36 protein-coding genes, 1 tRNA gene and 3 pseudogenes (1 of these 40 running past the window's edge) are annotated in these 57671 nt (G+C 70.2%); 10 read left to right on the top strand and 30 right to left on the bottom strand.

Annotated elements, in window-relative coordinates; all coding sequences use genetic code 11:
- Both ACFYWI_RS13010 and ACFYWI_RS13005 read right to left on the bottom strand, forming a co-directional pair.
- Nucleotides 1-16779: the 5' portion of an SDR family NAD(P)-dependent oxidoreductase gene (locus tag ACFYWI_RS13010; RefSeq protein ID WP_389229804.1), read on the bottom strand. It extends 249 nt beyond the left edge of the window; the window shows 16779 of its 17028 coding nt (coding positions 1-16779); its start codon is at nucleotides 16777-16779; its stop codon lies off the left edge, out of view.
- A gap of 97 nt (nucleotides 16780-16876) precedes the next feature.
- Complete coding sequence (locus ACFYWI_RS13005; RefSeq protein WP_389229800.1) at nucleotides 16877-18493, bottom strand: aspartate aminotransferase family protein; 1617 nt, start codon at nucleotides 18491-18493, stop codon at nucleotides 16877-16879.
- Nucleotides 18494-18789: 296 nt separating this feature from the next.
- On the opposite strand from ACFYWI_RS13005, the pseudogene ACFYWI_RS13000 reads away from it, so the two are divergent.
- The 4 genes and pseudogenes from ACFYWI_RS13000 to ACFYWI_RS12985 form a co-directional block, all read left to right on the top strand.
- Nucleotides 18790-23514, top strand: a pseudogene (locus ACFYWI_RS13000) (SDR family NAD(P)-dependent oxidoreductase); the annotation flags it as partial.
- Between the two features lie 37 nt (nucleotides 23515-23551).
- The gene (locus ACFYWI_RS12995) at nucleotides 23552-29209 is read left to right on the top strand and encodes a thioester reductase domain-containing protein (protein WP_389230087.1); all 5658 of its coding nucleotides are present in this window, start codon (nucleotides 23552-23554) and stop codon (nucleotides 29207-29209) included.
- A gap of 465 nt (nucleotides 29210-29674) precedes the next feature.
- Complete coding sequence (locus ACFYWI_RS12990; RefSeq protein ID WP_389229797.1) at nucleotides 29675-30031, top strand: nuclear transport factor 2 family protein; 357 nt, start codon at nucleotides 29675-29677, stop codon at nucleotides 30029-30031.
- A 162-nt stretch (nucleotides 30032-30193) separates the two neighbouring features.
- A pseudogene (locus ACFYWI_RS12985) lies at nucleotides 30194-30584 on the top strand (transposase family protein); the annotation flags it as partial.
- A 649-nt stretch (nucleotides 30585-31233) separates the two neighbouring features.
- Here ACFYWI_RS12985 and ACFYWI_RS12980 read toward each other — a convergent pair.
- From ACFYWI_RS12980 to ACFYWI_RS12940, 9 genes are all read right to left on the bottom strand, one after another.
- Entirely contained in the window at nucleotides 31234-32151 is a 918-nt protein-coding gene (locus ACFYWI_RS12980; protein WP_389230084.1) for a hypothetical protein, read from the bottom strand.
- A 201-nt stretch (nucleotides 32152-32352) separates the two neighbouring features.
- A complete protein-coding gene (locus ACFYWI_RS12975; protein WP_389229792.1) occupies nucleotides 32353-33540 on the bottom strand; it encodes a cytochrome P450 in 1188 nt (395 codons plus the stop codon).
- A 35-nt stretch (nucleotides 33541-33575) separates the two neighbouring features.
- Nucleotides 33576-35018, bottom strand: coding sequence for a flavin monoamine oxidase family protein (locus ACFYWI_RS12970; protein ID WP_389229789.1), 1443 nt, complete (start codon nucleotides 35016-35018; stop codon nucleotides 33576-33578).
- Between the two features lie 201 nt (nucleotides 35019-35219).
- On the bottom strand, nucleotides 35220-36113 hold the full coding sequence (locus ACFYWI_RS12965) for an NAD(P)-dependent oxidoreductase (protein ID WP_389229786.1): 894 nt from the start codon (nucleotides 36111-36113) through the stop codon (nucleotides 35220-35222).
- Between the two features lie 113 nt (nucleotides 36114-36226).
- The gene (locus ACFYWI_RS12960; RefSeq protein ID WP_389229783.1) at nucleotides 36227-36652 is read right to left on the bottom strand and encodes a YybH family protein; all 426 of its coding nucleotides are present in this window, start codon (nucleotides 36650-36652) and stop codon (nucleotides 36227-36229) included.
- Between the two features lie 53 nt (nucleotides 36653-36705).
- Complete coding sequence (locus ACFYWI_RS12955) at nucleotides 36706-39102, bottom strand: BTAD domain-containing putative transcriptional regulator (protein ID WP_389229780.1); 2397 nt, start codon at nucleotides 39100-39102, stop codon at nucleotides 36706-36708.
- A gap of 144 nt (nucleotides 39103-39246) precedes the next feature.
- A complete protein-coding gene (locus tag ACFYWI_RS12950) occupies nucleotides 39247-39978 on the bottom strand; it encodes a 4'-phosphopantetheinyl transferase (protein WP_389229777.1) in 732 nt (243 codons plus the stop codon).
- A gap of 35 nt (nucleotides 39979-40013) precedes the next feature.
- Nucleotides 40014-40874, bottom strand: a complete 861-nt coding sequence (locus tag ACFYWI_RS12945) for a metallophosphoesterase family protein (protein WP_389229774.1) — start codon at nucleotides 40872-40874, stop codon at nucleotides 40014-40016.
- Between the two features lie 5 nt (nucleotides 40875-40879).
- The gene (locus ACFYWI_RS12940; RefSeq protein ID WP_389229771.1) at nucleotides 40880-41665 is read right to left on the bottom strand and encodes a thioesterase II family protein; all 786 of its coding nucleotides are present in this window, start codon (nucleotides 41663-41665) and stop codon (nucleotides 40880-40882) included.
- Nucleotides 41666-41874: 209 nt separating this feature from the next.
- Here ACFYWI_RS12940 and ACFYWI_RS12935 point away from each other — a divergent pair.
- A pseudogene (locus ACFYWI_RS12935) lies at nucleotides 41875-42276 on the top strand (transposase); the annotation flags it as partial.
- Nucleotides 42277-42454: 178 nt separating this feature from the next.
- On the opposite strand, the gene ACFYWI_RS12930 reads toward ACFYWI_RS12935, so the two are convergent.
- Both ACFYWI_RS12930 and ACFYWI_RS12925 read right to left on the bottom strand, forming a co-directional pair.
- Nucleotides 42455-43147 carry a ScbR family autoregulator-binding transcription factor gene (locus ACFYWI_RS12930; protein ID WP_389229768.1) on the bottom strand — a complete coding sequence of 231 codons (693 nt, stop codon included), beginning with the start codon at nucleotides 43145-43147 and terminating at the stop codon, nucleotides 42455-42457.
- A 629-nt stretch (nucleotides 43148-43776) separates the two neighbouring features.
- Entirely contained in the window at nucleotides 43777-44436 is a 660-nt protein-coding gene (locus ACFYWI_RS12925) for a ScbR family autoregulator-binding transcription factor (RefSeq protein ID WP_389229765.1), read from the bottom strand.
- A 274-nt stretch (nucleotides 44437-44710) separates the two neighbouring features.
- On the opposite strand from ACFYWI_RS12925, the gene ACFYWI_RS12920 reads away from it, so the two are divergent.
- Nucleotides 44711-45619, top strand: a complete 909-nt coding sequence (locus tag ACFYWI_RS12920) for a zinc-binding alcohol dehydrogenase family protein (RefSeq protein ID WP_389229762.1) — start codon at nucleotides 44711-44713, stop codon at nucleotides 45617-45619.
- Nucleotides 45620-46054: 435 nt separating this feature from the next.
- Here ACFYWI_RS12920 and ACFYWI_RS12915 read toward each other — a convergent pair whose 3' ends face one another.
- Together ACFYWI_RS12915 and ACFYWI_RS12910 are read right to left on the bottom strand one after the other, a co-directional pair.
- Nucleotides 46055-46336 carry a hypothetical protein gene (locus ACFYWI_RS12915; RefSeq protein ID WP_389229759.1) on the bottom strand — a complete coding sequence of 94 codons (282 nt, stop codon included), beginning with the start codon at nucleotides 46334-46336 and terminating at the stop codon, nucleotides 46055-46057.
- Nucleotides 46337-46393: 57 nt separating this feature from the next.
- Nucleotides 46394-46918, bottom strand: a complete 525-nt coding sequence (locus ACFYWI_RS12910; RefSeq protein WP_389229756.1) for a hypothetical protein — start codon at nucleotides 46916-46918, stop codon at nucleotides 46394-46396.
- Nucleotides 46919-47095: 177 nt separating this feature from the next.
- On the opposite strand from ACFYWI_RS12910, the gene ACFYWI_RS12905 reads away from it, so the two are divergent.
- Nucleotides 47096-47171: transfer RNA gene (locus ACFYWI_RS12905), tRNA-Arg, on the top strand.
- A gap of 55 nt (nucleotides 47172-47226) precedes the next feature.
- On the opposite strand, the gene ACFYWI_RS12900 is transcribed toward ACFYWI_RS12905, so the two are convergent.
- From ACFYWI_RS12900 to ACFYWI_RS12830, 15 genes are all read right to left on the bottom strand, one after another.
- Nucleotides 47227-48390, bottom strand: a complete 1164-nt coding sequence (locus ACFYWI_RS12900; protein WP_389229753.1) for a tyrosine-type recombinase/integrase — start codon at nucleotides 48388-48390, stop codon at nucleotides 47227-47229.
- Entirely contained in the window at nucleotides 48390-48578 is a 189-nt protein-coding gene (locus ACFYWI_RS12895; protein WP_389229750.1) for a helix-turn-helix transcriptional regulator, read from the bottom strand. Before ACFYWI_RS12895 ends, ACFYWI_RS12900 begins: the two co-directional genes overlap by 1 nt.
- Nucleotides 48575-49894 carry a replication initiator gene (locus ACFYWI_RS12890; RefSeq protein ID WP_389230081.1) on the bottom strand — a complete coding sequence of 440 codons (1320 nt, stop codon included), beginning with the start codon at nucleotides 49892-49894 and terminating at the stop codon, nucleotides 48575-48577. The genes ACFYWI_RS12895 and ACFYWI_RS12890 overlap by 4 nt, the downstream gene beginning before the upstream one ends.
- 142 nt (nucleotides 49895-50036) lie before the next feature.
- Complete coding sequence (locus tag ACFYWI_RS12885; RefSeq protein ID WP_389229747.1) at nucleotides 50037-50252, bottom strand: hypothetical protein; 216 nt, start codon at nucleotides 50250-50252, stop codon at nucleotides 50037-50039.
- Nucleotides 50249-50470: a hypothetical protein gene (locus ACFYWI_RS12880; RefSeq protein WP_389229744.1), complete on the bottom strand. Its 222-nt coding sequence runs from the start codon at nucleotides 50468-50470 to the stop codon at nucleotides 50249-50251. The genes ACFYWI_RS12885 and ACFYWI_RS12880 overlap by 4 nt, the downstream gene beginning before the upstream one ends.
- Entirely contained in the window at nucleotides 50467-50667 is a 201-nt protein-coding gene (locus tag ACFYWI_RS12875) for a hypothetical protein (protein WP_389229741.1), read from the bottom strand. Before ACFYWI_RS12875 ends, ACFYWI_RS12880 begins: the two co-directional genes overlap by 4 nt.
- Before the next feature lie 87 nt (nucleotides 50668-50754).
- Complete coding sequence (locus ACFYWI_RS12870) at nucleotides 50755-50994, bottom strand: hypothetical protein (RefSeq protein WP_389229738.1); 240 nt, start codon at nucleotides 50992-50994, stop codon at nucleotides 50755-50757.
- A gap of 13 nt (nucleotides 50995-51007) precedes the next feature.
- Nucleotides 51008-51316 carry a SpdD-like protein gene (locus ACFYWI_RS12865; protein WP_389229735.1) on the bottom strand — a complete coding sequence of 103 codons (309 nt, stop codon included), beginning with the start codon at nucleotides 51314-51316 and terminating at the stop codon, nucleotides 51008-51010.
- A gap of 25 nt (nucleotides 51317-51341) precedes the next feature.
- On the bottom strand, nucleotides 51342-51497 hold the full coding sequence (locus ACFYWI_RS12860; RefSeq protein WP_389229732.1) for a hypothetical protein: 156 nt from the start codon (nucleotides 51495-51497) through the stop codon (nucleotides 51342-51344).
- Between the two features lie 13 nt (nucleotides 51498-51510).
- Entirely contained in the window at nucleotides 51511-51705 is a 195-nt protein-coding gene (locus ACFYWI_RS12855; RefSeq protein ID WP_389229729.1) for a mobile element transfer protein, read from the bottom strand.
- Between the two features lie 19 nt (nucleotides 51706-51724).
- Complete coding sequence (locus ACFYWI_RS12850; RefSeq protein ID WP_389229726.1) at nucleotides 51725-51967, bottom strand: hypothetical protein; 243 nt, start codon at nucleotides 51965-51967, stop codon at nucleotides 51725-51727.
- Between the two features lie 12 nt (nucleotides 51968-51979).
- Nucleotides 51980-52642: a DUF2637 domain-containing protein gene (locus ACFYWI_RS12845; RefSeq protein ID WP_389229723.1), complete on the bottom strand. Its 663-nt coding sequence runs from the start codon at nucleotides 52640-52642 to the stop codon at nucleotides 51980-51982.
- 2 nt (nucleotides 52643-52644) lie between these two features.
- Nucleotides 52645-52839 (bottom strand): hypothetical protein, encoded by a 195-nt coding sequence (locus ACFYWI_RS12840; protein ID WP_389229720.1) that lies wholly within the window; start codon nucleotides 52837-52839, stop codon nucleotides 52645-52647.
- A gap of 80 nt (nucleotides 52840-52919) precedes the next feature.
- Nucleotides 52920-54281 (bottom strand): FtsK/SpoIIIE domain-containing protein, encoded by a 1362-nt coding sequence (locus tag ACFYWI_RS12835; RefSeq protein ID WP_389229717.1) that lies wholly within the window; start codon nucleotides 54279-54281, stop codon nucleotides 52920-52922.
- A gap of 5 nt (nucleotides 54282-54286) precedes the next feature.
- The gene (locus ACFYWI_RS12830) at nucleotides 54287-54625 is read right to left on the bottom strand and encodes a hypothetical protein (protein WP_389229714.1); all 339 of its coding nucleotides are present in this window, start codon (nucleotides 54623-54625) and stop codon (nucleotides 54287-54289) included.
- 166 nt (nucleotides 54626-54791) lie between these two features.
- Between ACFYWI_RS12830 and ACFYWI_RS12825 the strand changes: the two genes are divergently transcribed.
- The 3 genes from ACFYWI_RS12825 (at nucleotide 54792) to ACFYWI_RS12815 (ending at nucleotide 57434) form a co-directional block, all read left to right on the top strand.
- Nucleotides 54792-55628, top strand: a complete 837-nt coding sequence (locus tag ACFYWI_RS12825) for a sigma-70 family RNA polymerase sigma factor (protein WP_389229711.1) — start codon at nucleotides 54792-54794, stop codon at nucleotides 55626-55628.
- Nucleotide 55629: 1 nt separating this feature from the next.
- The gene (locus tag ACFYWI_RS12820; protein ID WP_389229708.1) at nucleotides 55630-56439 is read left to right on the top strand and encodes a protein phosphatase 2C domain-containing protein; all 810 of its coding nucleotides are present in this window, start codon (nucleotides 55630-55632) and stop codon (nucleotides 56437-56439) included.
- 620 nt (nucleotides 56440-57059) lie between these two features.
- Nucleotides 57060-57434 carry a hypothetical protein gene (locus ACFYWI_RS12815; RefSeq protein WP_389230078.1) on the top strand — a complete coding sequence of 125 codons (375 nt, stop codon included), beginning with the start codon at nucleotides 57060-57062 and terminating at the stop codon, nucleotides 57432-57434.
- Nucleotides 57435-57671: the final 237 nt, after the last annotated feature.

Genomic DNA, 57671 nt, shown 5'->3' with positions numbered 1-57671 from the left:
GAATACCAGCGTGGTCGGCAGACGCTCGCCGGTGACCGCTGCAAGCCGGTTGCGCAGTTCGACCGCTGTCAAGGAGTCGAGACCCAGCTTGGTGAACGGCACCTCGGACGCGATCGCGGACACGTCGTCGTGTCCCAGCGCGGCGGCGACCTCGCGACGCACCAGGTCGAGCACCGCACCCGGCTGTTCCCACGCGATCCCGGACCGCTCCTGGGCAGTTCGCGGCCGGTCGGCGCGCGCTGCCGCGACCTGTCCGCGACGGGGCACGAGGTCCCGCAGCACCGAGGGCGGGTTCGGGGCGGCCCCGAGAGCGGCCCGGTCGATCCCGGTCACGGCGAGCACCGCGTTCCGAGCGTCAGTGGCCGCCGGTCCGGCGATCGCCGAGGTGGCGACGTCGAAGGCGGCCAGCGCGTCCGGTACGGCGATCGGACGCAGCCCGAGCGCGTAGATGCGCCGCAGGTCGGCTTCGGACAGTCCGTCACCCATCCCGGTCTCCCACAGTCCCCATGCCAGCGAGACCGCGGGGAGACCGAGTGCGTGGCGGTACGCGGCCAGGCCGTCCAGGAAGGTGTTTCCCGCCGCGTAGTTCGCCTGTCCCGCGGTGCCGAGCAGCCCGGCGATCGACGAGTACAGCACCAAGGGGGTGTCCCCGGCCACCTCGTGCAGATGCCAGGCGGCATCGATCTTGGGCCGGAGCACGGCGTCGACCTGCTCGGGGGTGAGCCCGTCCATCGTGCCGTCGGACAGCGTGCCGGCGGCGTGGACGAAGGTGACAGGATGGTGGCGCTCGACGAGTGCGGCCAGCGCCTCGCGGTCGGCGACGTCGCATGCCGCCGCGATGATCTCGACGTCGGCCCCCGCGCCCTCGATCTCCGGAGCGGTCCCGCTCCGGCTGACCAGCAGCAGCGACCGGGCGCCGTGCCGCTCCACCAGGTGCCTGGCCAGCGCCGTGCCCAGCGCACCACTCGCGCCGGTGATCATGACGGTGCCCTCGCTCCAGGGGATCGCGGTCGTCCCCGGGTTCTCCGGGTCTCCCGATCCGGGCTCGGCCGGCCGCTTGTACCGGACCAGCCTCGGGACGAGGAGCTCCGCGTCGCGAACCCGTACCTGCGGCTCATCACCGCTGTCGGACTTGGCCAGGACCTCCTTGACCGCGTCCCGGACATCGGCGTCACCGTCCCAGTCGGGACGGTCCACCAGGACGAACCGGCCGGGGTGCTCGGTCGCGGCGCTGAGGACCAGGCCGCGGACGCCGGCATGGGCGAGGTCGGCGCCGACCACGACGGCGAGAGTGCCGGTGCCGTCGGTGTCCAGCCAGTCGCGCAGAACACCGAGGGTGTGGTGTACGGCGTGCCGGGCGCGCTGCGGCAGGCCGCCCGTACCGGCCTCGACCTGCACCACCTCGTACGCGGTGCCGTTCGCCGACGTCCCGGCAGCGCCGGCCGCGTCCAGCTCGCGCCAGACGGGGGTGAACAGCAGGTTCTCGCCGGCGGAGGCGCCGGTCAGGAGACCGGTGAGGGGACGCAGGACCAACTCGTCCACCTCCACCCGGACATGGCCGTCGGCGTCGGTCACCAGCAGGCGCACCGCGGCGTCCGAACCCGTAGGAGTGATCCGGGCACGCAGGACCGTCCCGGCCGCCGCCGGAGCCCCGGCGTGGAAGCGCACTCCGGACCAGGCGAACGGCAGGGCGGCAGGCCGGGCACCGGCGACGTCGGGCAGCAACGCGTGCAGGACCGCGTCCAGCAGCGCCGGGTGCACGGCGAAGCCGGCTTCGGATCCGGCCAGTTCCTGCGGCGCCTCGACCTCGGCGAACAGCTCCTCGTCGTGCCGCCGCAGGAGTCGCAGCCCCTGGAAGGCGGGACCGTACTCGTAACCGTGCTCGGCGACCCGGTCGTACACGCCGGTGAGGTCGATCTCCGTCAGGTCGTCCGGCCACGGCTCGGTCTCCGGTGCGGCCCGGTGTCCTTCGGTGTCGAGCGTTCCGACGGCGTGCTTGATCCACGGAAGGTCGCCGGAGTCGGCATCCCCGCTCCGGGAGAAGACCGTGACGTCGGTGCCGTCGACCACCATCTGGATGGTGAGCGCCCCGGTATCCGGTACGACCACCGGTTCGGTGATGGTGAACTGCGCTATCGCACCTGCCGACGCGGCCAGTTCCACCAACGCGGTACCGGGCACGATCACGACGCCCTGTACCCGGTGATCAGCCAGCCACGGGTGGGTGGACAGGGACAGCCGGCCGGTCGACACGGTGGTGCCCGCTTCCCCCGTACCGCCCGTGGCGAGATCGACTGCCGCGCCCAGCAGCGGGTGCTCCGCGGATCGCAGACCGGCACCGGTCACGTTGGCCTGTCCGGCCGGGGTGAGCCAGAACCGCTTGCGCTGGAACGCGTAGGTTGGCACATCGACGGGCTTGGCGCCGGGGAACACCGCATGCCAGTCGATCTCGACACCTCTGGTGAACAGGGTGCCGAGGGCCGTGACGACGGTGTCCGGTTCAGGTTTGCCGGCCCGCCTCAGCGGAACGGCGACCGGGTTGTCCGCCTCGTCGGCGGGGAAACCGGCCGCGATCATGCCGGTGAGCACCGCGTCGGGTCCCACTTCCAGCACCGTGCGCACGCCCTCGTTCCGCGCCGTCTGCACCGCTTCGTGGAACCGGACGGTCGCCCGGACCTGGTTCACCCAGTACTCGGGGTCGGTCCATTCCTCGGCGTGCTGTCCGGTGACCGTGGAGATCGCGGGGATCGTCGGGGCGTTGTAGGTGAGCTCCCGGGCGACCGCCCGGAAGTCGTCCAGCATCGGCTCCATCAGCGGTGAGTGGAAGGCGTGGCTGACCGAGAGCCGCTTGGTGCGCCTTCCCCGGCTGGTGAACTCCTCCTCCACGAAGGACCGCACCGCCTCCTCGGCACCGGACAACACGATCGAGGTGGGGCCGTTGACCGCGGCGATCGTCACCCCGGCGGGCAGGTCCCGCCCGTCCAGTTCGGCAGCACTCGCCTCGACGGCGACCATCGCCCCGCCGCGGGGCAGGGCCTGCATGAGGCCGCCACGGGCGGCGACCAGCCTGGCCGCGTCGGACAGCGACAGCACCCCGGCGACATGCGCGGCGGCCAACTCGCCGATCGAATGGCCGAGCACCAGGTCCGGTCGGATCCCCCAGGACTCCACCAGGCGGAACAACGCGACCTCTTCGGCGAACAGCGCGGGCTGCGCCGTGCCGGTCTCGTCCAGGTTGTCCCCGGTGGCGATCGCTTCCCGGATCGTCGAGCGCAGCGAAGCGTCGAAGTGGGCGCAGACTTCGTCGAACGCCGCCGCGAACACCGGGTAAGCGGCGGCCAGTTCGAGCCCCATGCCGATTCGCTGTGCGCCCTGCCCGGTGAACGCGAAGGCCAGCTTGCCTCCCGCCACCCGCACCGGGACCGCGTCCCGGAGGGACCCCGGACTCGTCGCCGCTATCCGGTACGGCATCGCGGAACGGGTGGCGAGCGTGAACGATTCGTCCACAGTGGACAAGGAGGCGACCCGTTCGGCCTGGTCCGCAAGGGCCTGCTCGGTACGGGCGGACAGCACCCACGGGATCAGGGGCGGCCCGGCCGGGGCCTCGGTGATCGGAGTCGGTTCGGCTTCCGCCTCCTCGATGATCACGTGGGCGTTGGTGCCGCCGAACCCGAAGGAGGACACCCCGGCCCGGCGGGGTTGCTCCCCCCGCGGCCACGGGCGGGACCGGGTCAGCAGTTCGACCTTGCCCTCCGACCAGTCGATGTGCCGGGACGGGGTGCCCACGTGCAAGGTTGCCGGGGCGATCCCGTGCCGCATGGCCTGGACGACCTTGATGATGCCGCCGACTCCCGCAGCCGCCTGGGCGTGCCCGATGTTCGACTTCAGCGAACCCAGCAGCACCGGGTTCTCCCGGTCGCGCCCGTAGGTGGAGATCACGGCCTGCGCCTCGATCGGGTCACCGAGCTTCGTCCCAGTGCCGTGCGCCTCCACGAGGTCGACATCGGCCGGGGCCAGGTCGGCGGAGTCGAGCGCGGCTTGGATCACCCGCTCCTGGGCGGGACCGTTCGGCGCGGTCAACCCGTTCGAGGCACCGTCGGAGTTCACCGCCGAGCCGCGCAGGACGGCGAGCACCTGGTGCCCGTTGCGCCTGGCGTCCGACAGCTTCTCAAGGAGCAGCATGCCCGCGCCCTCGGACCACCCGGTGCCGTCGGCGTCGTCGGAGAACGACTTGCACCGACCGTCCTCGGACAGCCCGCGCAGGCGGGAGAACTCCACGAACGGCGTCGGCGTGGCCATCACCGTCGCGCCGCCCGCCACCGCGAGGTCGCACTCCCCGCGCCGCAGCGCGCTCGCGGCCAGGTGCACCGCGACCAGCGAGGACGAGCACGCGGTGTCCACGGTGAGGGTCGGCCCCTCGAACCCGAAGGTGTAGGCGAGCCTGCCGGAGGCGATGCTGCCCGCGCTGCCGCTGTACAGGTATCCCTGCACCCCGTCCGGCGGCAGGTCCGGTCGGGATCCGTAGTCGCTGTACATGACACCGACGAACACACCGGTCCGGCTGCCGCTCAAACCCTGCGGGTCCAGGCCGGCCTTCTCCACCGCCTCCCAGGTGGTTTCCAGCAGTTGCCGCTGTTGCGGGTCCACGGCCAACGCCTCTCGCGGCGACATGCCGAAGAACTCCGCGTCGAACAGTTCCGCGTCGTGCAGGAACCCGCCCCGGTTGGTGGTGGAGGTGCCGGGGTGGTCCGGGTCGGGATGGTAGAGGTCGCTCGGCCAGCCCCGGTTCACCGGGAACTCCGAGGTGGCGTCCCGGCCGTCGGCGACCAGTTGCCAGAGGTCCTGCGGTGAGGTGATCCCACCCGGGTACCGGCAGGCCATCCCGACGATCGCGATCGGCTCGTCGTAGCCCTCCTCGGCCGTCCCCGACCGTTCCCGAGCCTTCGAGGCAAGCGGTCGCTCCTCGGCCGAGACGAGACTCCGCAGGTGCTTGGCCAGCGCGGCGGGGGTGGGGTGGTCGAACACCACGGTCGCGGACAGCCGCAGGCCGATCGCGGTGCTCAGTTGGTTGCGCAGTTCGACGGCGGTGAGCGAGTCGAAACCGAGTTCGCTGAAAGGACGGTTCTCCTCGACCTCGGTCGAATCGGCGTGACCCAGGACCCCGGCGACCTGATTGCGAACGATCTCCTGGACGTCGGCGGGGTCGACCGCCGGAGTGTCCGCTCCGCGCCGGCGGAGCTCACCGTCCCGCGCAGGCGTCGGGGTGGCCGCGGCCGGTCCGGCCAGGTCGCGCAGCAGCCCGGGAAGGTCGGTCCGACCCCGGAGGGCGGGCCGGTCGAACCGGGTCAGGGCCAGCACCGCGGAACCGGTGCCGGTGACCGCGTCGAGGGAGGCGTCGAACAGGCCGAGCGCCTCGGCGGTGTCCAGTGGACGGAGACCCGTGCGGGCCAGTCGATGAAGGTCCGTGTCGGTCAACTGTTCGGAAACGCCACTGGTCTGCGCCCACAGACCCCAGGCAAGGGAGATCGAGGGCAGGCCGAGTCCACGGCGGTGCTCGGCAAGGGCGTCCAGGAACGTGTTGGCCGCCGAGTAGTTCGCCTGGCCTGCGGTACCGAGCAGCCCGGCGACCGAGGAGTACAGGACCAGAGGTTTGTCACCGGCCAGGTCGTGCAGGTGCCAGGCCGCATCCACCTTCGGGCGCAACACCGTGTCGATCTGTTCGGTGGTCAATCCGGTCAGGGTGGAGTCGGCGACCACTCCCGCCGTGTGCACCACCGCGGCCGGCTCATGTTCGGCGAACACTCGTTCCAAGGCCTGCCGGTCGGTCACGTCGGCGGCCACCAGGCTCACGGCGGCACCGAGGTCGACCAGCTCGGCCCGGAGGTCGGTCGCGCCGGGCGCGGCTTCACCCCGGCGGCTGACCAGCACCAGGTTCCGCACCCCGTGCTTCACCACCAGGTGCCTGGCCAGAACCGTGCCGAGAGTTCCGGTTGCGCCGGTGATCAGTACCGGGCCCGCGCTCCAGTCCACGCCGGTGTCCGAGGCGCTCGCCGCGACACCGGTCGGGCGGGCCAACCGGGGCACAAGGATCCTGTCCTCCCGGATCGCCAGTTCCGGCTCCGGCGTCCGAAGTGCAGTGTTCAGCTGCCCCTCGGTGGCCGACTCGTCCGCCTCGATCAGCACGAACCTGCCCGGGTTCTCCGACTGGGCACTCCGGACCAGGCCGCGCACCGCGGCGTACGACAGGGCCGGGTTGATCACGAAGGCGTGCCGGCGCTCGTCGTCCTCGGCGAGGATCGCCCTGAGTTCGCCGAGAACGGAGTGAACCAGGGCCTTCGCCGCCGTCGGAACGTCCTGCTCCGGGTGCTCCGCCGCGACCGGTACCCGGTGCAGGACAGCGGGTTCGAGGGAGTCGTCGGGTCCGGTGGAATCCCGCCAGATCACGGTGTGCATCCCCGCGGGCGAATGGCTCCCCCCGATGGGCAGAAGTGCCAATTCGTCCACCGTCAGCACCGCACGGCCGTTCTGATCGTGGACCACCAGATTCGCCGTGTTCCCGCGAACCGCGACCCTGGCCTTCAACGCCGTCGCACCGGACGAATGACGGGTCACCCCGGTCCAGGAGAACGGCAGAACCGGCTGGGCGTCCGGATCGACCACTCCGGGGAGCAGCACGTGCAGCACCGCGTCGAGCAGTGCCGGGTGCACTCCGAACCGGCTCGCCTCGGTCCGGTACCGCTGCGGCAGTTCCGCCTCGGCGAACCGGTCCTCGCCGTCGCGGTGCACCGACTGAAGGCCCTGGAACGCCGGGCCGTAGTGGTAGCCATGCTCACCCAACCGCTGGTACACCCCGTCCAGGTCGACCTCGGTTCCGGCCGGTTCGGGTTCGGCCGGGGGCGACTGCTGCTCGGGGACGAGAACCCCGTGGGCGTGTTGCGTCCACTCGGCCCGCTCATCGGCCTCGGAACTCGGCCTGGAGTGGATCAGTACCGAACGGCTGCCGATCGGATCGGGGGCCTCGACCCGGATCTGGACCGAAACGGCTCCGTCTTCGGGCAGGACGAGTGGCGTGGTGAAGGTCAGTTCGGCAACCGTCGGGCAGTCCACCCGTGCGCCGGCGTGCAGCGCCATGTCCAGCAACGCCGTGCCGGGGATGACGGCCTCGCCGCGGATCCGGTGGTCGCCGATCCATCCGGTGGCACTGATCTCGCCGGTCAGCACGGTTCCGCCGTCGACAAGGTCCATCGCGGTGTCCAGCAGCGGGTACTGGGAGGACGGGGATTCCAGCCAGTACCGGCGGTACTGGAACGGGTATCGCGGCAACGGGACCGGCCCGGTTGCCGGGAGCACCGCCGACCAGTCGACCGGTACGCCCCGGACGTGCAGGGCACCGAGCGCGGCGAACGCGGTCTCCACGTCACTTCGTCCGGAACGCAGCATCGACACCGAAGTGCCGCTGCTCTCGTCGGCTTCCTCGTCCGCGACCGCCTGGGAGACCATCGCGGTCAACACGGCGTTCGGGCCGAGTTCAACGAATTCGGTAACACCGTTCCGCCGCAGTGTTCGCACTCCGTCGAAGAACCGGACGGCTTCCCGGACATGGGTCACCCAGTAGTCCGGTGAGGTCAGCTGCTCGGCGGTGGCGATCTCCCCGGTCACGTTCGAGACGACCGGGATCCGGGGCTCGCGGAAGGTGATGGTGTCCAGTTCGGCCCGGAAACCGGCCAGCACCTCGTCCATGTGCGGCGAGTGGAAGGCGTGGCTGACAGAAAGCCTTCGGGTTCGCCTGCCCTGGCTCGACCAGCGTTCGATCATCGCGGCCACCGCGGCGTCGTCGCCGGACACCACAACGGCCCGAGGACCGTTCACGCCGGCGATCGCCGCCCCGGCCACCAATGAGTCGAGTACCTCTTCCTCGGTGGCCTCCAGCGCGGCCATCGCCCCGTCGTCGCGGGCGGACTGCATCGCGGCGCCCCTGGCAGCAACCAGGCGGCAGGCGTCGGGCAGGTCGAACACCCCGGCCACGTGTGCCGCGGCCACCTCGCCGACCGAATGACCGAGCAAGTAGTCCGGGGTGATGCCGTAGTGCTCGGCGAACCGGTGAAGCGCCACCTCTACGGCGAACAACCCGGCCTGGGTGTAGGCGGTCTGGTCGAGCAGGGCTGAGTCCGCACTGTCGGGCTCGGTGAACAGCACGGCGCGCAGCGGCCGGTCGAGCAGCGGATCGAGGTGCGCGCACACCTCGTCGAGCGCGGCACGGTAAACCGGGGACCGCTCGTACAACTCTCGTCCCATCCCGGCCCGTTGCGCGCCCTGCCCGGTGAACAGGAACGCCGTCGCACTTCGACCCGCTCCGTTCCCCTGCACCACTCCCGGCCCACCGGATGTGCCCGTCGCGACGGCGTCGAGGCCGCGCAGCAGGGTTTCCCGATCGGTACCGAGCACGACGGCCCGCTGATCGAGCCGGGCGCGCCGGGTGGCCAGGGTGCCGGCGACGTCGACGACGTCGACGTCCGGGTGTTCGTCCAGGTGGGTCCGCAGCTGCGCGGCCCGCATGCGCAGGGCCTGCTCGCTGCGGGCCGACAGCACCAGCGGAACCGTCGGGCGAGCGGCGTCGAGCCGACCATCGGGACCGGAGGGCTCGGCCGTCGTCCGCGCGGGACGCGCGGCGTTCTCGGCCTGCTCCAGGATCACGTGGGCGTTGGTTCCGCTGATGCCGAACGCGGAGACCGCGGCCCGCCGGGGCCGGCCGAGGGCCGGCCACTCCTGCTGCTCGGCGAGCAGCTCTATCGAACCCGCGGACCAGTCCACGTGCGGCGACGGCTCGCCGAGGTGCAGAGTGCGCGGCTGGACGCCGTGTCGCATCGCCTGGATCACCTTGATCACGCCGCCGACGCCGGCGGCGGCCTGGGCGTGTCCGAGGTTCGACTTCAGCGAACCGAGGCGAACGGGTTCGTCGCGGTCCTGTCCGTAGGTGGCCAGCAGTGCCTGTGCCTCGATCGGATCACCGAGCCGGGTGCCGGTGCCGTGCGCCTCGACGAGGTCGACATCACCGGTCGACAAGCCGGCGTCGGCGAGGGCGGACCGGATCACCCGTTCCTGGGAGGGCCCGTTGGGCGCGGTCAGCCCGTTGGAGGCGCCGTCGGAGTTCACCGCGGAACCACGCAGCACCGCCAGCACCTGATGCCCGTTCCGGCGAGCGTCCTCGAGCCGTTCCACCAGCAGCAGGCCGACCCCTTCCGACCAGCCCGTACCGTCGGCGTCGGCCGAGAACGACTTGCACCGGCCGTCCGTGGAAAGGCCGTTCTGCCGGGAGAACTCCACGAACGTGCTCGGCCCGGCCATCACGGTGACCCCGCCCGCCAGGGCCAGGTCCACCTCACCCGAGCGCAGTGCGTTCGCGGCCAGGTGCAGCGCGACCAGCGACGACGAGCACGCGGTGTCCACGGTGATCGCCGGGCCCTCAAGCCCGTAGACGTACGCCAGCCGTCCGGAGATCACGCTGGAGGTGTTGCCCGCCAGGAGGAAACCCTCCACCTCGCGCGGGGTCGCCGGAAGCCGCGAGGCGTAGTCGTCGTACATCACGCCGGTGAACACGCCGGTCCGGCTTCCGCGCAGGACGGCCGGGTCGAGCCCGGCGTCCTCGAAGGTCTCCCACGCCGTCTCGAGCAGCATGCGCTGCTGCGGATCGGTGGCCAGTGCCTCCCTCGGTGACATGTCGAAGAACGCCGCGTCGAACAGGTCCGCGTCGTGCAGGAATCCGCCGTGCCTGGTGTAGCTGGTGCCGGAGTGGTTCGGATCGGGGTGGTACAGCCGGTCGAGATCCCAGCCCCGGTTGGTCGGGAACTCGGAGATCGCGTCCCGCCCCTCCAGCACCAGCCGCCACAGGTCGTCCGCCGAGCGGACTCCGCCGGGATAGCGGCAGGCCATGCCGACGATCGCGATCGGCTCATCGGTCCGGCTCTTGGTTCTGCCCGGCCGCCTCGAATCCCCGGCCCGCTGCTTGCCCGAAGCCGCGTTCGCGTCCTCGGCCAGGAACGCGGCCAGCGCCTGTGGGGTGGGGTGGTCGAAGACCAGGGTGGCCGGGAGCTGCCGCCCGGTGGCCGCGATCAGCCGGTTGCGCAGGTCGACGCCGGCCAGCGAGTCGAATCCCTGCTCCCGGAACGCCTTGCTCAGGTCGAGCGTGTTCGGGTTCGGCAGCCCGAGCACCGCGGCCGTGGCCGCCCGGACAAGTTCCAGCGCCTGCTTCTCGGTCAGCGCGTGCCCTGCTTGCCCGACCGGCTCGGTCCTGACCGGCTTCCGCCGCCGCCGGACCAGGCCGCGCAGTACGGCCGGTACGGAATCGGTGCCGGCGAGCCCGGACGGCTGCAGGACGGCGGGGACCGGCAGCGCCTCCTCCCCGGATACCGCCCGGTCGAACAGGGCGAGCCCCTGCTCAGCGGTGAGCGGTGCCACCCCGGACCGGGTCCAGCGGCCCAGGTCGGCCTCGCCGAGGGACTGCCCCATGCCCTCCTGCCACAGGCCCCAGGCCAGTGACATCCCGGCCAGGCCGAGGGCGCGGCGATGCGCGGCCAGGGAGTCCAGATAGGTGTTGGCGGCTGCGTAGTTGGCCTGACCGGCCGTGCCCAGCAGACCGGAGATCGAGGAGAACAGGACGAAAGCGGCGAGTTCCCGGTCCGCGGTCAGTTCGTGCAGGTACCGCGCGGCGTCCGCCTTGGCCGCCATGACCGTGCCGATCCGCTCCTCGGTCAGCGCCGTGACCGTGGCGTCGTCGAGCACCCCGGCGGTGTGGATCACCGCGGTCAGGGGCGCGTCGGCCGGCACGTCCTCGATCAGTCCGGCCAGTGCCGCCCTGTCCGTCACATCCACGGCGACCACGCGCGCGCCGTCCAGTTCCGCCATCAGCTCGGCGGCACCGGGCGCGTCCGGGCCACGACGGCTGACCAGCAGCAGGTTCCGCACACCGTGCCGGTGGTGGAGGTGCCGGGCGATCAGAGCGCCCAGGCCGCCCGTGCCGCCGGTGATCAGGACCGTGCCGTCGGGGTTCCATCCGAAGCCCGGCTCGATGCCGCCGTCTCCGGCGGTGTCGGCGGCCGGGGCGGCCATGGACAGCCGGGGCACCAGGAGTTCGCCGTTCCGCACGGCGACCTGCGGCTCCCCGGTCCGTACCGCCGCGTCGATCGCGGCCGCCGCGTCCTTTGGAGCGGCGCTGCCCGCGCCGTCGGCGACGTCCACCACGACGACCTGGTCCGGGTACTCGCTCTGGGCGGTGCGCACCAGGCCCCACACCGCGGCCGCGGCCGGACCGGTGACCGGTTCACCCGGTGCGACGGCCACCGCGTTCCGGGTGACCAGGACCAGCCGCTCGTTCCGGTCGTGCTCGGCGGCCACCCACTCCTGGATCTCCCGGAGGGACCGGGTGACCGCGACCGCCGGGTCGTCGGTCGGGGCGACCTCGACGACGGTGGGCCGGAGGGCGTCGTCGCCGTCGGCCGCGCCCCCGGCCGGGGCGGCGCTCGCCTGCCGCCAGGTCAGCTCGTACATCGGGGCCGTGTCGGCGCTGCTCCGGGCCGATGCCCGGAAGGCCAGTCCGTCGACGGTGGCCACCGGAGCGCCCGTCGCGTCGGCGAGCAGCAGTTCGTAGGTGTCGCCGCCGGCCGGGGTGATCCGGGCACGGAACTCCGTCCCACCGACGACGCCGGTGTGCGCTCGTACCCCGCTCCAGGCGAACGGGAGGCGCGTCCCCTCCCCGCCGTCGACCAGACCCAGCACGATCGGGTGCAGCACCGCGTCCACCAGCGCCGGGTGCAGCAGGAACCCGGGTTCCGCACCGAGGAGTTCGTCCGGGAACCGGACCTCGGCGTAGACGGTGTCACCGTCCCGGTACACCGCCCGAAGGCCGCGGAAGAGGCCCGTGTAGTCGTACCCTCGCTCGGCAAGGAGCCCATAGGCGTCGTCGACGGGCACCGGGTCGCCGTCCGGCGGCCACTCCAGCCGGTCGGCCGAGTCGAGCGCCAGGCCGGGGTCTGCGTCCAGGAGCAGCCCGGACGCATGCCGGGTCCATTCCTGTTCCCCGTCCCGCCGGGAGTGGATCGCCAGCTGCCGGTCGCGCACGGTGACCTGAATCTGAACAGAGCCGGATTCGGGGAGTTCGAGCGGGCTCTCCAGGGTCAGATCCGCCACCTCGGGCAGTCCCAGCCGTTCCCCGGCGAACAGCGCCAGCTCCAGGAACGCCGTTCCGGGCAGCAGGGGCGATCCGTTGACCACATGCCCGGAGAGCCACGGGTAGTCGGCCAGCGAAAGGGCGCCCGCCAGCACCACTTCGTCCCGGTCGACCAGCTCCACCACCGAGTCGAGCAGCGGATGCTCCGAGGCGCCGCGCGCCGGCCGTGGCGGCAGCCAGTACCGCTCCCGCTGGAACGGGTGGGTGGGCTCCTCGCCCCGGACCCGGGCCATGCCCGCGGCGAAGACATCCGCCTCGGAGCCGGTGGACCTGCCGAGCGGGATGACCCGGGTGATCCCGGCGGACCGGATCAGCGGGGTCAGCGCGGCCGACGGTCCGGCCTCGACGAACACGGCGGCACCGGCCTCGCGCAGGGCCGTGACGGCGTCGTGGAACCGTACGGTGCCGCGGATCTGGGTGACCCAGTGCTCCGCGTACCCGGTCACGTCGGCCGGGAGCGGCCGCCCGGTCACCGTGGAGATCACCGGGATCCGCGGCGGCAGGTAGTCGATCGACTCGGCCACCGCCCGGAACTCGTCGAGCACCTCGTCCATGTGGGGGGAGTGGAAGGCGTGGCTGACGGTCAGCCGGGTGACCCTGCGCCCGCGCTCCCGCCAACCGGCGGCCACGCTCTCGGTGGCGTCGGCGTCACCGGCGAGAACCACCGACACCGGGCCGTTCACCGCGGCCACCACGACTCCGTCGACCAGGGTTTCGGCGATCTCGGCCTCGGTGGCCTCCACGGCGATCATCGCCCCGCCCGAGCGGGCCTGCTGCATCAGCCGGCCCCTGGCGGCCACCAGCTTCGCCGCGTCCGGCAGGGAGAACACGCCGGCCAGGTAGGCGGCGGCGAGCTCGCCGATGGAATGCCCGGCAAGCAGATCGGCGACGAGACCCTGCGAGGTGGCCAATTCCGCCAGCGCCATCTCGAAGGCGAACAGCGCCGGCTGGGTGTAGCGGGTCTGGTGCAGCTCCGAGTCGGCACCGGAGTCGGCGCCGAACATCAGCTCCTTCAACGGCCGGTCCAGATGGGGGTCGAACGCGGCGCACACCTCGTCGAGGGCGCGGGCGAACACCGGGAACTCCGCGTACAGTTCCCGGCCCATCCCGGGGCGCTGCGCCCCCTGGCCTGTGAACACCAGCGCCGTCGGGGTCTTCTCCCCCTGCTCGAGGACGACGTGGGCGTTCGTGCCGCTGATACCGAAGGCGGACACACCGGCGCGGAGCGGCCGGTCGGTCCGCTGCCATTCCCTGGCCCGCGCCAGCAGCTCGACCCGGCCGGACGTCCAGTCCACCCGGGAGGTCGGGACGTCGGCGTGCAGGGTCCGCGGCAACACCTCGTGCCGCATGGCCTGGACGACCTTGATCACGCCGGCGACACCGGCCGCCGCCTGGGCGTGGCCGATGTTCGACTTCAGCGAACCCAAGTACAGCGGGACGTCCCGGTCCTGCCCGTAGGTGGCGAGGATCGCCTCGGCCTCGATGGGGTCGCCGAGCGAGGTTCCGGTGCCGTGTGCCTCCAGCAGGTCCACGTCGGAGCCGGTCAGGTCGGCATCCGCCAGCGCGGAGGTGATCAGCCGCTGCTGGGACAGACCACTGGGCGCGGTCAGCCCGTTGGAGGCGCCGTCGGAGTTGATCGCGCTTCCCCGGATCACGGCGAGCACCGAGTGACCGTTCCGCCGGGCGTCCGACAACCGCTCCAGCACCAGCATGCCCACGCCTTCGGCCCACCCGGTGCCGTCGGCGTCGTCCGAGAACGGCTTGCACCGCCCGTCGGCGGCCAGCCCGTGCTGCTTGGAGAACTCCTCGAACATGCCGGGCGTGGCCATCACGGTCACGCCGCCGGCGAGCGCCGCCGACGCCTCACCGTCGCGCAGTGCCCGCACCGCCAGGTGCAGGGCGACCAGCGAGGAGGAGCAGGCCGTGTCCACGGTGAGCGTCGGCCCCACGAACCCGAACTGGTAGGCGATCCGGCCCGACAGCACGCTGGTCGTGGTCCCGGTCAGCACATAGCCCTTGACGTCGTCGCCCGCCTCGTGCATCCGCGGGCCGTAATCGGAGGCCGTGCCGCCGACGAACACGCCGGTACGGCTGCCCCGCAGGGACTTCGGGTCGATGCCGGCCCGCTCCAGGGCTTCCCAGCCGGTCTGCAGCAGCAGCCGCTGCTGCGGGTCCATGGCCAGCGCCTCCCTGGGGGAGATACCGAAGAACGCCGCGTCGAACTCGGCCGCGGTGTCGAGGAATCCACCGACCCGGGAGTAGCCGTCACCGGGATGCCAGCCGCGGTCGGCCGGGAACGCACCGATCACGTTCCGTTCCTCGGACACCACCCGCCACAGGTCCTCGGGGGATTCGATCCCGCCCGGGAAACGGCAGGCCATGCCGACGATCGCGATCGCGTCCTCGTCCTGGCCGGAGGAGGTGCTCGTACGTCCGGCAGGCCTGGGCGCGTACGGGCTCTGCGCCGTGCTCCCGGACCCGATCCCGGTCTCGGTGAAGTAGGCGATGAGTTCCTGGGGCGTCGGGTAGTCGAACAGCAGGCCGCTGGAGAGCGATCGCCCGGAGGCGACGGACAGGTTCTCGATCAGTTCCACCGTCATCAACGACGAGAAGCCGAGATCGCGGAAGTTCGTGTCCAGCTCGATGGCGTCCGGATCACCCGCCCCGAGAGCCGCCGCCACCTGGGCCTTGACCAGGGCGGCCGCGTCCGTGCCGGCCGCGTCGGCGCTTCCGGTGCCCGGCTCGGGGGTCCGGTGCTCGCCGGTCCAGTACCGCTCCCGCTGGAACGGGTAGCCGGGCAGCCGGACCCGCTTGGCCCGGACGTCCGCGTACGCGGCCGTCCAGTCGACGTCCGCGCCGCCGACGAACTCGGCCGCGAGCTCGGTCAGTGCCGCGAGCGACTCGTCGGTCCGGTCGGCGGCCGCATCCTGTGCGGGTTCCTGCTCGACCTCGGCGACCGCGTGCGAGATCACGTTCGGCGCGGATGTCCCGTTCGCCACCGCGTCCATCCCGGTGCGCAGGTCTTCGGCGTTCGAAGCGAGGACGACGGCCCGGTGCCGGAACACCGTCCTGGTCGTCGCCAGGGAGAACCCGAGGTCGTGCGGTGTGAGATCGGTTTCCCGCAGGAGGGCGGCGTGCGCCCGCAACGCGGCCGGAGTCCTGCCCGAGACGGGAATCGGAACCAGCCGGGTGTCCGGCTCGGTGACCGCGTGCTCGGTGACCGCGTGCTCGGTGGCCGGCGCTTCGCTCAGGACCAGGTGTGCGTTCGTGCCGCCCATGCCGAAGGACGAGACTCCGGCGATCAGCGGTCGATCCGGGTGCGCCCAGTCGGAGAGGTCCGTGTTCACCCGCAGTCCGAGGTCGTCGAGCGGGATGTTCGGGTTGGGGGTCTCGAAGTTCAGGCTCGCGGGAAGCCGCCGGTGGCTGATGCCGAGCACGGTCTTGAGCAGCCCGGTGATCCCGGCGGCGCCTTCGAGGTGCCCGACGTTGGTCTTGACCGACCCCACGAGCAGCGGGTCTTCTCCCTCGGTGGTTCCGCCCGACCGCCGCCCCGAGAAGACCGCGCCCAGCGCGGCCGCCTCGATCGGGTCGCCGACCGGGGTCCCGGTGCCGTGCAGTTCGACGTACTGCACCTGGTCCGGGGTGATGCCGGCCCGCCGCAGCGCGGCCTGGATCACTCGCTCCTGTGCCAGAGGGCTGGGCACGGTCAGGCCAGGGGTGGCTCCGTCGTTGTTCACGGCGCTGCCGCGAATGACCGCGTAGACGTCGTCGCCGTCTGCCAGGGCCGCCGCCAGCGGCTTGAGCACCATGACCACGGCGCCCTCGCCCCGGACGTACCCGTTGGCCCTGGCGTCGAAGACGTAGCTGTGTCCGTCCGGCGAGAGGCCGCCGAAGCGCTGAGCCCCCAGCGCTCCCTCCGCGAGGAGGTTGAGGTTCACACCGGCCGCGATGGCGATGGGCGATTCGCCCGATCGCACGCTCTGGGCCGCCAGATGGACCGCGACCAGCGACGACGACTGCGCCGTGTCCACCACGACACTCGGACCGCGCAGATCCAGGGCGTAGGAGACCCGGTTGGCGATGACGGCGCGGTGCGTACCGGTGTTCGTGTGCTGCGTGATCGCGCCGTCGCCGCTGCTCAGCACCAGGCCGGCGTAGTCGTCGCGCAGCGAGCCGACGAACACCGAAGCGGCCGAACCGGCCACATCGGCGGGGACGATGCCCGCGTCCTCCAGCGCAGCCCAGGCCAGCTCCAGTACGAGCCGCTGCTGCGGGTCCATCGCCGCGGCTTCTCGTGCGGAAATCCCGAAGAATCCGGCGTCGAAGTCGCCGACCCCGTCCAGAAACGCCCCGAAGCGGGTGCCGCTGTCGAACCGGACAGAATCCGAGATCCTGTCCCGCCGGCCCTTCGGTATTTCGGTTATCGCATTGCGGCTGTCACTCAACAGATCCCAGAACTCGTCTGCACCGGTCGCCCCGGGCAGTCGGCAGGACACTCCGACAATCGCAACCGGCTCGCCACGATCGTCCTCGTAACCGTCATGCCATGTCGTCATGTAAAACAGCTCTTTCCTTTACGATTCCAGACAGCCGCAATACGGTTCTCGGTGCGCCCGTGCGCACCGAGAACCGTCAATCCGATCTCCGAAATTCCTACTCGCCGGACGCTTCGGTCGAATCCGTGGGCAGCAGGGCGGCGCCGTTCTGGTCGCGGAGCACGACCAGCAGTCCGCGCAACGCCGATTCCAGCCGGCCGATCTCGGCGTCCGTGATGTGAACGGACGGCTCCAGCCGCAGGGTGTTCGTGGCGCTGGCGGTCGGGAGGATGCGCACGGCGTGGACCCGCAGCAGGTAGCCGGACAGCAGGTAGCCGAGGAGTCCCGCGCGGGCCTGCTCGGCGATGACCGCCGACGAGGAATCCGACTGGTCGTGGAACTCCAGGCCGATCATCAGGCCCTTCCCGCGGACCTCCTTGATGACGGTGCCGAACTCCTCCTGGAGCTTCCGCAGCATCTCCGACAGCCGTTCTCCGCGCTCCGCCGCCATGCGGTAGACCTTGCCGTCCTCCGCTTCCAGCAGGTCCACCGTCCGGCCGGCGATCAGCGTGGAGAAGGCGTCCTTCGCGAAGGTCGAGCTGTGCACCAGCTCGAACTCCTTGCGGTAGCGGGAGCCGCGCACCAGCGTCATCGCCGCCTTGGCGATCCCTCCGCCCAGGCTCTTGGCCAGCGTGTAGTAGTCGCCCTGGAGGCCGAGGTGCGAACTGGCGAAGAAGGCGCCGGTGCGGCCCATGCCGCTCTGGACCTCGTCGACGATGATCGGGCAGTCGACCGCCGCGCACGCCTGCTGGATGCGCAGCACGGTCTCCCGGTCGAACGGCATGATCCCGGCCTCTCCCTGAACCGGCTCGAGGATGAACGCGGCGATGACCGGCAGGTCTCGCTCGACGACGCGCACCGCATGGCCGTCGACCGCGAGGTCGAACAGCGTCTTCCGCTCCGACTCGATGGCCTTGGCCGGCGCGTCCGGTTCGTGCACCGGCACGAACCGGCACTGCGCGGCCAGTGACGCGAACGGCGTCCGGAAACCGGTGTTGTGGGTCAGCTGGACGCTGCCGACCAGTTTCCCGTGGAACGAACCCTCCGGTGCCAGGAACACGGGCGCCGTCGCCATGCGCGCACGGTTGACGCTCCGGATCCCGGCGATCACCTCGTCCAGCGAGGAACCACGGGGCCCGTCCGCGTCCGCGTCCGCACCCAGGCGGTCGAAAGGCTCTCCGCCGACGATCTCGGCACCGCCGGCCACGGCCGTACGGGCCTTCTCGAGGTTCCCCTCGATCTCCTCGGCCAGTTCGGCCAGCTTCGCGACCCGGTCGAACTCGGCGTGCTTCATCGCGATCTCGACCGCCTCTGCGCCGCTGTTGGCGAAGATCGCGGAGTAGGGCTCCGACGTGCCGAACTCGCGCCTGAGGACGGAGTTGACCTTCTGCGCGAGCCCGTTGGCGTACGGGTGCTTGGAGAACTGCGCGTGGACCGGCACCCCTTGGTCCAGCAGCTCCTTCGCGTACCCGACGATGTCGGGATTGTTGTGTCCGATGATCGTCGAACCGTAGCCGCCGACGAGGTCGAGCACCGAGACCTCGCGCCCCGCGTCGTCACGGTAGAAAAGACTGTCCTTTTCCGCCCTGGAAAAGTGGACGCTCAGGCCGAGCGAGGCGAGCAGACCCCCGATATAGGGTTCCGCGAGGTCGCTTTCTTCGATTTCCGGGATCATTTTTAAGTCCGGTTCCCAACCTTTGAGGGCCTACTTACCCGGCACGCTACCTCCCTCTTCTCACGGGCCTGTAATCGGTCGCTCACTGGCACATCAGCCCGCAGTCACCGGAAGTCACCGCACCGGACAAGAGTGCGGAATTACTGGATCGCGACAACGCCTGGGTGACAATGCCGAAGAGTGCGAGTCGCAAGAGAAGTTCTCCGGGAAAGGAAGATTTTCGTGCACGGTACTGAGGAGTCGGCTGGTGCCTCTCCTGAGGCGATTCTGAGAGCTGAGGGCAAGTGAGCACTGACGAAAACCAACTCCGCCAGTACCTCAAGCGTGCTGTTGCCGATGCCCAAGCCAGCCGCAGGCGTCTGCGCGAGATCGAGGAGAAGGAGCGGGAACCCATCGCGATCGTCGGGATGGCGTGCCGGTATCCCGGCGGCGTCGACTCGCCGGAACGCCTGTGGCAGGTGGTCGCCGACGGCGTGGACGCGGTGACCCCTTTCCCCGAGCACCGCGGCTGGTCCCTGGACCGGCTTTACCACCCTGATCCCGACAGCGTCGGCAAGTCCTACACCGACCAGGGCGGATTCCTCCACGACGCGGACAGGTTCGACCCGGAGTTCTTCGGCATGTCACCGAGGGAGGCGCTGGCCACCGATCCGCAGCAACGCCTGCTGCTGGAGACGGCGTGGGAGAGCTTCGAACGGGCCGGGATCGCCGCGGAGTCGGTTCGCGGCAGCCGGACGGGCGTGTTCATCGGGTCGATGTACCACGACTACGGGTCGCGCCCGCACCTGCCGCCGGAGGAATTCGAAGGCTACCTCTACAGCGGAAGCGCCGGCAGCGTCGCATCGGGCAGGCTGGCGTACGTGTTCGGCCTGGAAGGACCGGCCGTCACCGTCGACACGGCGTGCTCCTCGTCACTGGTCGCCCTTCACCTCGCGGCGGCCGCGCTGCGTCGAGGGGAGTGCGACCTGGCCCTGGCCGGTGGCGTGACGGTGATGTCCACGCCACAGGCGTTCGTCGAGTTCTCCCGGCTGCGCGGTCTGTCGGCCGACGGGAGGTGCAAGTCCTTCGCGGCCTCCGCCGACGGCACGGGCTGGGCCGAAGGCGCTGGGCTCCTGCTGGTGGAACGGCTCTCCGACGCCCGGCGCAACGGCCACCGGGTGCTCGCCGTGATCAGCGGGTCGGCGATGAACCAGGACGGTGCCAGCAACGGGCTGAGCGCGCCCAACGGTCCCGCCCAGGAGCGGGTGATCCGCCAGGCGCTCGCCAGCGCGGGACTCTCCGCCGCAGACGTCGACGTCGTCGAGGCGCACGGCACCGGAACGCCTCTCGGCGACCCGATCGAAGCCAACGCCCTGCTCGCCACCTACGGCCGAGGCCGGCCGGCGGACCAGCCGCTTCGGCTGGGGTCGCTCAAGTCCAACATCGGGCACACGCAGGCCGCTGCCGGGGTCGGTGGCGTGATCAAGATGGTCCAGGCCATCCACCACGGTGTCATGCCGAAGACCCTGCACGCCGACGACTCGACACCGCACGTCGACTGGAGCACCGGTGCGCTGACCCTGCTCACCGAGGCGCAGGACTGGCCGGTGTTGGACAGGCCGCGCCGCGCCGCCGTCTCCGCGTTCGGGTTCAGCGGCACCAACGCGCACGTCATCGTCGAACAGGCCCCGCAGCCGGCCCCGGAGGAGGAACAGGAGGCTTCCGCGACCGCGGCGCCCGCCGCCGTGACGCCGCCGCCGGTCCTGCCGTACGTCCTGTCGGCCAGGTCCCCCCAGGCGCTGCGCGCTCAGGCCGAGCGCATCGGCGGGCTCCTCGCCGAACGCCCCGACTTCGGCCTGCTCGACCTGTCCCACTCGCTGGCCACCACCCGTTCGGCGCTGCGGCACCGCGCCGTGGCGCTCGCGTCCGGCCGGGACGAGTTGCTGGAGGGCCTCGCCGCACTGGCGGACGAGAGCCCCGGCACGATCCTCGGCACCAAGGAGGAGGGCAAGGTCGCGTTCATGTTCACCGGTGGAGGCGCTCAGCGCATCGGCATGGCGCGCGAACTGACCGAGACCTTCCCGGTGTTCGCCGCGGCCTTCGACGAGGTCTGCGCGGCCCTCGACGAGCACCTGCCCCGTCCACTGCGCTCGGTGATCGAGTCCGGCGACGAGCTGGACCAGATCGACTACACCCTCGCCGCCCTCTTCGCGGTCGGCGTGGCGCTGTTCCGCCTCCTCGAGACGTGGGGGGTGCACCCCGACTACCTGGTGGGCCACTCGACGGGCGAGCTGATAGCCGCCCACCTCGCGGGCGTGCTGTCGCTGTCCGACGCCGCGGTCCTGGTGACCGCCCGCGGACGCCTGATGCGGTCCCTGCCGGAGGGCGGCGCGATGATCGCCGTCGAGGCGACCGAGGAAGAGATCCGCGAGACCCTCGACCCGGAGGGGCGGGCGGTGATCGGCACGATCAACGGCCCGCGCGCAGTGGTCCTTTCGGGCGACGAGGACGCCGTCCACGCCGTCGCGGCGATCTGGAAGGAACGCGGCCGGAACACCAAGGTCCTGCCGATCCTCCGCGCCTCGCACTCGCACCGGATGGACCCGATCCTCGACGAGTTCCGCGAGATCGCCAAGGAACTCACCTTCCACCGGCCGAAGTTCGGGATCGTCTCCACGGTCACCGGCCAGGTGGAGAACGGGGACGCGTGGACCACGGCCGACTACTGGGTGGACCAGATCCGCAACCCGGTGCGCTTCGTCGACGCCGTGCGGACCCTGGAGGGGGAAGGGGTGACCACGCTGCTGGAGCTGGGCCCCGACGGGGTCCTCTCGGCGATGGCCGCCGCCAGTGTCGACCACGCGGTCGCGGTCCCCGCCATGCGCAAGAAGCAGCCGGAACCGCAGACGCTGATCAACGCGCTCGGCGTGCTGTACGCCCGGGGCGTGCCGGTCGACTGGCCGGCGTTCTTCTCCGGGACCGGCGCGGGCAGGATCGACCTGCCGACCTACCCCTTCCAGCGCGAGCGGTACTGGCTGGAGCCGTCGGCGGAGCTCGCGGCGGCGTCGGGCGCGGAGCCCGGCGAGCCGGGTCCGCTCGGCGCGCTCCACCACGTCGGCTGGATCCCGGACGTCGTCCGGCCGTCCGCCCGGGCCACGACCCGGGCGAGGCTCGGGCGGTTCACCGACGAGGAGACCGAAGTCCCGTCGTACGACGACCTGACGGCCTTCGGAGCAGCGCTCGACTCCGGTATCCAGGTCCAGGCCCTCCTCGTTCCGCTGGAGACCGGCCGGGACGACGACGCGGCGACGGGCGCGACCCCGCGGCCCGCCGACGCCGCACACCTGCTCACCCAGCGGGCGATGACCCTCATCCGGCAATGGCTGACCGACGACCGTTTCGCCGACACCCGCCTGGTCGTCGTCACCAGGGGCGCCGTCGCCACGACGGACACCGAGGCACCCGACCCGGCCGCCGCGGCGGTCTGGGGTCTGGTCCGGTCCGCGCAGTCGGAGGCACCCGACCGGATCCTGCTCGTGGACACCGACGCCGACACGGACACCGAGCCGATTCCCCCGGCCGTGCTCTCCTCACTGCTCTCCGCCGACGAGCCCCAGGCCGCCGTCCGGGCCGGCCAGGTCCGGGTCCCGCGGCTGAGCCGGATCCGCTCCTCCGCCGTGCGCACCGGGCCGGACAGCCCGGTGTGGGATCCGGAAGGCACGGTTTTGATCACCGGCGGCACCGGCGTGCTCGGCGCCACCGTCGCCCGCCATCTCGTCACCGAGCACGGCGTCACGCATCTTCTGCTGGCGAGCCGCGCGGGTGCACAGGCAGCGGGAGCCGCCAGTCTGCGGACCGAACTGACCGAGCTCGGCGCGACGGTCCACATAGCCGCCTGCGACGTCTCGGACCGGGAAGCCCTCGCCGCGCTGCTCGCCGAGATCCCCGCCGACCGGCCGCTGAGCGGAATCGTTCATGCGGCGGGGATCCTGGACAACAGTCTGCTCTCGGCCATGACACCGCAGCAGCTGGACTCCGTCCTGCGCCCCAAGGCCGACGCCGCGTGGCACCTGCACGACCTGACGCGCGAGGCGAACGTGTCGGCCTTCGTCCTGTTCTCCTCGACCGTCGGGCTGTTCGGCGGGCCCGGGCAGGCGAACTACGCCGCCGCCAGCGCCTACCTCGACGGGCTCGCCGAGCACCGTCGGGCTCAGGGACTGCCCGCGACCTCGCTGGCCTGGGGGATGTGGGACGTCGACGGTGGCATCAACGCAGGACTGGGCGACATCGACCGCGCCCGGCTGGCCAGGGACGGCTTCACCCCGATCGGCGCGGAGGAAGGGATGGCGCTGTTCGACGCCGCGCTGCTGACGGCTCGGCCCGCGGTGGCCACGACGCCGCTCGACCTGGACGTACTGCGGGCGCTCGACCGGGTTCCTCCGCTGCTGCGGGCGCTGGTGCCCCCGCAGAGCCGCCCCTCGACGGCCGGCGCAGAGGTGCCGGTGGTGGAGCGGCTCTCCGAGATGACCGGTGCCGAGCGCGAGGAGTTCGTCCTCGAGCTCGTCCGCGGCGGCGTGGCCGCGGTACTGGGCTTGAGCGACCCGACAGTGGTCGACCCCGAACAGCCGTTCCGGGAGCTGGGCTTCGACTCGCTCACCGCGGTGGAGATGCGCAACAGGCTGAACACGGTCACCGGCTCCCAGCTGCCGGCCACCGCGGTGTTCGACCACCCCACTCCGTCGAAGCTGGCCGCGTTCCTGCTCACTCGCCTCGCGACGGACGCCGCGGTGCAGCCGCGCTCGACCGTGCTCGCCGCGCTGGACGAGCTGGAGGACGTGCTCACGGCCGGCGACGGCACCGACATCGACGGTGACCGCGACGAGATCACCGTCCGGCTGCAGACGCTCCTGTCGCGGTGGCTGGAGACCGGCGCGACACCGGGGGACGGATCCGACGCGAACCCGGCCGACCCGCTCGAATCGGCATCGACCGCCGAACTGCTCGACTTCATCGACAACGAGCTCGGCCGCGCCAAGTACTGACTCCCGCCCGACTTCTGGAACAGGTAAACCCCTCATGGTGGAAGAGAAGAAGCTCGCGGACTATCTGAAATGGGTCACCGCCGACCTGCGGAAGGCCCGACAGCGCATCGCGGAACTGGAGTCCGGCCGGGCCGAACCGATCGCGATCGTCGGCATGGCCTGCCGCTACCCGGGAGGCGTGCGCTCGGCAGACGACCTGTGGCAGCTCGTCGTGGACGGACGGGACGGCGTCACCGAGTTCCCCGCCGACCGCGGATGGGATGTCGACGCGCTCTACGACCCCGACCCGGACGTCCCGGGCACCACGTACACACGGGAAGGCGGCTTCCTCCACGGAGCGACCGAATTCGATGCCGCGTTCTTCGGCATCTCGCCGCGTGAGGCGCTCTCGATGGACCCCCAGCAGCGGGTGCTGCTGGAGACCGCCTGGGAGACCTTCGAACACGCGAGGATCGACCCGACCGCCCTGAACGGCGCCGACGTCGGTGTCTTCGTCGGCGCCGTGGAGCAGTCCTACCTGGGGCTGGCCGGCCCGGAGGAGTTCGAGGGGTACCTGCTGACGAGCAAACTCGGCAGCGTCGTCTCCGGCCGTATCTCCTACGCCTTCGGCTTCGAGGGCCCCTCCATGACCGTGGACACGGCGTGCTCGTCGTCCCTGGTCGCCATGCACCTCGCGGCGCAGTCGCTGCGCACCGCCGAATCGAGCCTCGCCCTCGTCGGCGGCGTGACGATCGCCGGAAGCCCCGGCGGGTTCGTCGACTTCTCCCGGCAGCGCGGCCTGGCCCCCGACGGCCGGTGCAAGTCGTTCGCCGCCGCCGCCGACGGCACCAGCTGGGCGGAAGGCGTCGGGCTGATCCTGCTCGAACGGCTCAGCGACGCCGTGAGCAACGGGCACCGGGTGCTGGCCGTCCTGCGCTCGTCGGCGGTCAACTCCGACGGCGCCTCCAACGGCCTCACCGCTCCCAGCGGCCCGTCGCAGGAACGGGTGATCCGGACCGCGCTCACCGGCGCGCGGCTGGACGCCGCCGATGTGGACGTCGTCGAGGCGCACGGCACCGGCACCCGGCTCGGCGATCCCATCGAGGCACAGGCACTGCTGGCCACCTACGGCGCCGCGCACGCCCCGGAACGCCCGCTCTACCTGGGATCGTTGAAGTCCAACATCGGGCACTCGGTGGCGGCGGCCGGCGTGGGCGGCGTGATCAAGATGGTCCAGGCGATGAGGCACAGGGCGCTGCCGCGGACGCTGCACGTCGACGAGCCGACACCGCTGGTCGACTGGTCCGCGGGCGCGGTCGAGCTGCTCACCGAGCAGCGTCCGTGGCCGGAGACGGGCAGGCCGCGCCGAGCGGCGGTCTCCTCGTTCGGGGTCAGCGGCACGAACGCGCACGTGATCCTGGAGCAGGCGCCCGAGGAGGAGAAGGACGAGAGCCCGGCGCGGGCACCCGGGCTCCTCCCGCTGCCGCTCTCCGCCAAGAGCCGGCCGGCCCTGTCCGCCCAGGCGCGCAACCTGATCTCGTACATCGAGGACAACCCCGGTCTGTCCACGGCCGACCTGGCCTACTCGACGGCCACCACCCGTGCGGCCCTGCCGCACCGAGCCGTGGTGGTCGGTCCGGACGCCGAGTCGCTGCTCGCGGCCCTCCGTCCGCTGGCCGAGGAAGGGGCTCGGACCGCGGCCGCCGTGACGCCGGGCAAGGGCGCCAAACTGGGCTTCCTCTTCACCGGCCAGGGCGCACAGCGCGTCGCCATGGGCAAGCGGCTGTACGAGGAGTTCCCGGCGTTCGCCGAGGCCTTCGACGCGGTCTGCGCCCACCTCGACCCGCACCTGGAGCACTCGCTGCGCGAGGTGCTCGAGGACGAGAGCCGTCTGACCGAGACGCGGTACGCCCAGCCGGCGCTGTTCGCGCTGGAGGTCGCCCTGTTCCGTCTCTTCGAGACGTGGGGGATCAGCCCGGACTTCCTCGCCGGCCACTCCATCGGCGAGCTGTCCGCCGCACACGTGGCCGGAGTGCTGTCGCTGCCGGACGCGGCGGCCGTGGTCACCGCGCGCGGCAGGCTCATGCAGGCACTGCCGGAGGGCGGCGCGATGGTCGCGCTGCAGGCCACCGAGGACGAGGTCGCACCACTGCTGCGGTCCGACGGCGCCGCGGCGATCGCCGCGGTCAACGGTCCGGTGTCGACCGTGGTCTCCGGCGACCGGGACGCGGTCGAGGAGATCAGCGAGACCATACGGTCCTGGGGACGCCGCACCAAGCAGCTGACGGTCAGCCACGCGTTCCACTCGCCGCTCATGGAGCCGATGCTCGAAGAGTTCGGCCAGGTGCTGCGCAAGGTCACCCTGAACGCGCCGAGCATCCCCATCGTGTCGACGCTCACCGGCCGGGTCGCCACGGAGGAACAGCTCCGTTCCCCGCAGTACTGGGTGGACCAGGTCCGGCAGCCGGTCCGCTTCCTCGACGCGACCCGCACCCTGACCGACCAGAACGTGACCGTCACCCTGGAACTGGGCCCGGCCGGAGTGCTCTCGGCCATGGTCGCCGAGAGCGCGCCGATCACCCCCGTGGCCGCGGTGCGCAACGGACAGGACGAGGCACACGACGCGGTCGCGGCGCTGGGCGGGCTCTGGTCCGGCGGGATACCTGTCGACTGGACCGCTTTCTTCGCCGGGAGCGGGGCGCGGCGGGTGGACCTGCCGACCTACCCGTTCCAGCGGGAGCGGTACTGGCTGAAGCCCGACGCGGTCTCCGGTCCGGCGACGACCGTGCCGGGTCCGCGGGACTCGCTGCTCCGCGTCGACTGGACCCCGGTAACCCCGACCGTACCGGCCACGCCGCCGGCACTGGCGACGCTGCGCGTCGGCGGTGTCGATCTCCCCGATCGGCCGGAATTCGCCCCCGGCGAAGTCTTCGACGAGGTGGCGGACGCGCTGGCCGCGCTCGATTCGGACACTCCGTTCGACGCCCTGCTCGTCCCGATGATCTTCTCCTCGGGCGGCGATGTGCCCCGGCGTGCCGAGGAGACCGCGCATCAGGCGCTGGCTCTGCTCCAGGCGTGGCTGGCGGACGATCGGACCACCGATGTCCCGCTGGTCGTCCTGACCCGTGGGGCCGTGTCCACCGACCACGACGGCACGGACGTCTCGGACCTCGTCGCGGCACCGCTCTGGGGACTGCTGCGATCGGCGCAGTCGGAGGCGCCCGACCGCGTCGTGCTCGTCGACGTGGACGAGGACCCGGAATCTCCGGCGGCCGTGCCGTCGGTCCTGGAGTCCGGCCGGCCGCAGGTCGCCGTCCGTTCCGGCCAGTCGCTCGTACCCGGCCTGGCCAAGGTCCCGCCGGGCGGTGAACCGCGGACCGGTGCCCAGTGGCGCTCCGGCGGCACCGTGCTGATCACCGGAGGGACCGGGGCGCTCGGCGGGCTGTTCGCCCGTCACCTGGTCCGCGCGCACGGCGTGTCCCAGCTGCTGCTGGTCAGCCGCCGGGGACCCGAGGCGGACGGCGCCACCGAACTGGCCGCCGAACTCACCGCACTCGGCGCCGAGGTGCGCGTCGTCGCCTGTGACCTCGCCGACCGGAAGGCACTCACCGCACTGCTGGACGGCATCCCGGACGAGCACCCGCTCACCGGCATCGTGCACGCCGCCGGCGTGCTCGACGACGGCATGATCCCGGACCTGACACCGGAGCGGATGGCCACCGTCCTGCGGCCCAAGGTGCATGCCGCGTGGAACCTGCACGAACTCACCCTCGACCGGGACCTGGACGCCTTCGTCCTGTTCTCGTCCGTCGCGGGAATCATCGGCGGCACCGGCCAGGCCAACTACGCCGCGGCCAACACATTCCTCGACGCGCTGGCCGGTCACCGCTCCGGACTCGGACTGCCGGCGACCTCCCTGGCCTGGGGACTGTGGGCCCACGAACGCGGGATGAGCGGGCACCTGACCCGTACCGAACTCGACCGGATCGCCCGCTCCGGCCTGCTCACCATCACCGAGGACACCGGGCCGGAGCTGCTCGACCTCGCGCTCCGGGCCGACCGGCCCGCGCTGGTGGTGACCCCCGTCGACCTGACCGCCCTGCGGTCCAACGCCCGGCGGGCGCCGCTCCTGCTGCGCCGGCTGGTCCAGAACACCGACGGAGGCTACGGCGAGTCCCCGGCCGAAAACGAGCTCCTGCCCGAGCGGCTGGCGGGCCTGTCCCCGTCGCGTCGGCGTGACGTCGTGGCAGACTTCCTCCACCGCGAAGTGGCGCTGGTGCTCGGGCACTCGGCGCCGGGCGCGATCGAAGAGCACCAGCGCTTCTCCGACTCCGGGTTCGATTCACTCACCTCGGTGGAGCTGCGCAACCGGCTCGCGGAGGCCACCGGTCTGAAGCTGCCGCCCTCGCTGGTCTTCGAGCACCCCACGCCGAAGGAGCTGGTGGAGCACCTGTGCACCCTCCTGGCAGCCGCGACCGGGGAGGCCGCTGGAGCCGCCGACGTCGACTTCACGGCCGAGGTCCACCTCGACGAGGACATCCAGCCGGCCGACGAGATCATCCGGGTGGCCACGGACCCCGCCGAGATCCTGCTCACCGGCGCCACCGGATTCCTCGGGGCGTTCCTGCTCCGCGACCTGATGCGGTCGACCACGGCCACGGTGCACTGCCTGGTGCGGGGTGGTGACCAGGCCGAGGCGACCCGCCGGCTGCACGAGAACCTGGCGTGGTACCAGGTCTGGGACGACATCGACCCGTCCCGGCTCTCCGTCGTCGTCGGCGACCTGACCGCCACCCGACTGGGCCTGACCGAAGGCGAGTTCGATGAGCTCTCCCGCCGGGTCGACGTCGTCTACCACGCCGGCGCGACGGTCAGCTGGGTGCGGCCCTACACCGCACTCGCACCGGGCAACGTGGGCGGCACCCGGGAGGTACTGCGACTGGCCGCGGCGCACCGGACGGTTCCGGTGCACTACGTGTCGACGACCGGGGTGTTCCCCGCACCTGGCCCCGATGCCGCTCCGGCCACCGTGACCGACCCGACCGGCCCCGGACACCTGCTGCACAACGGGTACCTGCAGAGCAAGTGGGTGGCCGAGCAGGTCATCGAGCTCGCCAGGAGCCGAGGACTGCCCGTCTCGGTCTACCGGGTGGACGTCGTGTGCGGCGACCGGGTGACCGGCGCCTGCCAGACCAAGGACTTCGTCTGGCTGAGCCTCAAGGGCCTGCTGGAGGCCGGAGCGGTACCCGAGAGCCTTGCCGGCGTCCTCCACATGGTCCCGGTGGACTACGTCAGCGCGGCGATCACGGCACTCGCGACCCGGCAGGAGACCGCGAGCCGGACCTTCCACCTCTACAACCGGCAGAACCAGACGTTCACGGAGTTCGTCGAGCACCTCAGGTCCTTCGGGTACAACCTGCCGGAACTGGACTGGAACTCGTGGTCGGCCCAGGTGCGCTCGGACAGGAAGAACGCCGTCGTCCCGCTGCTGGATTCGTTCGAGGGGATGAACGCGGGCAGCGGCACGACCACCTACCCGCCGATCGACGTGTCGGACACCGAAGACGCACTGCGCGGCACCGGCATCGAATGCCCGCCGATCGACCGGGAACTGTTCGACAAATACGTGAGTTTCTTCGTCCGTGCGGGCTATTTCCCGACCCGCGCGCCCGTTCAGGATGAGCAACGGAGTGACCACACGCGTGGAGAGGACTGATCGTGAGCGCGTGATCGTGCTCGGTGCTGTCCGGAGCGCACCGATGTCGCGAGGCTGCTGACCACCCCGGACCGGTCCACCGTCGTCGGTGCCCGAGTCGTGCAGGGAGACACCCAACGCGACCTGACCGCCGACCGGTCATGTTCCGGCTGCGTCCTGAGCTCACTCTCGTTGCCATGCGGTGAGGGTGAGTTCAGGGCCGAGCCGGGCCTGCCGGCCCGCGCTCAGGCGCCGCCACCGTTTACCGAGGAGCACGACGGTGTTCGCGCAGGCGCAGGGCGAGGAAACGCAGGCAGAACTCGACATGTCCGGGCCCGGCAGGTTTACAAGCACGCGAGGCCTCCGGTGGAGACGGTTCTCTTTGGCCGAAAGCCCATATACCTGAGCCCGTCTGCAAGGCCAACTACTGTACTGCCGCTGCAAGTTGGAAAGATCTGAGCACGGTCGGTGATATAGTCCTTTGCCATGGATAAGGATGCCGTTACCAAGCTGGTCGAAAAGTACATCGCGATGTGGAACGAATCGGATGACCGGGCTCGACAGGCTTTGCTTGACGACGTTTTCACTCCGAACGCCACGTATACCGACCCGAGTATCGCCGCCAACGGCGCCGCGGCTATCGGCAAGTACATTGCCACTGCGCAGAAGAACTTCACCGGGATGCTCTTCACCTATGGCACGGTGCTGACCCACCACGGCGCCGTCCACTTTTCGTGGCAGGTCGGCCCCACAGGTGGCGCACCGGTAGTGAGCGGGTTTGACGTCGCGTGGTTCGAGGGCGGCCGGATCGGCCGACTGCACGGCTTCTTCAACGGCTTCTGACTCCTTCGTGGAGCGGGACCACGGGGTCCCGCTCCACTACGACGGTGTCGGCCCGAATGCGCACCTCGTCGGGGTCGCCCCGGGGTCGCTGTCCTCCCCCGCCCACTACCAGAGCGAGGACGGGGCAGGCCAACCGGGCGGGGGTGCGGCGCTTCGCCGGTGAAGGCGTTCGTGATCCTGGACGGCGCCCTGCTGCCGGTCGACCGGATCGCCGCCGGCACCCCGTACTGCTCCGGGAAACACAAGCGCGCCACGGCATGAACGTCCAGGTCCTCATCGATCCGTTCGGACGGCTCCTGTGGGTGTCCCCGGCACTGCCGGGCTCGGCCCGTGATCTGACCGCCGCGCGGATCCGCGGGATCATCGACACGCTGGCCGAGGCCGGGCTGAAGCGTTGGGCGGACAAGGCGTATCAGGGCGCCGGCCGCGCTGTCCGCATGCCGTTCAGGGTTTGTCGGCCGAAGCGTTGGGTGCGGCGGCACAACCCACGCACGCCGGGATCCGCAGCCTCGGCGAGCAGGCCATGGCCGTCGTGAAGGGCCGGCGCCTGCTACTGATCCGGCCTGACACGGGTAGACGCCAGCGAGGCCACCAGCACGCCTTCGCGCCGGTTCGCTTCCGTTGTCAGCATGCGTGGACCGGGTCGAACGTCGTCGGCGAAGCGGTCACAGACCTTCTGACCGGCGGCTTCCGCTCTTCGTGGGCGTCGCGGTTCGGTGGTCGTGTCCTGGCCCGCGACCACCGTGGAGGCCGACGGTGACCACTACACCGACCGGCATGCCCTCCAACCCCGGCCAGATTCCGCGGCGTTGGACCAGTTGCACTCCCGGCGCGGTCGCTCGGGCGCGCGCGGTGCTGTGGTGCGCAGCACGCGCCGGGCCCGTACGAGCTGCGGCTGCGCCGTACTGCCGCCGAGCTGATCTGCGAAGTCGACGAGCAGGAGAACGGCTTACGTGGCTCCCCGGGCTCGGCAGCCGTGAGGTCGTCGCGGGTCGCACACCGTACCTCGCCGACCGCGGCCCAGAGTTCGGGGAACACCGGGACCGCGAGCGCGAGACAGACGAGCACTACCGGCACCGCCCGCACCGGTGACCCCGATGCGGGCGGTCGGACCCCACCCAGGAGCGGAGATCAAGAGCAACCGGACGGGAGCGGCCGGTGGTCAGAAGGAGAGCGCGAAGAGGAACGCGGTCATGAGGTCACTACATGAGCTCCTTCAAGGCGCCGGCGTCTTCAGCGTCAGGTGCGTTCCTGCCCGGAGGGGGAACCGGAGGCCGCAGGGACCCGTAGGTCCCGAGCACGGCGGCCACCAGGATCAGGCCGGCCACCCCCAGCGTCACACCATCCGGGTGGTTCAGCGGCTGGCCCCGCAGTGCCTGCCAGAGCAGCAGAATGAAGACGGAGGCATGCACCCCCGAGGCGAGCAGTACCAGGCGCAGCCGTACCCGTTCGTCGGTGAGGCGGGTGTAGCGCGGTGCGAGGGCGATCAGCACCATGACCAGCAGCGGGAGGAGTTGCAGCGCGTGCATGCCAACGAAGTGCGGGATCCGCAGATCGCCGCCGGTGGTCGACCAGCCGGTCAGCGGCATTGAGGGACCGCCGTCCGGCACGCCCACGCTGTGCGCGCCGACCACCTTGGAGACGCCGCTCTGCTGCCCCGGCGCGGGCCGGTCCATCAGGAATCCGACGGCGGTCCCGGCCAGCGCCAGGACGATGCCGGAGCGCATAGCCCAGGCGGACGCGCGGTCGGCTATTCGGGCGCGGAGCAGCAGCACGGCGAGGGCGAACGTGGCGAGCCACAGGAAGATGACCGCGCCGCCCATCACGTTGTACAACGCCTCGTCGAAGGGTGTTTCGTAGTTGAAGTGGCTGCGCTTCCCGCGTGCCGCCTGCCCGGTGATGATCACTATCTCGACGACGCACGCCACTGCGACGACCGTCCCCGCCCACCAGCCCACGCGTCGGCCGCGGGGGAGAAGCGACAGCATCCAGGACAGGGCGAGGCAGTACGCCGCGAAGGAGACCGAGAACTTCAACGGCTTGAACCAGATCGGCGCGTCCACCAGGACGCGGTCGTCGACGATGAGTCCCACCGCGGACAGGATCGCCATCGGCACCATCGCCGCAGAGCTCAGCACCAGCGGTCGATGCCATGACCGCCATGAGGCCGACGGCCACAACGCCGGCGCAGGCGACGAAGACGGAATCGATGAAGAAGACATGCCTCCCCTAACATTCGGACAGCGGAACCATCCGCTATCCGATAGCTCGCCGGCCTGCTCGGCGTCGGCGTCGGTCCCACACGGCGTGCGGTTCCGGGATCAACCGGATACCCGTACCGGCAGCCGCCTCGGGCAGATGATCTGCATCGGGTCTTCGAACTCCACACCGCCCGAGTGGTCCACGGCAATGTCGTCGAAACGGTCGAACAGCGCATTGAGCGCGATTCTCGCCTCCAGCCGGGCCAGCGGAGCGCCGAGGCAGAAATGGATGCCCTGCCCAAAGGCGATGTGTCCGCTGGTATCGCGGTGGATGTCGAAGCGGTCGGGGTCCGGAAAACGCAGCGGGTCCCGATTGGCCGCGCCGCTCCACAGGGTCACCAGCTCGCCCTTGCCGATCGAGTGCCCACCGAGCTCGGTCTCGGTGGTGGTCACGCGCGCCATCCTGGAGAACGGTGGGTACAGGCGCATCAACTCCTCGATGGCGTTGGGCAGCAGGTCGCGGTCGGCGCGCAGGGCGGCGTACGCCTCGGGGTGGCGGTCGAAGGTGATGATCGCGTTGCCGAGCAGTGCCATGGAGGCAGCGTGGCCGGCGAACAGGGTGAGGCCGATCAGGCCGATCAGATCGCCGTCACGCAGCGGCCTGTCGTCGATGGTGGCCTGGGCCAGCCCGCTGATCACGTTGTCGGCCGGGTTCTCCCGGCACCTGCGCACATGCTCAAGGATGTACGCGTTCATCTCCCTGATGGCGGGGACGACTTCGGATTCCATCACCTCCGGCGGCACGGTCGCCGCGTCGAGCGCGCCCAGTGCGTCGCCCCACGCCCGGTACATCGGCACGTCCTCGGCCGGCAGGCCGAGCATCTCGGCGACCACGATGATCGGCAGAGGGTAGGCCACCTCGGCGATCAGGTCGAAGGTGTCCGATCCGGACACACCGTCGAGCAAGGAGTCGACGGTCCGGGCGATCCGCTCGGACAGGCCCGACACCGCGCGCGGGGTGAAGGCGTGGCTGATCGCCCGACGCAGCTTCCGGTGATGAGGCGCGTCGTTGGTGACCAGATTGCCGGTGAGGAACAGGTCGAAATCGGGCTGTGGTTCGTTGTACAGCCGCACCGTGTCCGAGGAGAACGTCTTCGGGTCGGTGAGGACACGGGTGATGTCGGCGTGGCGGAACAACTGCCACCCGTATTCGTCGTCGTGATGTACCGGATGCTTTTCGTGCATCTCGCGGAACCAGGAGAAAAGCGAGTCCACGGGTTCGGTTACGGATTTCTCTGTCGACGGCATGGCTACCCCTGATCCGACTGCCACTGAGTTGTTGTTCACAGGCCGACCATGGAACGGTAGATCCTGCGATCGACGTTCGGCACCGCGAGGCCTCGGGTGTTCGGCGCGGTCGACGGTGACGGTGACAGCGTGGGCGAACCGGCGACCCGGAGCCCCGATTCAATGGCGCCGTCCATGTACCCGCTCCAGCCGAGGGCGACGTCGTCGCCGCAGAATTTGACCTTTCCGAAGGGTTGGCTGATCGCACGGTGCAGTTTCGTCAACTGGGAGGGCTGCCGGAACGCGGGCCCGCCGAGGGAGAATTGGTCCGCTTGCCAGTCGCACACGGTGTAACTGCGCAGTTTTGCCGACGGCAGGATCCTCTGCACCGCGGATTCGACCTGCGCGTGGTTGCCGAGGTCCAATGTGTTGTCGATGGTGAAGGCCACGACGGGAGCGTTCTCGTTCAGCCGGCCCAGGATGACGAAGGGGTGGTCCTCGGGCGCCTCGGCGATGAACCGGTCACTGGGGGTGGCCAGGTCCAGCCACAGCTTCTTCTGGCGTGGCACGCCGTAGCCCTGAGTGGTGGCATCCCGATACGCCTGCGGCAGTACCGGATTGAAGGTGATCTTCTTCCAGACGTTGACCGGCACCGCCATGACGACCTCGGCCGCGGAGTAGGTGACACCCGCTCGGGTGACCACCTTCACCTGCCCGTTCTGCTGGGTGACCGAGGCGACCGGGGACTTGAGCTTGAGGTCCGGCTTGCCGTCCGCCAGAATCGCGTTGGCCAGCGCGATGGTTCCTTGTTCCATGCGGTAGGTGTTGATTCCGGAGAAGCCCTCGTAGTTCCAGCCCGCCAGCGCCCACCACTGCGCCAGTTCGAGCAACGAGCCACGCGAGGTCGGCGCACCGTACAGCCCCGTGGTGCTGGTCATCCGGATTTCGTCTTCGGGCGAGTAGGCCAGCTGGTCGAGCCGGTCGCGCAGAGACAGCCGGTCCAGCGGCTTGATCAGGTCCTCGCGGGTGAAAGGCTGGTAGGGCTTGGGGAAGTAGTCCCGTGAGCCGTCGAAGAAGGGCGTGAACAGTTCGCCCTGCCGGGTGTACGCCGTGACCGGGTCGTATTCGGCGAACCCACTCGTGGTCGGCATGAGTACGCGTTCGGGCCCCGCGTCGGCCACGATCTTCAGGTTGTAGCGCGATATTTCGCGCCAGATGTGCGGCTGCTTCGGATCAACCCAGGCGCCACCGCGCTCGATCTGGTAATCATTGAACGTATCGGTCCACGTTCGCCCGCCGATGCGGTCGCGCGCCTCGAGCACGAGTACCCGGCGACCCTTTGCCCGCAGTTCGCGGGCCGCGATGAGACCGGCCAGCCCGGCCCCGACGACGATGGTGTCGTAACTTTGCCGGCCGGTGAAGTCCGCATCTTCGCTGGCATCGGCGAGCACGGGAAGGCCCGCGCCGAGCGCTGTTCCGGCGATGGCCAGGCCACCCACCTTGAGCGCGGTCCTCCTGGAGACCGCATGACGAGGCGCGGCTCTGTTTGTTTTTCCGTTTCCGTTGAACACGGATTTCCCCCGTTTGATCATGGAAGCGTTGGAGTGGTTTTAACAGAATTTCGAGCAAAGCCGGGACACCCGGGTCAGGAATTTCGCGATCCGGTTCCCGGCTTTGCCCGTTACGGTGCAGGGAAGAAATCAGGCGGAGGGCTTGCGGAACTGCTTGATCATCGCTGCGTAGCTGTCCTCGGCATTACCGTCGGCCACCGCGCGCTTCGCCAGCTCCAGGAAGAAACTCGGCAGCTCGGTGTTGACGCCGAGCGCCTGGCTCTCCTCGAGGAGGTGCTGCATCCCGCCCACGTGGACGTTGATGGTGGCGTCGGTGGCCGGGTACTCGTCGTCGTCGAGCTGCTGGGCGTAGGCGGAGGCGTAGCCGGATGTGACGTTGATCGCGATGGTGGCCAGCTCCGCGAACGTCGTCGCCTTGACGTTCGCGGTACCCAGCAGTGCGGCACCGTGCAGGAAGCTGTTCAGGACACCCCACATGATGCTCAGCACGGACATGTCGTACAGGGCGGACAGGCCGTGGTCCTCGTCGAGGTAGACCGTTCCGGTCTCGCCGAGCACCTGCAGGGTGGCCTGGTGCTGTTCGAAGGCGGCCTTCGGCCCGGAGTACAGCAACGTGGCTTCTTCGGTGCCGATGGCCTGGGGAAGGGCAAGGATCGCACCGTCGAGGTAGGCGGTGCCGAGCTTGCCCGCCCACTCGGCGGTTTCGCGTGCCTGGGTGGAGCTGGCCGTGGTGAGGTTGACCAGGGTGCGGCCCGCCAGCGAGGAGCCGACCGGGTCCAGCAACCCGTGCACGGCGTCGTAGTCCGAGACGCAGACGACGACGAGCGGGCTCGCCTCCACCGCGCTCTTGACCGAGTCGGCGAGGGTGGCGCCCTTGGCGACGAGCTCGTCGGCTTTGCCGGCCGAGCGGTTCCAGACGGTGGTCGGGTGGCCCTTCGCCAGGAAGGCCGCGGCGAGCGCCTGGCCCATCAGGCCCAGGCCGACAACGGTGACCGGTGACTCGGAGGCAGAAACAGTGGACACAGGTACTTCTCCGTACTTCGTGCGGCCTTCGCCGCGATGGGTGTGATCGATCGTTCGCCGGTCTCGGGCGGTGGCACGGAGACTGTGTTCGGCCCCCGCGCCCGGGCCATCGGTCAGCCCTGGTTGTCGTCCTCGGCGGTCCACGGGCCGCTGACACCGAAGGGGTTGTCCACGACATAGCGCCAGTAGCCGTCTTCGCCCTTGTGCAGCACGTCGATGGCCACGCCCTCCAGCTGCTCCGGCTGGCCGTTCACACCGAGCGTGTCCATCTGCCACTCGACCACGAGCATCGCGGTGTCGCCGACCACCAGCTGCTGGCGCACAGTCGCTTCCACGGAGGGCTTGCGGGTCTTCATGAACTCGACCACATAATCACGGCGGACCTGGCCGGAAAGCGGAAATCCCGGCTCCCACATTCCGACCGCATCGTCGACGTACATCGCGTTTACCGCGTCCGCGTCGCCGGAGTTGAACGCCCTTCCGAACGCCTCCTGGTGGTCTTCAATGTCCGTCACCAGCCAGTAACTATCTTCAGCCACGGCGCATTCGCTCCATTTCAAGTCTGCAGCACCTGCATAGATTTGCTCGCACGTTACCAGCGCGGGTTCCCCGCTCCGGTCTCCTTCCGGTAATCGCGCACAGACGTGCAGGACACCGATTTAATTACCGAGGAATGACCACTTGCCCTCGGCCTTTCATGAGGGTCCGCCAGCTTGCTGACCGACTCTCTTTCCCACATGGTGGCGGGCGCCTTCGCGTCACTGCCGCTGAAGCTCCGCGATCCTTCGCTGCGCGCCGCCGAGAGCAGGAACTCGACCAGTTGCTCATTGGTGATCCGCTCGGGCCGATCCAGGGTGACCGTCGTGGTGTGGCTCTTGCCGCCGGCCCAGGACGGTCTGCGGGCCAGCAGCTCAGGCCCGGCGCAGGCGACCACGAACAGCGGCCCCGCACCGGCGGACTCGGCCAGTTCCTCGACCGCGTCCAGGGCTATGTCGGGGACGTGGTGCAGATCGTCGACGCACAGCACGAGGGGGCGGCGCTGCGCGGCCTCCAGAAGGAACTCCCTCCAGACATCAAGGACTTCGTTTGGGCGCAGCTCTCCGGAGTGCACATCGCCGTCGCGGGCGATGAGGGCCCGCAGGCGGGGCAGCCGCTGCTCCACCGTCCGGCCGGAGAGGTACAGGGCGCGTACTTCGCGCTCCAGGGCGGCCAGCGCGGTGGCCTGGTCGTCCTCGGGCCTGATACCGCAGTAGGACGCGAGGAGCCGGCCCGGCACCGTCAGCGGGATGTCGTCGGAGCCTTTTGGGGCGCGTGCCGTCAGGAGGAGGGGCGCGTTCGGCTGTTCGGCGACCCAGCGCCCGAACTCGCCGAGCAGTCGGCTCTTTCCGGTGCCGGTCTCGCCGAGGACCGTGACCAGATGGGGCACGGCGCGATGCTGGGTGCGCTTCACCAGGCCGCGCAGGACGTCGAGTTCGACGGCCTGCTCGGCGGACTCGGCGCCTTCGGTGCCGGTGGCGCTCACGCCCAGGGCATGCCAGCTCGCGGTCGGCGTGTCACAGCGGCGGTAGCGGACGGCGTGTTCGCTCGCGCGGCGGACGGCGTCGCTGACCCGCACCTCGCCTGCGGGCACGTCGCACAGCAGTGCCTGGGACTCGTCGAGGACCGCGCCCACGGCGGTCGGTGCAAGGTCCCGACCGCGCCTGCGCAGCAGCACCTCGCCCGTGGTCACCGCGGCGTGCACCGTCGACCGGGCGGTCTCGGACCCCGATCCGGCCGGGACGTCGAGGACATCGCGGATCGCAAGGGCCGCGAGAACGGCCTGAGGGACGTCGTCCTCGTGCGGGTCGTCGAGCCCGAACAGGGCCAGGGACACGGAGCCGATGGAGGCGGTCACGGTGCCGCCGAAGCGCTCGATCTGCTCCCTGACGAGCAGCGCGGCCCCGTCGAGGAGGTCGTCGAGTTCCCGGTCGACGCCGCTGCCGAGCGAGGGCGCGATACGGGTGCGTACGGAGACGACGCTGACCTGGCGGCGATCGGTGCTCACGCGTCGCTCCGCCACGTCGGCACCCGACTCTTCGCTCCTCGGCCGCCTCGCCTGTGCCGTGGCTGAACGCGTCGTGTGCGCAGGGGTGTTGTCGGCTGGCGCGATGAGCGTGATGTGTTCCCTGACGTCGTCACCGTTCGCCGCGTACGGGGTGTACCGGGCCTGCGCGCGGTCGAGGGCGAGCGCGGGGTCCTGGGTGAGAATCCGCTGCTGCAGCCGCTGCAGACCACGGCCCGGCTCAAGGCCCAGGTCCTCGACGAGAACGGCCCGTACGCGGCTGTAGACGGTGAGCGCGTCCGCCTGCCGGCCGCACCGGTACAGGGCGAGCATCAGCTGACCGCACGAGCGCTCCCTGAGCGGCTCGGCCCGCACCGTGGTCTCCAGTTCCGCGAGGACCTCGTGGTGCCGGCCGCAGGCCAACTGCGCCTCGAAGTAGTCCTCCATCACATCCAGGCGGGTGTTTTGGACGGCGGCCAGTTCGTGCCACTCGACCCCCCTCTCCACCAGATCGGCGAGGGCCGGCCCGCGCCACAGCGCCAGCGCGTCGCTCAGCAGCGACGCCGCCGCCTCCGGGGAGCCCTTGGCCAGCTTGTCCCGGCCCTGGCCGACCCAGGTGTGGAAGAGGTGCAGATCCACTCGCTCGGGATCGACCCGCATCATGTAGCCGGGCGGTTGGGTCAGCAGCGCCGCGCCCGTCGGGTTGCCCGCGCCGTGTGCGGACGACAGCACGCCACGCAGCCCGTAGACCGCGTTCTGCAGGATCTTGCGTGCCGTCACCGGGGCGTCGTCCACCCCCCACAGGGCGTTCAGAAGCCGGCTGGTGGCCACCACCTTGTTCGGCTGGAGGAGCAGAAAGCCGAGCGTGGCACGCTGCTTGGTGCCGCCGAGTCCCACCGTCCTGTCGTTGTCGACCACTTCCATCGGACCCAGCAATCGGAACTGCATCGAATCCCCCGCCTCGCAACCCGTCCGTGTCCCGCCCCCAAGGCGACCTATCCGGCAATTCCGCTGCGCCGGTAATCCGCCAAGATCACGCCACCAGGGTGCAGGACGGCGGTCCAAGCGCACACAAATCTCGGACAAGGCGGTTCAGGGAGCGGCCGTCGATGCGGTCGCGGGCCTGTGGGCGACGGGGATACGACGGGCGACGTTGACGGCACTGTGAGTCAGAGCGATGGCTGTCAGCAGGATTCCGTGTCGCTGTATCCAACTGCCCTCGAACCCGGGGATTCTGCTGCCGCCGATCTCGGGTCCCGGCACGAGCAGCCGCGCGTAGAAGGTGCCCCGGTCCGGGTCGACGGTGACGACGGCCTGGTCGAAGTCGAGCCAGCGGCCGGTCAGCGGGAACCACGCCTTGTAGACGCTCTCCTTTGCGCTGAACACCAGGCGGTCCCAGGACACCTCGGGCCGGCGCACCCGCAGCGCGGACAGCCAGGCCCGCTCCTCGGGGACGGTCACCAGGTCGCGTGTGCCGCTGCTCTTGATCGGCAGATCGGGCTCCGCGTCGATCCCGATCGTCGCGAGATCACCGGCGTACGCCACCGCGGCCGCCCGGTATCCCTCGCAGTGCGTCATGCTGCCGACGACCCCGGCGGGCCACACGGGTGCGCCGCGCTCCCCGGGCAGGATCGGCGCGGGCGGGATCCTCAGCTCCGCGAGGGCCCTGCGGGCACACGCCCGTACGGTGGTGAACTCCCGGCGGCGTTGGGGAACAGCGCGCGACACCAGCCGCTCCTCGGCCGCATACAGACCGGGCCCCTCGGCGTCGTCGTGAAAGGCCTCGGCGACCGCCATGGGCGGGGCGAGCAGCTGCTCGATCATGAGTGTCCTCCGCGTCGTCGCGATATGAGGGTTCGTCAGTGCGTGGTGCCTGCCGGCCCGGCGAGGATCGGCACGGGCCAGCCGGGGATGCGGGGGCGCAGTCGCCATTCGCGCGGGTAGCCCAGGGACACCTCCCGGTGCGGCACTCCGTCGTGATGGATGAGTCGCGGGATGTGGAGGTGGCCGTAGACCACCTCGGCGGCGCGAAAGCGCCGGGGCCAGTCGGCGGTGGCGGTCGTGCCGCACCACTGCGCGAACTCCGGATAACGCAGGATGCGAGTGGGTTCGCGGATCAGCGGAAAGTGGTTGACCAGGACCGTCCGCAGGCCTTCCGGGATCTCGGCGAGGCGAGCCTCGGTGTGGGCGACCCGGGCGGCACACCAGGCTGCGCGGCTCGGATAGGGGTCGGGGTGCAACATGAACTCGTCCGTGCACACCACGCCCGCCCGCTCGGCGAACTCCATGCTCTCGCGCGTGGTGCGGGCACCGGGGGCGTGGAAGGAGTAGTCGTACAGGACGAACAGCGGGGCGACGGCGACCGGGCCGCCCTCGCCTTCCCACACGGCATAGGGGTCCTCGGGGGTGAGCACGCCCAACTCGCGGCACACGCCCACCAGATGGCCGTAACGGTACGCGCCGCGCAGCCGCACCGGATCCTCCGGCGGGGTCCACAGTTCGTGGTTGCCCGGTGCCCACACCACGCGCGCGAAGCGGTCGCTCAGCAGGCCGAGAGCCCATTCCACGTCCGCGACGAACTCCCCGACGTCGCCGGCGACGATCAGCCAGTCGTCGTCGTGGCGGGGCCGCAGCCCTTCGACAATCTTCCGGTTCTCCTCGTAGCGCACATGCAGATCACTGACGGCGAGGAGACTGCCGTGGCGCGTGGCGGTGCCCACCCCGGTTACGGGGCAAGGAGGGCGGACGCGGACGACGGGTCGGTGCCCGCCAGGTCGTCGGCCACTGCCTTGGCGATCGCGGGCAGCTGCCCGTCGAGGTAGAAGTGGCCGCCGGGGAAGACATCGACGGTGGTGGTCGCGGTGGTGAAGTCCCGCCAGGCGGACGCCTGGGCCACGGTCACCACCGGGTCGCTGTCACCGACGTACACGCTGAACGGAATGTCCAGCGGCTCCCCATACCGCCACGCGTACGTCCCGATCGCCCGGTAGTCGGCACGCAGTGCGGGCATGACCATGTCCCGCAGCTCCGGGTCGTCCAAAACGGCCGGCGTGGTCCCGCCGAGCCGGCGCACCGCCGCCAGCACGTCGGCGTCCGTGGACATCCGGTCGTGCCGACCGGGTTCGAGGGTCGGGGCTCCCCTGCCGGACAGGAACAGTCCTGTGGGTCCAGCGGCGTGACGGTCCCTCAGTCGACGTGTGGTCTCATAGGCGAGGAGGGCGCCCATGCTGTGCCCGAAGAAGGCGTACGTGCCCTGCAGTTCGCCGTGCACCTCCGCGGCGAGGGCATCGGCGAGCTCCCCGATGTCGGCGATCGGCTGCTCCCGCCTGCGGTCCTGGCGGCCGGGATACTGCACGGCAAGGACGTCGACGTCGGGCGCGAGCGCGCGGGACAGCGGCACATAGGTGCTGGCCGCGCCGCCCGCGTGGGGAAAGCACACCAGCGTGGCCCGGCTCGCGGACGCGGAGCTCCCGTCGGGAGAAGCGAATCTGCGAAGCCACTCGCTGCCCATGCCAAGTCCCCGTTTCCGTCGCTCACTGTCGCCCTCCGTCGGGGCTGAACCGCACCCATGATCCGGTTCGATGCTCAACGCGTGTGCAAACGCCGCACAAAGCCGCTGCTCCGACGGGGGACGAGGGTCATGCCGAGCCCGTCGCGACGGCCATGCCGCCCTACCTTCTTGAGTGCGTCCTGTGAGTTCGCGACGCCGGGACTGCGCGGGTGGGCAGGGATGGCTTTCATGCCGACTGCCCTCGATGGGTCAGGACGTTGATCCCCCTGCCCCGCCACTTCTTGCGGATTGTTGGTCAGGCACTGCGAACGATCGCTTGGCAGGGCGAGGACAGGCGGAAGGAGTCGCGCCGCACACCGCACAGTGAGGGGAACGCCATCGTGGCCGGCCGCGCCGGATTCGACATCGCCAAGGACTTCCACCGGCTAGCGGTCACCGACGACCGCGGCCGTCCTCTGATCAGCCACCGCGTCGACAACCACCCCGAGGCCATCACCGAAGCCATCGGCGAGCTGCGCGCCGTCAAGGCCGAACACGGCCCGGTCACCGTCGGAGTGGACCTCCTCGGAGGCATCGCCGACTTGCTCAGTGCCATGCTGACCGAGGGCGTGCACTGCCCGCACGTGCCCGGTCTGGCGGTCAACCGCGCTCGCCGGGCAACCCGTGGCGGAGAGAACAGTCCGACCCGCGCGATGCCGAGGTCATCGCTGCGCAGGTCATGCTCCGCGACGATCTGCGCACCGTCGAGCTCCCCGGGGAAACGGCCGTCGAACTGCGGCTTGCCCGACTTCAGCAGTAGGCAGCGTCCCCGCAGGTCTTCGCAATGTCCCAGCACTCGGACCACACTTCACCCGTGGCCCATATCTCCGCCGCGCTCCCCTCGGGGCTCAAGCGCTCCCGTGCCGCCTTGGTCGACAACTGGGGCAGCATCAGTCGCCAGAAGCGCGTGACGGCGCGCCGTGCCTCCCACTCGACACCTGTACGGTTCAGGGCGTCGAAGCCGGCACATACAGCCGCGATGGTGAACACGGCGTCCTCGATCGCCACACTGGGTTCGAGACTGCCCTGGTCCCTGGCCACGGTGAGCATCAGCTGGACCCAGTCCTGCCAGTGCTCCCACAGGTTGACATCGCTGTGCCAGGTCCTGTCGCCGCCGAGGCCGAATCCCGCGCGCAGCACCGGGTCGTCGCGAAGGGTGCGGGCGAGCGTGTGCGAGGTGTCGATGAGGAGTTGCAGTGGGGCGGGGTGGCGCAGCGGCACCTGTCCGGTGACGTGCAACAGGACCTGTGCCGCGACCAGTTCGACCGCTTCCCCGAGCGCCTTCTTGTTCTTGAAGTGGAAGTGCAGCGCTCCGTTGCTCACCCCGGCCCGTGAACTGATCGTGGCGATGGATGCTTCCCCGTATCCGACGCGGTCGAATGCCTCGGCGGCTGAGCGGATCAGTTCCTGGCGAGTGCGAAGGGCACGGTGCTGCCTGGCCATGTGGCGCTCCGATGGGGGTCGTGATCAGTTTCTGGGCACGAGAACATGCCACAAAGCAATCGCGGGTAACCAGCGGGTAAGTTTTGTCGACGAAAGACCTGACCGGATCATGACCGTCTGCGTCCCGGCAACCCGTGCCCCGTGGGGTGGTTCGTTTCCCGGCCGGGTCCGGAACGCGCTCTTGAGCAGCTACGTGCACCATACAACTGTGCTCGTCTCGTGGACCGGGAGGGCACGGTTCCTGACCCGACAACCTGGCGCGTAATCGCGCCCTCCAGCACCAACAGGTTCGACTGTTTCGGCGCTCCGAGGCCCTATTTCCCGTCGTAGCAACCACCGTGAAGTCGGCGTCAGTTTGGCCGAGGCGCCACGGTGAGCTGATTTCGGGGTTGATTGTCGTGAGAGGCACTGCTGGTGTGGCCGAGGCGTCATACCGGGGTTCGCCACCCTGGAGAGGTCATGGCGTGCACGCAGTCCGGGTGCGCTCTCGCTTCCCGATCTCGTACCGCGAGGTTGAGGCACCCGGTCCGCGAGCGACGAGCCCGCAGGTCGGCGTCGAGGCGACCGACACGGAGGAGTGGACCGACGGGAACGCCGTGCGTCCGCTCCGCACCGCCTGCCCGTCACACTCACCGGCCCAAGGCGGGTGTGTGGCCCGCAAGGCGCCACACCGGTGTCACGGTGCCTTCCGGTACGAGGGACCGCGCCACCCGCTCGCTGGCGAGCCGGGGCAGCAGCAGCCGCCAGAAACGGTTGACGCCCTGCCGTGAGCACCACTCGGCGTCCCGCCGGGCCCGCACCTCGAAGCCGGCCACGACCGCGGTGATGGCGTACACGGCGTCCTCGACGCCCACTTCCGGTGCCAGGCTGCCCTGGTCCCTGGCCACGGTGAGCATCATGTGCACCCAGTCCTGCCACTGCTCCCACAGGTCTCCGTCGCTCTGCCAGGTCGCGTCGGTGCCGAGGCGGAACCCGGCGCGCAGCACCGGGTCGTCCAGGAGGCACCGGGCGAGCGAGTGGGAGGTGTCGACCAGGTGCTGCAGCGGCGCGGGGTGGCGCAGCGGGATGCGCCCCGTGATGTGCAACAGGCTCTGTGCGGCGGCCAGTTCGACAGCGTTGCCCAGCGCCCGTTTGTTGCCGAAGTGGAAGTGCACGGCACCGGTGCTCATACCGGCCCTGGAACTGATCGCGTTGATCGAGGAATCGGCGAAGCCGACGTGGTCGAAGACCTCGGCGGCTGAGCGGATCAGCTCCTGGCGGGTGCGAAGGGCACGGTGCTGCTTGGCCATGTGGCGCTCCGATAGGGGACGGCGAGCGACGAGACGGGCGCACGAGAACCCGCCACAGCGCGGACGGAGGGGAAGGATGGCCGTTCGGTCACGTCAGACCTGGCCGGTACGGCGCCATATCTGCCGGTCACGGGCCGGTCGCGGTACGGGGTCACCGACCGTCAGGGCTGTGCCGGACTGCGGCTACCGAGCGGTTTCGTATGCCGGGCACTGTACGCACCCCGGCGGCGTGAACTGCCCGCCGTGCACGGACGTTGGCGCGTTATCGTGCCCCATGCTCGCCATACGATTCGACCGCTTCGGCGGTCCAGAGGTCCTCGCTCCCGTGGAGATTCCGGCGCCCGAGCCGGGCCCGGACCAGGTGCTGATCACCGTCGAGGCAGCCGGGGTCAACTTCGCGGACACCCACCAGACCGACGGTTCCTATCTGAGTGCGGACCGGCTGCCGTACGTGCCGGGCAGTGAGGTCGTGGGCCGCACCGCCGATGGCCGACGGGTGCTCGCCAGGGTCTCCGGCGGGTACGCGGAGCAGGTCGTGGCCGACGCGTCCGGTGTGGTGGAGATCCCGGACGAGCTCGGGGCGGGCCAGGCGCTGGCCCTGTTGATGCAGGGCCTGACGGCCTGGCACCTGCTGCGTTCGGCGGCCCGCCTGAACCCCGGCGAGACCGTGGTGGTGCACTCGGCGGCGGGCGGGGTGGGCAGCCTCGCGGTGCAGCTGGCCAAGGAGTTCGGCGCGGGGCGCGTGCTCGCCCAGGCCTCGTCCCCGGCGAAGGAGCAACTGGCCCTGGACCTGGGGGCGGACGACATCGCCGCGTACCCCCTGGACGGCAAGGCCGACGTGGTGCTCGACGCGGTGGGCGGCGCGCTCTTCGACCAGGCGCTGGAGTCCCTGGCGTCGTTCGGCCGCCTCGTGAGCTACGGCAATGCCGCCCGCACCGGGTTCACCCCCGTCGACCCGGCGCGGCTCGGCAGGCTCAACGCCTCCGTCGTCGGATTCTGGCTGCGTCCCACGCTGGCCTCGCCCGGCGCGTTCGAGCAGCCGCTCAAGGAGCTGTTCGACCTGACGCTGCGGGGCAGACTCCGGCCGTTCGTCAACGACCCCTACCCGCTGGCTGAGGCCCGGCGCGCGCACGAGGACCTGTGGGCGCGGCGCACGGTCGGCAAGGTGGTGCTGCGTCCGTGAGCCCGTCCCGGCCCCGGCCCGGACGGTCGGGAACGCCGCCGCCCGCCGCTCAAACCCTGGTCAAAGCGGTCCGCGGGACATGACACACTCCGCACCGGCCAATTGAGGGCGTCGTCGGCCACGGCTCATGATCATGCGTGGCTGGGTCGGCGTCCATTCCCCCGTCTGCCGACCCGGCTGCGAACTCCCCGCGTACGGAGAGTGGTTGCAGTGCACCGCCACCTCTCGCACCCGGTTGGACCGGTCGGAGGACCAGTCGCGGGGATTGGTCGGTGTGTGCCGTGTCGTCAGGCGGCGGCGAGGACGAACCGGTCGGTCGACCGCCAGGCGGAGACCACGGAGAGGGCATGGTCCGCATGGCCACCGATCAGGTGACGGCGTCGGTGTGCGCACGGCACAGGGCGCCCGAGCCGTTGGAGCTGCACACCGTTGCGTTTACGTCCGTGAGCGGTTGGCAAGTCCGTGTCCGAAGAACGTGACGCTGGTGCGGACGGTGCAGTTCTGGCTGGTCGTGGGGTGCTGTCCGGCGTTCGGTCCGTACTTGCAGGTGGGGTTCCTGCGGGTGTGGGCCTTGGCGCGGTTTCGGTGGCGTGCGGGGTGAAGGACGTCGAGGATGGCCCGGCCGATGATTCCGACGAGCTCGACGGGGCCCACCGGGGGCAGGATTCCGGTCGGGGTAGTGACGGTGCCGGCGGCGGTGCTCTGCAGGACGGTCAAGCCGATGCGGTCCATCCAGCCCGGGCCGGGTGCAGGCGGTGTGGGCGGCGGCGCGGATCAGGGCCTGGTAGGTGGTAACAAGGGCCAAACCTCCTGGTCGAGGCCCTGGACGCTGCGGGAGCGCAGGACACGGCCATCCAGCATCGTCGCCTTGATCGAAAAATACGTCTTCCCCGAGTGCCACCGCTCACGGTGAAGATCAACAAGTACGGGGGCCGGGTGGGCGGCCTGATCGAGAAGGCTGGTGAGCAGGCGCCGCTGCTTGGTGCGGACCGTGCCGTCGGCCATCGTGACGATCACGGACGCCTCGATGAGCCGCTGGCGTGCGCACGGAGTGATCGCGGAGTTCCACGACCGGCTGCGCAACAGGCTCCGGGAGCTCGAGGGCCGGGAGGTGGAGGCGAGCGCGGGCGTCATCAACGCGCAGCCGGAGCGGGCCGCCGCATCCGTGCCGGCTGCCTCACGCGGGTGCGAGCGCTTTCGTTGCCTTCGTCTGCCCACCGCGCCGAGGCGGCCCGCCTCGTCGCAGGTCAGCGGCTCGACCCCACTCCCGAGCAGTCGTAGTGCCTTATGGGGGCGCACCCGCGCAACACGATCCGCTAGGCTGTCAGCGGTCAGTCGGCTACTAGGTGTGTGCCGGGGAAGGTGTCCACCAGGACATCCCACCCAATCACGCGTGTGTCAGCTGACCAGGGCGTTTGGCTCACCGTGACAGGGATCCCTACTGAGGGTTTCCGGCACGGTTTCCGTCAAGCCCCTGCCTTCGTAGCTCAGGGGATAGAGCACCGCTCTCCTAAAGCGGGTGTCGCAGGTTCGAATCCTGCCGGGGGCACCAGGCAAAAGGCCCCGGACCGATCAAGGTCCGGGGCCTTTGACATCAGCTTTTGACATCAACGGGGGCAGTCACTCCGGCCGGGCCGCCTCTTGAGCAGCCGGTCCATATGGCTGATCGCCTCGCGCTGCGTGTCCTGGACGACGTGCGTGTAGACGTCCATCGTGATGCTGATCTGGCTGTGCCCGAGGATCTCCATCACGACGCGGGGAGCGACCCCCGCCGCGGTGAGCAGGGTCGCGCAGCCGTGGCGGGCATCGTGCAGCCGGATCACGCGAAGGCCGGCGGACTCGGCGACGCGGGTGAAGGAGCGGTACACGTTGCGCGGCTCGACCGGGCGCCCGGTGCGAGTGGCGAAGACGTACCCGCCCTCGTCCCACGACTCCCCCGCACGTTGCTTGGCGGCGGCCTGCCGCATTCGATGCCAGCGAAGCGGGGCGATGCACATCGCCGGGAGAGGCACGGCCCGGCGACGGCGGCCTTTGGGGTCGTCGTTGTAGAGGACACCGCGTCGTCGCTGCGTCTGCTGGCGGACGTAGAGCACGCGCTTGTCCAGGTCGACGTCGACCCAGCGAAGACCGACGATCTCGCCCCGGCGCAGGCCCATGGCGATCGCGAGGACGAAGGCCGCGTACAGCGGGTCCTTCCGAGCAGCGGTGAGGAAGTCCAACGTCTCGTCGAGCGACCACGGGCTCAGCTCCCGGGACTTTGCCCGAGGCGGCTCGACGAGGCTTGCGACGTTCCGAGCCACGAGTTCCTCGCGGCAGGCAGCGGTCAGGGCCGTGCGCAGGACCCGATGCGATTCCTTGGCGGTGGCCGCGGTCGTCCTGCTCTCCAGCTGGACGAGGAAGCGGCGGACGTCGGCAGTGCCCAGAGATTCGAGCCGCTTGGAGCCGATCATGGGCACGAGGTACAACCGGGCGTGAGCTTCGTACTTGTCGTACGTGCTGAGCTTGCGACGAGGCTTGATCACGTTGTCCAGCCAGTAGGGCAGCCACTCGGAGAGCCTGGCCGAGCGGGTGGGCACGGGCACGCCCTGGTCCACTTTGTCGAGCAGCTCGCGGCGCTTGGCGTCGCACTCGGCCCAGGTCTTGCCGTAGGCGAACTTGCGGGCGCGGGTGCCGTCGGGCTGCAGGACGTAGACCGCAGCTTGATAGCGCCCGTCCTTGCGCTTGGTGATCGTGCCCGCGCCATTGGGGTTGCGTTTGCGCTGGGAGGCCATCAGGCAGCCTCCTCGATCCGATCGCGGATGTAGTCCTGCAGCGCGTGTTCGGGGATCCGGCGGGTGCGACCTTCGGTGATGGAAACGAGGCGCTTCGAGCGGATGAGGTCATAGACCTTCGAGCGTCCGAACTTGAGCCGTGCCATGACCTCGGGCACGGTCAGCAGTTGGTCGGTGACGGTGGTCATGCTGCGGCTCCTTCCCGTTCGGTGGTGTCGGGTGTGAGGGAGGCGGCGAGCCATTCCTCGCCGCGGGTGAGTCCGGTTCCGGCGAAGGCCCAGTGCGCGAGGACGAGGGTGGTGTCGTCGCTGTCCGGTTCGGCCGGCCCGGGGTGTTGGTCCCCGGCTGCGATGGCGGCTTGGAGGCGGCGCCATTCGGCGCGGGCGGCGCGGAGTGCGCCGAGGGTGGTGGAGTAGCGGCGGGTTTTGGTGGAGAAGTGGCCGCGGAAGCCAAGCATGTGGGCCCACGCCCGCAGGCGGAGGTCTTTGAGGTCTTTGCGGGCGCCGAGGGTCCAGGCGGTGCGGATGAGGCGGCGGGCGTGTTCGGGGATGGACTTGCGGCCGAGTTCGGCGAGGAACTTGATGGGGCGATCGAGGGTGCCGGTCGCTGTCTCTGCTCCTTTGGTGGCGTACTTGGCGATGTAGGCGGCGACTGCGCGTTCGGTGAGTTCGGCGCCGCCGTCGAAGTCGGCCGAGCGGATGGGGCGGATGTCGAGCTGGGTGCCGAAGGCGAACGTGTGCACGCGCCGGTCGAGGACCGGGCCGGGCACCTCGGTGGCCTTGACCGCTTCGCGGATGGCGTCGGCAAGGAGTTCGGCGGTGGCCCAGTCGGGGGGCGGCATTTCGCCACCGGTGGGGCCGTCGAGGCGGATCACGGCATGGAAGTGGATCGCGCCGCGGGCCTGGTATTCGGCGACCTTGGCGAAGGAGACGCGGGCGTACTGGGAGAAGGCCCGTTGGGTGAGGCCTGCGCGCTTGGCGACTTCACGGCGCAGGTAGATGGAGAAGCGGGCCCAGATCTTGGAGGCGTGTGCGTTCCACAGCACGGCCGCTTCGTAGTCGTAGGTGTCGGGGTTGAGGGGGCTGCCCAACTCAGCTGCGTCCTTGGGATGTTTGGTGCCGCAGCGGCAGCGCAGGACGGTTCCCTTCTGGGTGGTGGGGCGGTTGTGGACGGGGCCGAAGCTGGGGGCGGTGAAGGTGGCGAACACCCGCGGGTGGGCGGCCACTGCTTCGGGGGTGCCTTTGCCGCCGCGGAGCCCGGCGGTGATGAGTTGGTAGGTGTCGCGGCGGTAGGTCTCCGCGCAGGCCGGGCAGCGGGTGGTGCGGCGGTTGTTGCATCGGACCAGGAGGTTTCCGGCGGGCAGGTCGGCGGAGTCCAGGTGGTGCACGACCGGGCCGATCTCTCCGGTGGTGGTGTTCAGGGTGTGCTCGGTGCGATAGCCGTCGAGGCGGATCGGAGTCGTGCAGCCGCCCAGGCCCCGCAGCTGTCGCATGAGGGCGGGCATGGTGCCAAGCGAGGCGAGGAAGGCCAGATCTCGTACGGGGGGCGGCACGATCGCGCTTGTGGTCAAGGCAGAGTCCTCCTCTCAGAGGGCGTTGGGAATGCCGGGGCACCGGCCACGGGTGGCGGGGTGCCCCGGCGGGGGTTCAGCGGTGGGGGCAGGTGTTGCGGTGGTCGATCCACACGGCGACGAGGTCTCGGACGTTGTCGTCGCCGTGTGCACGGCCCGTGGCACCGCAGCAGCAGGCGTAGGAGCCGGAGGCGCGGAAGTCACGGGCCGGTTTGGCGATGTGCACGCCGGGCCAGCCGGGAGTGGGCGCAAGGTCGGTCCCGGCGGCCGGGGACACGGGAGGGTGGGTCACAGCCAGCGCCGCTTCTTCGGGGTGCTGGCCGAATTGCTGGACGGGCCGGACAGATCGCCCGAGGGGCGCCCAGGCGAGCCCTTGCGTCCCATCCGGGGCGGCTGCTCCTTGCGGGAGGCGTCGTGACGCTGGTGGGCGACTGCGATCTTCTTTGCCTCGTCGTACGCGGAGTCCAACGGATCGGACAGGATGCGGTCGAAGGGGATCCGGATCCTCACGCCGTCACCTCCGAACCCGCGGCGGTGAGCAGCTGGCGCAGGGGCGGGACGGTGCCGGTGCCGTGGCAGGTGCGGCAGTGGGCGGTGACAGTGCGGCGGTGGCCGTTGCGGTCACGGCCGCCGAGGGTGACGGCGGCGGATGCGAAGCCGTCGCAGCTGGGGCACACGCGGGCCGGGGCATGGCTGTGCTGGGGCATGATGGCTGTTCCTTCCGGTTGTGAGATCGGGTGGGGCGCGGCGTCCGGGCGGCGGAAACCTGGCAGTGGAGGCCGCCCGGGGGCCGGTCAGCGGCGGCGGTTGCGGCGGGTGGAGTAGGCCGGCGGGATGTCGGTGTAGTTCTTGCGGCCCTGCTCGAAGGAGGCGCGGTCGGCGTCGGTCGGCGGGTTCTTGCCGAGCTCTCGGGTGATGCGGTTCAGGGCCTTGCGATCGCGGTGGCGCTGGGCGATCGCGTACTCGCGGCCGAGTTCGGCCATCGCGGGGTTGGCGGGCTGGCTGTTGTTGCTCTTGCGGTTGAACAGGCCCATGACGGGGTTCCTTTCAGCGCTTGGTGTGGTGGTTGAGCAGGGAGCGGAGGACGACGGCGCAGACCGCTGTCGAGGTGGCGGTGACGGCGACCGCGAGGAGCATCGAGACCAGGACGGCGCCGACGACCAGGACCACGGCGGTGCCGCCACCGATCAAGGCGAGAAGGGCGCCGGGGGTGAGCTGGACCGCGGGCCGCGGCGTCGCCGTTGGGGCGACGGGGGCCGGAGCCGGGGTGTGCTGGACGACAGCAGTTGGCTCGACGGCGGGCGGGGTGCCGATGCCGGTCGGCGTGGGCATGGTGGGGACCTTGGGACGGAACATCGGGTGATCTCCTTTCTGTGGCGTGCTACTTGACGGCGGTGTCGATGACGGGGGCGAGCAGGCTGTCGGCGATGAGGTAGCCGCCGATCAGGAGCACGGCGACGAGCCACCAGGGCGGGCGGATGAGCTTGATGCCGAGCCAGCCGACGACGATCAGGGCGAGCCAGAGCGGGACGTCCATGACGGGTCTCCGTTCAGTCGGCGGGGCGGCAGCGGTGGGTGCGGGCGGCGAGCTGGGCGGCGGACTGGCTGGAGTAGTCGGCGGACCAGCCGCAGCCGTCGTTGGAGCACACGGCGGCGTGCTTGGTACGGCCGTGCCGGTCGCGGTGGGCGCCGATCTGCACCGGGCCGATCCGCATCACGGAGTGGAAGAAGTCGCGGGCGGGCATGACATGTTGTCCCTTCGAGTCAGGTGAGCGAGGCGGCGTACTTTTCGACGGCGGCGGCATAGGCGGTGGCGGCGGCCAGGAGCTCCCGCGCGAACGTGAGCTGTTCGGCCGGGGCGAGGCAGTCACGGGCGTAGAGCGTCAGCGAGGCGTGCTGGTCCTGTATGGCGAGGATCGGGGTGCGCTCCGTGCCGTAGTCGTGGCACAGGACGAACGGCTTCTCGGTCAGGTGGAAGCTGACCGAAGCGGCGATGGTGTGAGCCATGAGGAACCTCCGTTAGACGAGTTGGGCGGCGATTTGCTCGGCCATCGGGCCGGGCAGGCCGAGGCGGTCGCGCAGGGTGTCGGCATCGATCGGGGAGCCGGTTGCCGAGCGGTGGGCGTCGGCGACCTTGCGGGCGTGGTCCACCAGCGCGGGCGGCACATCCGCGGGCGGCGGTGGGGGCAGGGTGGGGGCAGGTTCCGCAGCCTCGACCGCAGCGGGCTCGGGCTCGGGCTCGGGTTCGGGCGCCGATGCGGCCGGCACTGTGACCGGCTCGGCCAGGGGCACCGGTTCGGTGGTGGGGGTGTGGACGAGGAGGGTGCCGCCGAGGAAGGCGAGGGCAGGCCATCCGGCGACGAGGATGCGCAGCCAGGCGGGCACGTGGGTCAGGTCGAGGAGTCCGGCGGTGGCGATGTTCGCGCCGAGGGAGGCGGTCAGGGCGACGGTGAACCAGAACCAGGCGGCGCGGACAGGTTCGCCGGTCGGGCGCAGGGTCCTCAGCCGTCGCCAGGCGGCGACCATGAGCAGGTCGACGCTGACGGGGTAGGCCCAGGCTTTCCAGCCGTCCTGTCCGGCAGCGGCAGCGAGGTCATGGAGGTGGGCGAAGGACAGGGCTCCCGCGATGACCGCCTGGACGAGCACGGCGTCCAAGCGGACCGCGAGCTTGGGGGTGGCCATGGTCACCGCTCCTGGCCGGGGTAGTCCGGGCCGTCGGTAGGGTCGTAACCCGGCGGCAGGATTCCGGGCGGCAGCGAGGCGGCCAGGGCGGGGCCGATAGCGGTGACGAACTCGGTGTCGGCGCCGGGGGTGTGGGCGTACAGGGCCAGTCCGCAGAGCAGGGACACAGTGAGGTCGAAGTCCTCGCGATCGGCCATGGGATTACTCCTGTTTCCGGCATGGGACGGGTAGGGACCTGGCACGAATGCGGTCGTGCCGACCGGGGTGCAGGGGTGGGTTACGCGGGAGCGGGCTCGGTGACCGGGGCCGGGACGTCGAAGGCGTCCAGGCCGGGCAGGACCGGGCGGAAGGGCTCCAGGCCCTCCAGTACCGGGGTGCGGTGCGCGTGCGTGTTGCAGGCGGTCACGGCCTGGCGCATCGAGGTGTGCGGGGTGCGGATGCGGACCCAGCCGCCCGTGGAATCACCGGCCACGGCCATGCCGGGGCGTTCGACGGGGATCTGTGTGGTGGCCAGCACCGCGTCGGGGGAGATGTCGGCGAACGCCATCTTGGCGGAGGCTTCATCGTTGACCCGGTGCGAGACGCGGCCGGTCAGCTGGGCACGGAGCATGGTGATCCCGTCCCCGAGTTCGGCGCCGAAGCGCTGCCCGCAGATCTCCACGTAGATCCCGGCGGCGCGGCCGAGCTGGACCAGGCGGACCAGGGCGGTGATGATCCGCTCCCGGCGCTTCTTCTCCGCCGCGTTGGATAACAGGGCGAGTTCGGCGACCTCGTCGACCAGGAGCACGACCGGGACCGGGCGCAGGTGCTCGGGCAGGCCCCAGATGTCGGCGGTGATCTCCGCATCCGGCGTATCGGCGCTGATGCGCTGCTCGCGCCGGATGACCTGGTAGGTGTCGGCCATGCGCTTAACGAGTGCTTCCAGCAGGCCGGCGGCATCGTCCGGGTTGTCGGCCAACGCGGAGAAGCGGCGGGCCAGCGGGAACAGCTCCACTCCTTCCTTGCAGTCGATGCCGACCAGGGCGACATGCAGGGGTGCGAGCTCTTTGACCAGGTGGCGTTGGAAGACCGACTTCCCGGACTTGGTCGCCCCGAGGTTCAGCGAGTGCGGCACCTCCTGGTAGTCGCGGTAGTGGACCTCTCCGTCCTCCCGCAGGGCGACCGGTATCCGCAGGCCCTCCCGCTCGGCCTTTGCGGGCATCTGCACGCGCTTGAGCACGTCGTAGCCGGTCATCCGCAGCTCGATGACACCGGACTTGATCTCACGGGAGGCGATGCCGTGCATGGAGAACGAGTGCCGCAGCCGGTCGGTGGAGGCCGCGAAGTCGAAGGCGTCCTGACCGGGCCGCAGCTTCAGCCGCAGCACCAGCCCGGTACGCGTCGGCCGCATCCGCACAATCCGCGGACACCGAGAGTCGGGCGCCGGGCGGTTGGCCATGCGGGCCAGGGCGAGGCGCAGCCGGGACGGCGGAACAGTCAGCCCGCACGCGTCCATGACCGACGCGTACCGGACGACCACCCGGCCCATCGCGAGGACAACACCGAAGGTCAGCCAGTACCACGCCGGGCGCAGCCGCCGCAGCACCAGAGCTGCGGCGACGACGACCAGGGCTAAGACGAGAAACGAGTTCGTCGACATGCCGCTCAGCCCTTGCCGGACGGGGCGACCAGCGCGACCGCCCGGAAGGCGATGCCGAAGCGCTTCTCACCGTTGAACGTGTTCTCCCAGTCGCGCGCCTTGAGGCCGACGACCTTGACCGGCATGCCGAGCGTGAGCCCCGCCGGAACGCCGGTTTCCGGGACCGAGACGGTGTAGAGGTTCGCCTCGCCCTCATCCGCGATGGTCAGGCCGACCGTCATCATCTTCGCGCCGGTCTCGCGGTCGACGGCGACCTCTTCCGTCTGCTTGTTGATGACCTTCAGCTTGGGCTCGACCGCGACGAACACGATGGCGGTCGAAGTGTCGATCTTGAAGCTGGACATGAAGCGATCTCCTACCGGTAAGGGGGGGTTACCATTCGAGGCGCCCCTCGGCGACTGCTAAGGGGGGGTTAACACAAAGGTGCACCTGCCTGGCGCCAGTGTCAAGCCCCCCTTATCATCGGGATGTGAAGCCATCCGCCCTGCGACAGATCGGAGGCGTCGGGCAATGATCAATGAAGTCCGACGCGTAGCAGCCATCAAGGACCACGGCTTGCGAGTCAAAGCCGCGGTTGAGCTGATGGAGGAGCTGCAAGCCGCCGTCGTGGAGACGTCCCGGATGCGCAAGGAAAGCATCGCGTGGCTGCGTCAGAACGGCCTGTCGATGGCTGACGTAGCCAAGCTCATGGGAGTCAGCCGCGCCCGCGTTGCCCAACTCAAGGACGCCGGCCCGCCGACCGAGCGTGCGTTTCTGGGCCTCGACCGCGTGCAGGTTGCTGTCCCGCAGCGACCCGGTGAACGCGAGTATGTCGCCCTGGAGGACAGCGCCACGGGACAGCAGCTGATCAATTTGGCGCACCGGTTGCAGCTTGAGGGCGAGCTTGAATACATCCCCACGTCCGGGGACATTGACCTTAACCGCGAGGGGCTCGTCGTCGTCTGCGGACCGAAGACGTCGCCGATCACCGCCGCAGCCTTGGAGGCCGACCCCCGGCTGTCGTTCGAGACGCTGGATGACGGCAGGTGGGCGCTGATCGACCGCGAGAGTCAGCAGGTCTACACGTCCCCGAACGACGAGCCGAGCGATCCGGAGTGCGGGGACGTTGCCTATCTCGGTCGACTGCCGCGGCCGGACGGTGAGGGCACTTTCCTGCTGATTGCAGGTGTGCACGCTGTCGGCTCTCTGGGCGTTGCCCACTACCTCTCCGGCCACCTTGCAGAGCTCTACGAGCAGGCCGGTAGCGACCCGTTCTCCATGGTTATCGGCTGTGACTACGAAGCCGGGAGCAAGCGGATCACGGGTGCCCGAGCCGTGACCGACATCCTCCGGCACGAGGCTGCCTGACATGCGTGTCTCGTTCGCCAGCTCCCCCAGGCCGGGCCGTGAGAACGAAGACTTCGTCATCGCCAGCCCGGACGTCGCAGTCGTGCTCGACGGCGCGGGCATCCCGGATGGCTTGAGCATCGGATGTGTCCACGGGGTGCCATGGTTCGTCCAACAGCTCGGTACCGACCTGCACCGCCGGGCGATCGGGCAACGGACCAGCCTGACAGAGTGCTTGGCTGACGCGATCCGTCACGTCAGCCAGCTCCACGGCTCGACTTGCGACCTCGGCAACCCGATGACGCCAACGGCCACTGTGGCCATGGTGCGACTCCGTGGGCAGCGGATGGAGTGGCTAGCGCTCAGCGACTCGACCGTAGCAATCAAGAGGCTTCACGGGCTCCAGACCATCTCGGACCACCGTCTCTCCGACGTGACGACGAGCCAACTCGATGAAATGGCAGAGTCCTTGCGCGGAATGGAGTCCGAGGAGAGGCGCCGCCGGCTGGCGTACGCCCAGCGCGCCGCCATGAACACGACAGACGGCTACTGGGTGGCAGCTCATGACCCGAAGGCTGCCGAGGAAGCCCTAGTGGGCTCGACGCCACTCGCGGAGATCCACACCGCCGCACTGCTCACCGACGGGGCGGCGAGGCCAGTGGACGACTTCCACGCAATGACCTGGGGCGAAGCCATGCACCAGCTCGAATCTGAGGGTCCACAGAGTCTGATCAACCGCGCCCGAGCGATGGAGAACGCTGACCCTGAAGGGAAGCGGTGGCCACGCGGCAAGCGCCATGACGACGCGACAGCAGTCCTGTTGATGCCCTGACGCCGCTGCACAGTGAGCCTGTTGGTCGTGAGCCTGTTGGTCGGGTGAGTAGAAATCTTCAGTACGGGTTCAAGGCGGCTCGCTCCGCTCGCCGCGCGCGGCCCCCGGCTCCAGCGCCGGGCCCCGACGCTCCTGTCTCCGCCCCGCTCCGGGCCCCGGCTCCGCCGGCCGCGCAGCTAGAGCGAGCACACCTGATGCAGTGGACGGTAGCCCGCTGTGGCTGGGGCCGGTCGGCTCCACGGCTTTAGGCAGCCACCATGGGGCGAGCCTCCAAGATCGGGGCCCACATCGGGCTATTGCGGGCAGGTCCAGAGACTGCCCGAGTCGCGGAAAGCTTACGGGCCCCGATCTCTCGCCCCATGCCAGCTCCCGCCCAAAGCCGCTACACCGACCGCTGTCAGTGAGTGCCGGTATTCTGGAGGGTTCGACCCAACCCCTAGATCTAGTGGTCAACTTCGAGGGCACGCCCACAACTTGTGGTACCTATCCCCCACTTAGCCCTCCAAAGCGCTACGCTTCTCGACAGCGCGAAACGACCCCAGCTCAGAAGTACTGACACAGGGTCGGTACTTGCTCGAACTGGGGTCGTGGTGCATGCATAGTTGGGAGAGGAGTTGACCATGCAGTGTCCCTTCTGCGCGGCTCCCACCAGCGTGCTCGCGATCAGAGAAAGTGCTGACGGCTGCGCAATCAGGCGGCGCCGTCTGTGCTCGGGCTGCGAGCGGGTGTTCACGACCCTGGAAACAGCCACACTCCAGATCTGCCGCCCGAAGGGCGTCCTCACCCCCTTCTCGCGCCGTTCCGTGATCAGCAAGGTCCGCACCGCGGCAAAGGGGCAGTTCAGGGTGGAAGATGCCTCCGCCCGCCGGTCCAGGTCGAGGAAGCTCTCCCTGGGCGCGGTGCCCCCACGCCGTCTTCCCGCGCGCCGAAGCGCAGAACCTGACGTGAATGGCCATGCGCCGTTTCCGCTGGTATCTGCTTCGGGCCGGGGCTGATCTAGTGCTGTGATCCAACTCTGCTGACGTCTACGAAACAAGGAGCGCGATGCGCGGTCCGGCCCTTTAGCGCATCCACGCCTTCATGTGGCCGTTGATCCGCGATCTGTCCATCAACCTACTCAGTGGTGTACTCATCAGCCTGGCCGGCCTATCGGTACGGCGCCTTCACCGACGACACATCCAACGTCGGACAGACTCAACGACTGGCAACACCGCTTCCGAGTGACAACTACC

Origin of the sequence: Streptomyces sp. NPDC002889 (genome assembly GCF_042888425.1) — a bacterium.
In the GTDB taxonomy this organism is placed as follows: domain Bacteria; phylum Actinomycetota; class Actinomycetes; order Streptomycetales; family Streptomycetaceae; genus Streptomyces.
This window is presented reverse-complemented; position numbering and strand designations above follow the sequence as displayed.

Excerpts from the sequence above, each read along its gene's own strand:
- ACFYWI_RS13005 (WP_389229800.1), bottom strand. The coding sequence starts at position 18,493 with ATGATCCCGGAAATCGAAGAAAGCGACCTCGCGGAACCCTATATCGGG.
- ACFYWI_RS12990 (WP_389229797.1), top strand. The coding sequence starts at position 29,675 with ATGGATAAGGATGCCGTTACCAAGCTGGTCGAAAAGTACATCGCGATG.
- ACFYWI_RS12980 (WP_389230084.1), bottom strand. The coding sequence starts at position 32,151 with ATGGTGCCGATGGCGATCCTGTCCGCGGTGGGACTCATCGTCGACGAC.
- ACFYWI_RS12975 (WP_389229792.1), bottom strand. The coding sequence starts at position 33,540 with ATGCCGTCGACAGAGAAATCCGTAACCGAACCCGTGGACTCGCTTTTC.
- ACFYWI_RS12955 (WP_389229780.1), bottom strand. The coding sequence starts at position 39,102 with ATGCAGTTCCGATTGCTGGGTCCGATGGAAGTGGTCGACAACGACAGG.
- ACFYWI_RS12950 (WP_389229777.1), bottom strand. The coding sequence starts at position 39,978 with ATGATCGAGCAGCTGCTCGCCCCGCCCATGGCGGTCGCCGAGGCCTTT.
- ACFYWI_RS12940 (WP_389229771.1), bottom strand. The coding sequence starts at position 41,665 with ATGGGCAGCGAGTGGCTTCGCAGATTCGCTTCTCCCGACGGGAGCTCC.
- ACFYWI_RS12930 (WP_389229768.1), bottom strand. The coding sequence starts at position 43,147 with ATGGCCAGGCAGCACCGTGCCCTTCGCACTCGCCAGGAACTGATCCGC.
- ACFYWI_RS12925 (WP_389229765.1), bottom strand. The coding sequence starts at position 44,436 with ATGGCCAAGCAGCACCGTGCCCTTCGCACCCGCCAGGAGCTGATCCGC.
- ACFYWI_RS12920 (WP_389229762.1), top strand. The coding sequence starts at position 44,711 with ATGCTCGCCATACGATTCGACCGCTTCGGCGGTCCAGAGGTCCTCGCT.
- ACFYWI_RS12900 (WP_389229753.1), bottom strand. The coding sequence starts at position 48,390 with ATGGCCTCCCAGCGCAAACGCAACCCCAATGGCGCGGGCACGATCACC.
- ACFYWI_RS12895 (WP_389229750.1), bottom strand. The coding sequence starts at position 48,578 with ATGACCACCGTCACCGACCAACTGCTGACCGTGCCCGAGGTCATGGCA.
- ACFYWI_RS12890 (WP_389230081.1), bottom strand. The coding sequence starts at position 49,894 with ATGCCCGCCCTCATGCGACAGCTGCGGGGCCTGGGCGGCTGCACGACT.
- ACFYWI_RS12875 (WP_389229741.1), bottom strand. The coding sequence starts at position 50,667 with ATGCCCCAGCACAGCCATGCCCCGGCCCGCGTGTGCCCCAGCTGCGAC.
- ACFYWI_RS12870 (WP_389229738.1), bottom strand. The coding sequence starts at position 50,994 with ATGGGCCTGTTCAACCGCAAGAGCAACAACAGCCAGCCCGCCAACCCC.
- ACFYWI_RS12865 (WP_389229735.1), bottom strand. The coding sequence starts at position 51,316 with ATGTTCCGTCCCAAGGTCCCCACCATGCCCACGCCGACCGGCATCGGC.
- ACFYWI_RS12860 (WP_389229732.1), bottom strand. The coding sequence starts at position 51,497 with ATGGACGTCCCGCTCTGGCTCGCCCTGATCGTCGTCGGCTGGCTCGGC.
- ACFYWI_RS12855 (WP_389229729.1), bottom strand. The coding sequence starts at position 51,705 with ATGCCCGCCCGCGACTTCTTCCACTCCGTGATGCGGATCGGCCCGGTG.
- ACFYWI_RS12850 (WP_389229726.1), bottom strand. The coding sequence starts at position 51,967 with ATGGCTCACACCATCGCCGCTTCGGTCAGCTTCCACCTGACCGAGAAG.
- ACFYWI_RS12845 (WP_389229723.1), bottom strand. The coding sequence starts at position 52,642 with ATGGCCACCCCCAAGCTCGCGGTCCGCTTGGACGCCGTGCTCGTCCAG.
- ACFYWI_RS12840 (WP_389229720.1), bottom strand. The coding sequence starts at position 52,839 with ATGGCCGATCGCGAGGACTTCGACCTCACTGTGTCCCTGCTCTGCGGA.
- ACFYWI_RS12835 (WP_389229717.1), bottom strand. The coding sequence starts at position 54,281 with ATGTCGACGAACTCGTTTCTCGTCTTAGCCCTGGTCGTCGTCGCCGCA.
- ACFYWI_RS12830 (WP_389229714.1), bottom strand. The coding sequence starts at position 54,625 with ATGTCCAGCTTCAAGATCGACACTTCGACCGCCATCGTGTTCGTCGCG.
- ACFYWI_RS12825 (WP_389229711.1), top strand. The coding sequence starts at position 54,792 with ATGATCAATGAAGTCCGACGCGTAGCAGCCATCAAGGACCACGGCTTG.
- ACFYWI_RS12820 (WP_389229708.1), top strand. The coding sequence starts at position 55,630 with ATGCGTGTCTCGTTCGCCAGCTCCCCCAGGCCGGGCCGTGAGAACGAA.
- ACFYWI_RS12815 (WP_389230078.1), top strand. The coding sequence starts at position 57,060 with ATGCAGTGTCCCTTCTGCGCGGCTCCCACCAGCGTGCTCGCGATCAGA.